Consider the following 57671-nt stretch of genomic DNA (forward strand, 5'->3'; position numbering starts at 1 on the left):
ACACGCCGAACATGGCGAGCAACCAGATCACGTGCCCCCATTGCGGAACCGTCTTCACCGTCGATCAGGCCAACTACGCCGAAATCGCGCAGCAGGTGCGCAGTCGAGAGTTCACAACCGAGCTGCACGCCCGCCTCGACGAAGCCGAGAAGCTCAAAGCCGCTGAGATCGCAAAGGCCCTGGCCAACGCCGCCCAACAGTCCCAGCAGGCAGTGACGAAGAAGGACACGGAGATTCAGAAGCTCCAGGGTCAGCTGAAATCGGCCGGCACCGAACGGGATCTTGCGGTCACAAAGGCTGTTGCGGCGACCGAGAGGCAGCTCGCCGAAGCGCGGAACAAACTCGCGCTGCAGTCCGCCGAACAGCAACTCAGGGACGCCACGCTCAGGGAGTCTCACGCAAACGAGCTCGCGCTCAAGGACGAGCTCATCGAGCGCTACAAGGACGTGAAGGCGAAGCTCTCGGTCAAGCTGCTCGGTGAGACCCTTGAACAGCACTGTGAGGTCGAGTTCAACCGCATCCGGTCGCTCGCCTTTCCGAACGCGACGTTCGGCAAGGACAACGACGCGTCGGCCGGGACCAAGGGTGACTACGTCTTCCGCGACTTCGACGACGAGGGTGCCGAGTACATCTCGATCATGTTCGAGATGAAGAACCGAGCCGACACTTCGTCGACCCGCAGGAAGAACGCCGACTTCTTCGCCAAGCTCGACAAGGACCGCCGCGACAAAGGCTGCGAGTACGCGGTGCTCGTGACGATGCTCGAGGAGGACTCCGAGCTCTACGCCGGTATCACTGATGTCTCGCACGAGTACCCGAAGATGTTCGTCGTTCGCCCGCAGTTCTTCCTGTCGACCATCGGGCTGATTCGCAACGCCGCACAGGAAACGATCCTCGTGAAGGCCGAGCTCGAGCACGTGAAGAAACAGCACATCGACATCACCGAGTTCGAGTCCGAGCTGGAGGCCTTCAAGTCGGCCTTCGGCCGCAACTACGACCTCGCCAGTCGCAAGTTCGGCCAGGCCATCAAAGACATTGACCTCGCGATCGAGAAGCTCCAGAAGGTCAAGGAAGGCCTGATCGGCTCCGAGAACAACCTCCGCCTCGCGAACGACAAGGCGACTGCCCTCACCGTCAAGAAGCTGACGAAGGGCAACCCGACCATGCAGGCCAAGTTCGCCGAGCTCGAAGCCGGGACGACGCCGGACTCCACTGGCCCGGCCTGAGGCATCACGGGCGGCACGACCCGGATCCGTGGAGATCCGGGCTGCCCTGCCCGCCGTACACACCTACGCCTGAAGGAGGAACACCATGACGAACCGCGCTCGACGAGTCGACTCAAAACTCACTGAAGCGCCCTGGGTTCGATGAAGACTCGAGCTGTTCGATTCCGACTGGCAGATTGCGGTCGTTGGGGCAGCGCAGAACGCGTTCTCGAACTCGCTCGCGCGCGTCTCGCAGCAGGTGCCCGGACGCTTCGTCGTGACGCTCTCGCTCATCACGCTCGGCGGTGTGCTCGGCCTCGTGCTGTTCATCACGATCCTCCACGGCGGCAAGCTGCCCGAGGCCTTCACCGAGCTGACCGGCCGGCAGGCGCTCGTCCTCGTGCTCGCGGGGTGCGCGAACGGCGTCGCGCTCGTGAGCATCACGGTCGCGGTGCGCTACACCACCGTCACGACGGTCTCGATGCTCAACGCGCTCGTCATCGTGTTCGGTGTGCTGTTCGGCAGGTGGTTCTTCGCCGAACCGATCACCGCGACGCTCGTGATCGGGAGCGCATGCATCCTCGCGGGCGTGGTGATCGGACAGATCCGGTGGCGGCGGCGGGATTCCTCGACCCTCGTGCGTCGCACCGATGGGGCATGACGGGAGCGGACGACCCGCACCGGGCCGACTCCACCCGCGCGAGCCTCCATCGGCTCAGCGGTGCGTCCCCACCGTCGCGCGTTCCGCGTCCGGCGTGGTCACGGTCGCACGGCGCGCGCCGAGCCGTGTGAGGAGCTTCGCGACCTCGACGAGCAGGAACACGCCGACGGCGAAGACGGCGGTGAGCAGCCACCCCTCGATGCCGATCGGCTTCGTCCCGAACCACGCGTTCATGAACGGCAGGTACGTGAACGCGAGCTGCAGCGCGATGAGCGCCGCGGCCGAGCCCCAGATCGCCGGGTTGCCGCGCAACACGCGCGGCGTGAGCGACGAGGAGTTCAGGAATCGGCAGTTGAGCAGGAACGCGAGCTGCCCGATCGCGAGCATGAGCACGGCCGTCGTCTGCGCGAGCTGCACGTCACCCGTCCGAGCCCGCTCGATGAGGTACACCGCGAGTGTCACGCCGCCGAGCACGACCGACGCGAACAGCACGACGACGAGCGCGCGTGACGACAGCACCTGCTCCGACGAGGAACGCGGCGGCCGCTTCATGATCCCCGGCTCGGCCGGCTCGCCCGCGAGCGAGAGCGACAGTGTGAGGGCCGTCGCGAGATTGATCCAGAGGATCTGGACGGGCGTGAGGGGGAGCGCGAGCCCGGCGAGGACGGCGACGAGGACGACGAGCGACTGGGCGCCGTTCGTCGGCAGCAGGAAGACGACCGACTTGCGGATGTTGTCGTAGATGCGCCGCCCCTCCTCGACGGCGCGCTCGATCGTCGCGAAGTTGTCGTCGGCGAGGACGATGTCGGCGGCCTCCTTCGTGGCCTCGGTGCCCTTGACGCCCATCGCGACGCCGACGTCGGCACGCGTGATCGACGGCGCGTCGTTCACGCCGTCACCGGTCATCGCCACGACCTCGCCGCGGGATTGCAGGGCCCGCACGATGCGGAGCTTGTGTTCGGGCGAGGTGCGCGCGTAGACGTCCACGTCGCGTGCCACGTGCGCGAGCTCCTCGTCGCTCATCGCCGTGAGCTCGGCGCCGCTCAGGACGGGGACCTCGCCCCGCTCCGGTGCGAGACCGAGTTCGCGGGCGATCGCGGTCGCGGTGCCGCGGTGGTCACCCGTGATCATCTTGACCCGGATGCCCGCGCCGTGCGCCTCGGCGATCGCGGCGGTCGCCTCGGGACGGGGCGGATCGACGATGCCGACGACCCCGAGGAACGTGAGACCGTCGTCCACCTCCTCGAGCGTCAGGGTGTCGTCGTCGTCGGACGCTCCGCGCACGGCGACGGCGAGCACACGCAGGCCGCGCGCCGAGAGTTCGTCGATGCGCCCGTCCCACGCGGCACGGTCGAGGGCGACGAGTTCCCCCGCGGAGGTGCGCTCGTGCGCCGAGCGGTCGAGGAGCCGGTCGGGCGCACCGACGACGTGCACGATCCGGCGTGGCCCGTCGTCGCCGGGCAGCTCGTCGAGCGTCGCGGCGAACTTGTGCGACGACTCGAACGGCACCGCGGCGATGCGTCGCGCACCGCGGGTGTCGGCGCCGGCCTTGTCGGCGAGGAGGCGCAGCGCCCCCTCGGTCGGCTGCCCGACGACGCGCCAGCCGTCACCGTCCCGTTCGACCGATGCGTCGTTGCACAGCGTCGCCGCGACGACGAGCGCATCGAGGTCGGGGTGATCCGCAGCGTCGGCGGCGGCACCGTCGACCGTCGTGATCGCGCCCTCCGGGGCGTAGCCGGTGCCCGTGACGGCGTAGGAGCCCGACGGCGTGACGACGGCCCGCGCCGTCATCTCGTTCTGTGTGAGCGTGCCGGTCTTGTCGGAGCAGATCGTCGTGGTCGACCCGAGCGTCTCGACGGCCGCCATCTTGCGCGTGATCGCCCGCCGTTTCGCCATCTGCTGCACGCCGAGGGCGAGGGTGATGGTCACGAGGGCGGGCAGGCCCTCGGGCACCGCGGCGACCGCGAAGCCGATGGCGGCCGAGATGAGGTCCTCGAGGCCGAGGCCGTGCACGAAGTACCCGACGAGCAGCATGACGAGCGCGAGCCCGGCGATGAGGATCGAGAGCTGACCGCCGAGTCGTGCGAGCTGGCGGGCGAGGGGCGTGTCCATCTCGTCCTGCTCGGCGACGAGGGCCGAGATGCGGCCGATCGCGGTGTCCGAGCCGATCGCGACGACGACGCCCTCACCCGTGCCGGCGGTGGCGATCGTGCCGGAGAACAGCATCGAGCTGCGGTCGCCGAGACCCGCGTCGGCCTGGACCGCGTCCGGGCCCTTGTCCGCCGCGAGCGATTCGCCCGTGAGCGCCGACTCGTCGACCTGCAGGCCGTGAGCATCGAGGAGCCGCACATCGGCGGGCACCCGGTCGCCGCTGCGCACGCGCACGACGTCGCCGACGACGAGTTCCGCCGCATCGACGACGCCCCACGTGCCGTCGCGCAGCACCTTCGCGTCGAGCGACTGCATGCGCCGCAGCCCGGCGAGCGCCGACGTGGCGCGGCCCTCCTGGACGAAGCCGACGAGGCCCGTCGCGACGATCACGACGACGATGACGGTGAAGTCGACCCAATCGGCCGTGATGGCCTTGAGGACGGCGGCACCGATGAGGATGTAGGTGAGGACGTCGTTGTACTGGCTCAACAGACGGCGGACGAGCGAGGGCCTCGGCGGCTCGGGCAGTTCGTTGCGGCCGTCGCGCCCGAGACGCTCGGTCGCCTCCGTGCCGGTGAGGCCGGCCGGGGCCGAGCGGAACTCCAGGAGCACCTCGTCGCTCGGTGCCGCCCAGGGAGTGTCCCGGACGAGTGGTGCGTCGGACGGTCGATCGGTCGTCGCCATGCGTGTGCGTCGCTCCAGTCGCGGACGGGTTGCGCCGCGTCGCGGACCCTTCGTGGGGGCCTGCCTCAATCGTATCGACGGCCGTCGGGCGGGCGTTCGGCGCGTCCCAGGGAGGGGTGAGGCGCGCGTGGTCGTGGCGGTGGCGCGTCGGCACTTCCGTGACGGCGGCGGCGTATCGGTGGTGACGTGACGGTGGTGACGTGACGGCGGTGTCGCGGCGGCGGTGTCGCGGTGGTCGATCCGGTGAGGGGTTTGCCGACCGGACCGATGACACGTACCATACTGTACCGTCCGGACGGTTTTTGTTCGGTGAAAGGACGAGCAGCATGAGTACCGCGGCGATCCCCGTGATCACCTCCCCCAACCGGAACGCGACCGGCACCCCCGACGGCCACGACCCCGACGCGGCGCCGGCGACGACGCGCACCTGGCTCGGCCTCGGCGTGCTCGTCCTCGCGGTGTTCATCATCTGCATCGACGCGACCGTGCTCGACCTCGCGATCCCCGCGATCTCGAACGCGCTCGCACCGACGTCGACGCAATTGCTCTGGATCATCGACGTCTACAGCTTCATCGTCGCGGGCCTGCTCGTGACGATGGGGACGCTCGGTGACCGCATCGGGCGTCGCAAGCTCCTGCTCATCGGCGCCGCGGGCTTCGGTGCCGCGTCGGCGCTCGCGGCCTGGTCGACGAGTGCCGAGATGCTCATCCTCGCGCGGGCGCTGCTCGGTGTCGCGGGCGCGACGCTCATGCCGTCGACTCTCGGGCTCATCCGCTCGATGTTCCCGATCGCCCGTCAGCGGACGACCGCGATCGGTATCTGGGCGGCCATGTCCGGCGCGGGAACGGCCATGGGGCCGCTCGTCGGCGGCTGGCTGCTCGAGCACTTCTGGTGGGGCTCCGTCTTCGTCGTCAACCTGCCCGTCATGGCCGCGCTCCTCGTGCTCGGGCCGATCTTCATCGTCGAATCGCGCAACCCGAACCCCGGACGCTTCGACCTGCTCAGCTCGGTCCTCTCGATCGTCGCGATCGTGGGCGTCGTGTACGCGATCAAGGAGTGCGCGGCGCACGGAATCGAAGCCGTGCCCGTCGCCGTGGGGCTCGTCGGGCTCGTCGTCGGATGGTGGTTCGTTCGTCGTCAGCGCCGCCTCGACGAACCGATGCTCGATCTGCAGCTCTTCCGTCTCCCCGCCTTCTCCGCGGGCGTCCTCACGAACCTGCTCTCGATGTTCGCGTTCGCCGGCATCATCTTCTTCGGCTCGCAGTACCTGCAGACCGTCCTCGGGTTCGGTCCGCTCGGGGCGGGCTTCCTCATGCTTCCCGGTATGGCCGCGAGCATCGTCGCGTCGCTCACGGCGGGGTCGCTCGCGCGCAGGCTCGGGGTCGGTGTGGCGATCCCGCTCGCGCTCGTGACCGCGGCGGCCGGAGCGCTCGTCCTCCTGCTCACCGGGGTGCACTCGGGCGAGACGGCGTTCCTCATCGGCTACGTGCTGCTCGGCAGCGGGGTCGGTGTCATCACGACGATCACCTCGGATCTCGTCGTCGGGACCGCGCCCGCCCATCGTGCGTCGAACGCGTCGGGTGTCTCGGAGATGGGATACGAGCTCGGTATCGCGCTCGGTGTCGCGGTGCTCGGCAGCGTGCTCATGGGGCTGTACCGTCAGGCGCTCGACGTCTCGATGCTCGACCCCGAGCAGGCCGCCGCCGCGCGCGAGACGGTGAGTGGCGCGATGCACGTCGCGAGCGAGGACGGTGGTGCGCTCGGTGCGGCGCTGCACGAGTCCGCGGCGTCCGCGTTCGTCGGTGGCATGCACGCGGCGTCGATCGCGACCGCGGTGACCCTCGTCGTCGCGGCCGTCGTCTCGGTCGTGCTGCTCCGTCGCGGGCGCGTCTGAGGCGCGACCGCGAACCACTGCGTCGGCTTCCCGTGCCCCGGGTGGTCCGTGCCGTGCCGGGTGGTCTTCGCTGTGCCCGGGGATCCTCGCCGTGCCCGGGTGGTCCTCGGCGTGGGTCATGACCCGAGGCGCGTCGGGGCGCGTCGGAACTGAGGCTGCGGCGCCTCACTGCCGTGACGCGACCCTCGACGTATACCCCGAGGGGGTATATCCTGTCGATATGTCCGATCGACACGATGAGCACGACGAGCGCACCGACCCGCAGCGTACGTCCGGCGACGGGGAGCGGGCCGAGCACGAGGTTCGCGGGACGGCCGACGCGCACGCGGGACGCGAGGCGCCCCCGACGACCGGTGGGGGACACCACGCGGAGCGCGAACAGGGAGCATCTCCCGACGCCCACGCCGATCGAGGACACGGCATGGTGGGGATGCATACGGGGCACGACATGAGCGGCCACGGTGGTCACGACATGGCGGGCATGCACACGGGGCACGACATGAGCGGCCACGGTGGCCACGACATGGCAGGCATGCACGGCGGCCACGCGCACCACGTCGCGCAGTTCCGACGCCTGTTCTGGATCATGCTCGTCATCGCGGTGCCCGTCGTCGCGTTCAGCCCCATGTTCGCCTCCCTCATCGGCTACTCGCTACCCCACGACGGTCCGGTGACGTGGATCTCACCCGTGCTCGGCACGGTCATGTTCGTGTGGGGTGGTCGCCCGTTCCTCACCGGTGCGTGGCAGGAGATCCGGGCGCGTGCGCCGGGCATGATGCTCCTCATCGGGCTCGCGATCACGGTCGCGTTCGTCGCCTCGTGGGGTGCGAGCCTCGGCCTGCTCGACCACGAGCTCGACTTCTGGTGGGAGCTCGCGCTCCTCGTGGTCATCATGTTGCTCGGGCACTGGATCGAGATGCGCGCGATCATGCAGAGTTCCTCCGCGCTCGATTCGCTCGCGTCGCTCCTGCCCGACACGGCGGAGCGTGTCGAGGGCGACCGGATCGTCGAGGTCGCGCCCGATGCGCTGCGCGTCGGCGACGTCGTCGTCGTCCGGCCGGGCGCGACGGTGCCCGCCGACGGGCGGATCGTCGACGGTCGCGCGGACCTCGACGAGTCGATCGTCACGGGCGAGTCCGTCCCCGTCGAACGCGGTGTCGGCGACCGGGTCGTCGCGGGAACGGTCGCGACCGACTCGGGGCTCCGCGTCGAGGTGACGGCGACGGGCGACGACACGGCGCTCGCGGGCATCCGCCGACTCGTCGCCGAGGCGCAGTCGTCGCCATCGCGCGCACAGCGGCTCGCCGACACGGCGGCGGGATGGCTCTTCTGGTTCGCGCTCGGTTCGGCCGTCGTGACCGCGATCGTGTGGTCGCTCGTCGGGCAGCCCGACGACGCGGTCGTGCGCACGATCACCGTGCTCGTGATCGCCTGCCCGCACGCGCTCGGCCTCGCGATCCCGCTCGTCGTCTCGATCGCGACGGAGCGTGCGGCGCGCGGTGGCGTGCTCGTCACCGATCGACTCGCGCTCGAACGCATGCGCGACGTCGACGCCGTGCTCATGGACAAGACGGGTACCCTCACGCGCGGCGAGCCGGCCGTGATCGAGGTCGCCACCGTCGACGGACAGGATCGGGATCGCGTGCTCGCGATCGCCGCCGCCGCCGAACAGGACAGCGAGCACCCGCTCGCTCGAGCCATCGTGCGTGCCGCGCAGGAGCACGAGCTCGAGGTGCCGGCATCGAGCGGGTTCACCTCCTCGCCCGCCGAGGGCGTGCGCGCGACGGTCGACGGACACACGGTCGCGGTGGGCGGCCCGGCGCTGCTCGCCACGGCGGGCGCGTCGGAACTCCCGGTCGCGGACGAGTGGCGTCCCACGGGCGCGATCATCCTGCACGTGCTCGAGGACGGCCGCCCGGTCGGGGCCCTCCGGCTCGCCGACGAGATCCGTCCCGAATCGCGCGAGGCGGTCGATGCGCTGCACGCCCTGGGCCTGCAGGTCGTCATGATCACGGGCGATGCGCAGGCCGTCGCCGACGCCGTCGCCGAGCAGCTCGGTATCGACCGCGTCTTCGCGGGCGTGCGGCCCGAGGACAAGTCGGCCAAGGTCACGCAGCTGCAGCAGGAGGGGCGCGTCGTCGCGATGGTCGGCGACGGCGTCAACGACGCCCCGGCGCTCGCGACGGCCGACGTCGGGATCGCGATCGGCGCGGGCTCGGACGTCGCGATCGCGTCGGCCGGGGTCGTGCTCGCGAGCTCCGACCCTCGCTCGGTGCTCTCGGTCGTCGAGCTGTCGCGCGCGACGTACCGGAAGATGACCCAGAACCTCTGGTGGGCGGCGGGTTACAACCTGCTGTCCGTGCCGCTCGCAGCGGGCGTGCTCGCGCCGATCGGTTTCGTGCTCCCCATGAGTGTCGGCGCGATCCTCATGTCGCTCTCGACCGTCGTCGTCGCACTCAACGCCCAGCTCCTGCGCCGGCTCGACCTCTCACCGGCGGCGAGCGTGAAGCGCATCCTCGGCCGCTGAGGCGCGCTGCGTCGCGGCGTGAGCACGCCCGGTACAGCGGTCGATCGACGCGCGACGCGCCGGCATCGAACGGGCGTCGATCGGCCGCGAGCCGCAGCAGCCCGTACCGTGTCGATCGGCCGCGAGCCGGTTCAGCCCGTGCGGTCGGGCACCGAGGAGAGCAGGCGCTCGATCACGCGGCGGTTGAGCTCGGGGTTGGGGGCGTCGAGCCCGATGATCTGCCCGAGGTAGATGCCGTCGCCCGTGAGGCGGACGATCTCCGCGAGCACCGGGTCGCCGAGCTCGGCGAGCAGGCGCTCGTCGTAGGCGCGCATGATCCTCGTCAGCTCGTCGCCGACGCGCTCGTACTGGCCGTCGGCGCTGCGCATGACCGCGAGGATCGAACGCGCGATGTGCACGTCGCTGTCGGGCTCCTCGCTCGCGGGCAGCAGGTACCACTCGGCGATCGACGTGCCCTCGGCCTGCGCGCGCGCGAACTGCTCCTCGACGCGCTCCCCGAGCCGTTCGACCGCACCGACGAGCAGCGCCTCCTTGCCGGGGAAGTGATACAGCAGGCCGCCCTTCGAGACGCCCGCCTCCGCCGCGACGGCCTCGAGCGTGATGCCCGCGTTGCCACCGCTCAGCAGCAGCGTCTCGAGCGCATCGAGGATGCGGTCTCTCGTGCCTGCAGCCATGGCGGCATTCTACCGGCGCGTCGACGCGAACCCCCGGTGTGACGGCCGAGGTCGGGACGGGACCGCGCGGATGCGCTCGGGTCGTAGGCTGTCCCGGTGGCCGACGATCGACGCGAGGCGAACCTCACCCAGGTGGTCGTCATCGCACTCCTCCCGGCGCTCGTCTTCGCGATCGGCGAGGGGGCGATCCTGCCCGTCATCCCGACCGTCGCCGGCTCGCTCGGTGCCGGGATCGAACTGGCCGGGTTCGTCGCCGGGTCGATCATGATCGGCCAGGTGCTCGGCGACATCCCGGCGGGGCCCGTCGTGGCGCGCGTGGGCGAGAAGCGCGCCATGCTCGGCTCCGCGGTCGTCTCGATCGCGGGCGTCCTGCTGTGCGTGAGCGCCGTGTCGACGTGGATGCTCCTCGCGGGCGTGCTCGTCGTCGGCTTCTCCGCGTCGACGTTCAACCTCGCTCGGCACGCGTTCCTCACGAGTTACGTCCCCGTCCGCTACCGCGCCCGCGCGCTCTCGACCCTCGGCGGCGTCTTCCGTGCCGGCCAGTTCATCGGCCCCTTCATCACGGCCGCCGTCATCGCGCTCACGGGCATCGCGCAGCACGCGTTCTGGATCTGCGCGATCGTCGGCGTCGTCGTCATCGGCGTGCTGCTGTTCGCCCCCGACGTCGAGAAGACGACACGGCCCGAACCGCGGACGAGCCGCTCCGCGCCCGCGAAGACGAACGTGTGGTCGACCGTGCTCGCGAACCGGCGCGTGCTCGTCCGGCTCGGGACGGGCACGGGCCTCATCGCACTGCTGCGCGGCGCCCGCACGGTCGTCCTCCCGCTGTGGGCGTTCTCGATCGGCCTGGACGCCGCGACCACGGCGCTCGTGATCGGCATCGCGGGCGGCATCGACTTCGCCCTGTTCTTCGTCTCCGGTTGGGTGATGGACCGCTACGGCCGAGCCTGGACCGCCGTTCCCTCGATGCTCGGGATGGGTGTGGGACTCCTCGCGCTCGCCTTCACGCACGATCTCGCATCGGCCGCATGGTGGTTCGTCGCGCTCGCGATCGCGACGGGCCTCGCGAACGGCATCGGCTCGGGCATCATCATGACCCTCGGGGCCGATCTCGCTCCGCGCGACGCCCCCGCACCCTTCCTCGGGGCATGGCACATCATCACCGACGGGGCGAGCGCGGCCGTGCCGTTCATCGTCGCCGGGCTGACGCTCGCCTTCGCGCTGCCGGCCGCGGTGGGGGTGCTCGGCGTGCTCGGGCTCGTCGGGGCGGCGATCATGGGCCGCTACATCCCCGTGTTCGTGCCGCCTCCCGAACGGCGCTGAGCGACGGGCGTCGCCCGACGACCTCGCCGTCCGCACCCGTCCTCGCTCGGAGGCCCACGGTAGGTTGGTGCCATGCCGACGGAGACGCCGACGTCCGACTCCCACCGCACCGCCTCCGCACGCGAGCGCGCGATCGCCCCGGACCTGGCTCGCGGGCTCATGCTCCTGCTCATCGCGCTCGCGAACGTCAGCTGGTTCCTCTACGACCGCCCCGTCGCCATGACGAGCGCCCACGAGCTCGGGGCGGACGGGCTCGATCTCGTGTGGCAGTCGATCGCGATCATCGCGATCGACGGGCGCAGCTATCCGCTGTTCGCGTTCCTCTTCGGGTACGGCATCTGGCAGCTGTACTCGCGACAGCTCGCGCAGGGGCGCGACGAGCGCGATGCGAGGCGACTCCTCCAGCGCCGCCACCTCTGGCTCGTCGCCTTCGGTTTCGTCAACGCGGCGCTCCTCTGGTACGGCGACATCCTCGGTGCGTACGGCCTCGTCGGGCTCGTCGTCGTATGGCTCTTCCTGCGCCGGCGCACCACGACGCTCCTCGTATGGTGCGCGGCGGTCACGGCCGCGATCGCGGCCTTCGCGATGCTCTCGCACGTGGGCGGCATCCTCACGCCCGCCGACGCGGTCGGCACCATCGAGCCGTCGACGAACCCGTCAGCGGTCGCGTCCTATCCGGAATCGCTCGTGGACCGACTGCTCCTCTGGCTCCCGTTGACGTTCCTGCAGGGCATCTTCGGCGGCGTCGTGCCGGTCGCGCTCCTGCTCGGGATCGTCGCCGCCCGCAGCCGCATCCTCGAGGAGCCCGTGGCACACCGCGCCCTCCTCGCGCGGACGGCCCTGATCGGCATTCCCATCGGCTGGATCGGTGGACTCCCCGCCCTGCTGCTGCAGGCGGGCGTGTGGGACGTCATGCCGTGGACCGCGGCGGGGACGAGCATGCTGACGGGCCTGTTCGGCGGTATCGGCTACGCGGCGCTGTTCGGACTCGTCGCCGCACGGTTCACATCGGACCGGCGGCCCGGTCCCGTCGCGGGAGCGCTCGTCGCGGTCGGCAAGCGATCGCTCTCGATGTACCTGTTGCAGTCGGTCCTGTTCGCGATCCCGCTGTGCGCGTGGGGTTTCGGGCTCGGCGCCGTGCTGCCGCAGTGGCAGGCCGCGCTCTACGCGGTCGGCGTGTGGCTCGTCGGGCTCGTGATCGCGGCGCTCCTCGAACGCGCGGGAGCCCGCGGCCCTGCAGAACGCCTGCTCAGGCGACTCGCCTACCGCCCGGACGACCGGACGGCGACGCCCGTCTCGTGACCGCCGTCGCAGCGGCGCGCGATCACATCGTGTCGAGGTAGTCGAGCAGCACGCCCTCGCGCATCGCCCACGGCGAGACGTCGAGTTCCGCGATGTCGAACGCGTCCATGACCTCGCACAGGACGACCCCACCGGCGACGATCTGGAACGTCCGATCTGCCGTGATGCCGGGCAGCGCGGGACGCGCGTCCGCGGTGAGGCGCGCGAGACGCGGCACCCAGTCGTCGAGCTGCCAGCGGCGGAGCGTGACGCGATCGTTCGGGCCGATGCCGTCGACGACCGAGCCCGCGAGACGCGCGAGCGAACGGATCGTCTTCGAGGAACCGACGTACTGATCGGCCCGCTTCGAACCGTTGAACTCCTTCGCGGCCTCGCGCGTGAGCTTCCGGGCGTGCGCGCGCAGCCGGTCGAGCTCGTCCTCGAGCGGCGGATCGTGCTTGAGGAACTCCATCGTCGTCCGCCCCGCACCGAGCGGGATGGACAGCGCGACGTCCGGCATCTCGTCCCGGCCCGACGCGAGTTCGAGCGAGCCGCCGCCGATGTCGACGAGCATGATGCGCCCCGCGGCCCAGCCGAACCAGCGGCGGACGGCGAGGAACGTGGTGCGGGCCTCGCCCGCGCCCGTCATGACGTGCAGGTCGATGCCCGCCTCGGTGCGGATGCGCTCCAGGAGCTCCGGTCCGTTCTTCGCCTCCCGCAGCGCGCTCGTCGCGAGCGGCAGCAACTCGTCGAGCGAGGCGGACTCGATGAGCTCCGCCGCCTCGTGCATCGTGCGCATGATGACCTCGACGCCCTCGTCGGAGATCGAACCGTCGGGCTGCAGGTAGCGCATGAGCCGCAGGACGCGCTTCTCGGACGACTCCGGCACGGGGCGCGCGCCCCGGTGGGCGTCGACGACGATGAGATGGACCGTGTTCGAACCGACGTCGAGGACTCCCAGGCGCATGCGTTCAGCGTAGTGGCGTCGGGGTGCGCGCGGTCGCGGGCGTACGATGAGCGGATGCCCTCCGTGACCATCCGCCCGGCGACCACCGCTGACGTCGTCGCCATCCACGGGCTCATCCGCCGCCTCGTCGAGGGCGGTGTCCTCCTCCGCAAGGACCTCGTCGTCCTGTACGAGGCCGTCCAGGAGTTCCGGGTGGCGGAGGACGAGAACGGGGTCATCGTCGGGTGCGGAGCGCTCCACGTGCTGTGGGCCGACCTCGGCGAGGTGCGCACGATCGCGACGGCCGACGAGGTGCGGGGACAGGGCGTCGGTCACCTCCTCCTCGAGCGGCTCATCGCCGACTCCCGCCGCCTCGGGCTCGAGCGCCTGTTCTGCCTGACGTTCGAGACCCACTTCTTCGGCCGCCACGGGTTCGTGGCGATCGAGGAGGAGATCGTCGACCGCGAGACCTACGAGCAGATGATGCTCTCGCCCGACGAGGGTGTCGCGGAGTTCCTCGACCTCGCGCACGTGAAGCCGAATACGCTCGGCAACACGCGCATGCTGCTCGATCTGCGGACGCTCCCCGTCGAGCACGCCGCGGGCTGAGCCCGCGCGCGGTCGACGCCGGACGCGTGGCGCGCGGATCGTCCTCGTCATCCGGGCGTCCTCACACGGATCGGTCGCTGATTTCGCCGGTGGTTCGGAGGAATTCTCGAGCTTCGATCCGGCTCGATCGAACCGTTTCGGACCCGCGGCGTTCACGTCGAGTTCACGGTTCGGCGCGCGCGTCGTCCGACGCTCGGGTTAGCGTGACCGGACGCCCCGACCGGGAAAGGTGCCCAATCGACATGTCCCGCTCCACGCCACTCGTCCTCGCCGCCGCCGCGGCATTCGCGCTCGCGGGGGGCACGCTCGCCGCGCCGCTCGCGGCCCAGGCCTCGACGGCAGGTGACGACGTCGTCATCAACGAGGTCTACGCCGCCGGCGGTTCGTCGGGCGCCCCCTTCACCCACAAGTTCGTCGAGCTCTACAACCCGACGGCCGCCGACATCGACGTGTCCGGCTGGAGCGTGCAGTACCGCTCGGCCACCGGAGAGGGCAACCCGTCGGGCGTCGGCGCACTGAACGGGGTCGTCCCCGCGGGCGGTCACTACCTCGTGCAGCTCGGCTCGAACGGCTCGACGGGTGCGGCGCTGCCCACGCCCGACGCGGTCACCTCGCTCAACCCGTCCGCGACGAGCGGCACGATCCTCCTCGTGCGCGGCGCGACCGCGCTCAACCCGGGCACGGGCGACGTGCGCGGTGCCGACGGCGTCGTCGACCTCGTGGGATACGGCACGAGCAACACCTTCGAGACGGCCCCGGCCGCGGGGCTCGGCGGCACGGGCGACCAGCGCTCGACCCAGCGCACCGACGGGCTCGACACGGACGACAACTCGGTCGACTTCACGCGCGCGGCCCCCTCGCCCGAGGGAACGGGCGGCGGCGCCACGACGCCGACGAGCACCACCACACCGACGACGACTCCGAGCGTTCCCGCCGACGTCACCGTGATCCGCGACATCCAGGGCACGGGCGACGCGTCACCCCTCGTCGGGCAGACCGTCACGACCGAGGGCGTCGTGACGGCCGTGTACGCGAGCGGTGGGCTCGACGGCTTCAACATCCAGGAGCCCGGCGCGGTCGACCCGACGTCGCACACGGCCTCGACCGGCCTGTTCGTCTACGCGCCCTCGCTCGTCGCGGGTGTGAAGGTCGGCGACAGCGTCCGAGTGTCCGGGCCCGTGAGCGAGTACTACGGTTCGACGCAGATCACGGCGACGACGGTGGCCGCCACGGCCGCGCCGCTCGCCGCGGTCGAGCCGACGTCGGTCGCGTGGCCCGAGACGGACGCCGAACGCGAGGTGTGGGAGGGCATGCTCGTCACGCCCGCCGGTGACGTGACGGTCGCCGACAACTTCAGCCTCAACGGCTACGGCGAGATCGGGCTCACGACCGGTGGGCCGCTCGTGAACCCGACCGAGGTCGGCGCCCCCGGCAGTGCAGAGGCCGAGGCGCAGGTCGCGTACAACAACGCCCACTCGGTGCTGCTCGACGACGGACAGACCACGAACTACCTCCGCATCGTCGACGGGCGCATCCCGAACGGCAGCATCCCGCTGCCCTACCTCACGCTCGAGACGCCCGTCACCGTGGGCGCTCCCGTCACGTTCACGAAGCCGGTCGTCGTGCACTACTCGCGCGAGAACTTCCGCTTCCAGCCGCAGGTGCCGCTCACGGGCGAGAACCCGACGGACTCGCCCGCGACGTTCGGTGACGTGCGGACGGCGGCGCCCGAGGACGTCGGCGGCGACATCACGCTCGGCACGTTCAACGTGCTGAACTTCTTCACCGAGCTCGGCACCGACTACTGCACCGCGTCGCAGAACTACCAGGACCGCGATGGCGAGCCCGTCACGGCGAACGGCTGCCTCCCGCGCGGTGCATGGGACTCGGCCGACTTCGAGCGGCAGAAGGCGAAGATCGTCGCCGCGATCACGGCCCTCGATGCCGACATCGTCTCGCTCGAGGAGATCGAGAACTCGAGCAGGTTCGGGAAGGACCGCGACACGGCACTCGCGGCCCTCGTCGCGGCACTCAACGAGGCCGCCGGCTCCGAGGAGTGGGCGTTCGTCCCGTCACCCGCCGCCGTCCCGGCGAGCGGTGACGACGTCATCCGTACGGCGTTCATCTACAAGCCCGCCACGGTCGCCCTCGACGGGGACTCGACGATTCTCGACGACCCCGCGTTCGCGAACGCCCGGGCGCCGCTCTCGCAGGGCTTCATCGACCGGGCGAGCGGTGAGCCGTTCATCGTGATCGTGAACCACTTCAAGTCGAAGGGCGGCTCGGGGACGGGCGACAACGAGGACCGCGACGACGCCGTCGGCCCCGCGTCGGCCGTGGGCGGCTGGAACGGCGACCGCACGCGCCAGGCACAGGCGCTCGCGGCCTTCGCGCAGGCAGAGCAGACGGCGCGGGGCAACGACCGCGTCTTCCTCGTGGGCGACTTCAACTCGTACGCGAAGGAGACGCCGATCACGACGCTCACTGACGCCGGCTTCCACAACCTCGGTGAGCTGACGGCCGGTGAGTACTCCTACCTCTTCGAGGGGCGTGTCGGGTCGCTCGACCACGTGCTCGCGAGCCCCGGTGCGGTCGAGTTCGTGACCGGTGCCGACATCTGGACGATCAACGCCTACGAGTCGGTCGCGCTGGAGTACTCGCGCTACAACTACAACGTGACGCCGCTGTACGCGCCCGACGCCTACCGGTCCTCCGACCACAACCCGAAGGTCGTCGGTCTCGGTTTCGCGCCCGAGCCGACGGGTGAGCCCGAGCCGACGGGTGAGCCCACGCCGACGGGTGAGCCGACGCCGACGGACGGCACGCCCGCGCCGACGAGCACGTCGGTGACCCCGCCGACCGACTCGACGCCGGGTGCAGGCCCGGGCGCCACGACGCCGGGTGAGGCGTCGCCCGGCGGGCTCGCCTCGACGGGTGGCGAATTCGACGCCCTGTGGGTGTGGATCGTGGGCGTCGTTCTCGTCGCCGGTGGGGCGGCGACGCTCGCGCTGCGACGTCGGGACGCGTAACGATCCCGCGACCCGGCGGGGTCGGCCCGGCACCGTCCGCCGACTGCCGCCGGGCCGCGACGACATGGCGGCCGGGGAGGCGCACCGTGAACCACGGTGCGCCTCCCCGGCCGTTGCGCGAGCACTTCGTACCCTTGGCGCATGAGCGAGCGCCCGAGCCAGGCCGTCTACCGACGGCGTCGCCTCGTCGTGCTCCTCGCGGCAATCGTGGTCGTCGCCCTCGTCTGGTGGGGGATCGCCGCACTCGTGGGCGGTGGCGACTCGACGTCGCCGACGGCCGAGACGAGCCCGCCCACCGGCATCCGCACGGTCGAGCCGACGGCACCCGCGACGACGTCGACGCCGACGCCGACGCCGACCGGTCCGGTGGCGTGTACGACGGCCGAGGTCGCCGTTACCGCGCTGACGGACGCGGCCGAGTACGCGGCCGACGTGCAGCCGCAGCTGTCGCTCAAGATCACGAACACCTCGGCGGCACCGTGCACGATCGACGTCGGGACGGCGGCACAGGTGTACACGATCACGAGCGGCTCGGACACGATCTGGACCTCGACGGACTGCCAGACCGACGGCGTCAATGAGGTCGTGGCACTGCAGCCCGGACAGGAACTGCAGGCGCCGAACATCACGTGGGTGCGGGAGCGCTCGACGCCGGACACGTGCGAGGGGGAGCGTCCCGCCGCCGTCGCCGGGGGAGCGAGCTACCAACTCACGGTCTCGATCGGTGGGCTCGGGTCGGAGCCGACGCCGTTCGTCCTGCTCTGATCGCGGTCGGTGGCCGAGGCGTCCGAGCGCGTCCGCTGACACCGACGCCGGACATCCGCCGGAGCCGGAGCCGGAGCGCGCGCCCACGCCCACGCCCGCATCGTCCGGTTCCGGTCCGCACCACGTCGAGATGTGTCGTTTCCGACATTCGATGCATCCGGTGTGTCGCGGCCGCGTGACCCCGCGTCGAGTCGGCGCGTTCCGCGCGGGCAGCGGCGTGTCCGGGTGTCCGCGAAGCTGGGAACTCGACACGCCGAGAACGAGTTCAAAGCTGATGGATTCCTGATGTTCACCTGACATCTCGCCTTACGTGAGACAGTGGGTGACGTCCTGTCGTCGATCCCAGGAGCTTCCGTGAAGCCGTTCACTCGAGTCGCACTGACGTCGGTGGGAGCCGCAGTCGCCGGCTCCGCACTCGCCATCTCGTCCCTCGCCGCACCCGCGTTCGCCACCGTCGAATCGCCCAACATCATCGAGCCGACGCCCGGTTCCACGCAGATCAACATCGTCGGATTCAACGACTTCCACGGCCGCATCCTCGACGGCGAGCGCTTCGCGGCGACGCTGCTGCAGGCGCAGCAGGGCTTCGGTGAGGACGGCAGCCTCGTCATCTCGAACGGTGACGCGGTCGGCGCCTCGATCTTCGAGTCGCAGATCCTGGAGGACCAGCCGGCGATCGACATCCTCAACCAGGTGGGTGTCGACTCGTTCACGCAGGGCAACCACGAGTTCGACCGCGGTCTCGACGATGCGGCCGGTCGCCTGCAGAACGCGACGAACGGTCCCGACCTCGCGGCGAACGTCACGAAGGCGGACGGCAGCAAGCCGTTCGACGAGTACGCGCTGTTCACCATCAACGGTGTGACGGTCGCCGTCGTCGGCGCCGTGACGCAGGAGACGCCCTCGCTCGTCTCGCCCGACGGCATCGCGGGCCTGACGTTCGGCGACCCGGTCGCAGCCGTCAACGACGTGGCGGCTCGCCTGTCGGACGGCAACCCCGACAACGGTGAGGCGCAGGTCATCATCGCGTCGTACCACGAGGGCGGCCCGTCCTCGAACGTGCCGATCGAGACGAACCTCGCGAACGAGACGTTCCGGCACCTGACCGAGGACACGAGCGCCGACGTCGACGCGATCTACAACGCGCACACGCACCAGACGTACGCGTACGACGCGCCCATCGGTGACACGACGCGCCCCGTGATCCAGGCCGGCTCCTACGGGGCCAACATCGGCCAGGTCGTGCTCACGGTCGACGCCGCCGGCAAGGTGACGGCATCGGCGAGCTCGGTCGTGCCGACGCTCGCGGCGACCGCGATCCCGGAGGCGCTCAAGAACGATCCTCGCATCGTCGAGATCCGTCGCATCGTCGAGGACGCGAAGGCCCGGGCGGACGTGCTCGGCCAGGAGGTCATCGGCACGCAGACGGGTGACATCACTCGCGCCAAGCAGTACGAGCCCGGTTCGCTCACGGTCGACCCGGCGACGGGCGTCACGTCGGGTGGCACGGTCACGAACCAGGACGACCGAGCGAACGCGAGCTCGCTCGGCGACATGGTCGCGCAGTCGATGGTCGAGTCCGTCAACGGCACGGGCCGCTTCGAGGCCGACCTGTCGATCATGAACCCGGGCGGCCTGCGCGCCGACCTGATCGACGACGACGGCAAGGTCACCTACAAGGAGGCCGCGACGGTCCTGCCGTTCGCGAACAACCTCTCGGTCGCGACCGTCTCGGGCGCCACGCTCAAGCAGGTTCTCGAGCAGCAGTGGCAGACGAACCCGGACGGCACGGTTCCGTCGCGTGCGTACCTGCAGCTCGGCCTCTCGGACGCGTTCACCTACACGTTCGACTCGTCGCGTGCCGCGGGCGACCGCATCACGGGCATGTACCTGAACGACCTGCCGATCGACCCGGCCGCCGAGTACCACGTCGCACTGCCGACCTTCCTCGCGGCGGGCGGCGACAACTTCCGCGCGCTGACCGAGGCGACGAGCGTCCAGGACACGGGCCTCATCGACCTCGACGCGTTCGTCGACTGGGTGAAGGCCGAGTCGGCCACGGAGTCGCGTGACGTCGACGCGCCCACGGGGCTCGTGCCCGACACGCGTCGCAACGGCATCGAGATCGGTGGCTACCCGTTCGACGCGCCCGTCGCGTGCGGCGACTCGGTCACGCTGTCGCTCAGCGGCTTCGACCTCGCGTCGCTCGGGTACATCCAGAACTCGACGGTCAGGGCCTCCACGGGTGTCGTCGACAACACCGGCACCGAGTCGATCGTGACGCTCGGCGAGGCGCCCGTCCTCGTGGACGCGCCGAACAAGGCCGAGCTGACGCTCACGATCCCGGAGGACTTCGCGACCGACACGTTCGACGTGCTCGTCGACGCGGCTCCGTCGGGCTCGTACGCGATTATCCAGGTCCTCGTCACGTGCGACACCGGTTCGGTGCCGCCCACGACGAACGCGCCGGAGCCGACGACGTCGACGCCCGCGACCACGCCGCCCGTCGCGGACGACGGTTCGCTCGCGAACACCGGCGCGGACGCGAACGCGCTCGTCGGTGGCCTCGTCGCCGCGATCGTCGCGCTCCTGCTCGGTGGAACGGTGATCATCGTCCGCCGCCTGCGGATGCGCGGTGAGTAGGTGAGCAGACGAACGGTCTGACGCGGACGGCGTCCCTCCTCCGGGAGGGGCGCCGTCCGCGTTCACGTCGGTGTTCTCGTGTTCGGTCGCACGAGGAGGGCCGCGTCGCTCGCGGACGGCAACGAGGCGCGGGGCTCAACGATCACGAGCCCGGCGGCACCGTTGTCGCGGCCTCGACCCGGGCCGCCGCAGTGCGTTCGTCGGTGGACAGCGAGGTGAGCCGTTCCTCGCCGCGTTCGCGTTTCGCGTTCGGGTTCTCGTGCGCAGGCGGGCGGACGCATCGTGTGATGCTGGTGCCGCGCCACGAGCAGTTTCTCGGCGCTGTCTCACCTTCGACGTCGTCCTTGTGACCGCCCGTGAGGTGCGTCGTGGCACGCGACTCCGCGGCCCCGTGCGCTGCGCAGAAAGCCGGGTTGTTGCTACCGAGCCCCGGGCTCGGTAGCAACAACCCGGCTTTCTTGAGGCTCGCGGGCGCCGGTGGGCCGTGTCCGGTCTCGATGGCTCCCGTGACCACCGTGTGGGCGGTCGTTGGATCGTCCATGAGAGTGGGTATGGACCTTCGCGAGTCCGACGGCATGCCCGCCTCCTCGGCCCGGAGCCGCCTTGCGTTCCGCAGCCGACCGTGAGGTGCGCCGTCGTGGGCTCCGGTGGTCGTGCGCGCCTCGCCCGAGCGAGATCACCCACCCGGCTTCGTTGGTCGATCGGTTTGTCCGTCGGTGGTGATGGGGTGTGGGTATGAACGATCACGAGCTCGTCGGTGCCGCCGGCCCGGCCCCGGCCCCGGACGCGACCGCGCGTCCCGCGACCGGCGGCCACGTGCGCCGTTTCGCGATCTCGGGATCGTGCCTGCCAGGCCCCGGGGCATCATCCATCCGGCTCGGCCGACCAATTGTCTTGTCCGTGGGCGGTGATGGGGTGTGGGTATGAACGATCACGAGCTCGTCGGCACCGCCGCCGCGGCCGCCGTCGCGCGTCCCGCTGCCGGTGGTGACGCGCGCCGTGGCGCGTCGTCGTGGTCGAGTTCGCTGCCGCTGGTCGACATCAGCCTCACCGTTCTCGATACCGACACCAATCCCGTTCCTGGGCCGGGTCGGATTGTCCGAGGGTGGTGATGGAGTGTGGGTATGAACGATCACGAGCCCGACGGCACCAGCGCCGCACCGGCCCCGGCCTCGGATGCCGTCTCGCGTCCCGCGGCCGGCGGTGAAGCGCGCCGGCGGCCGCGTGGGCAGGCGCGTCTCGCGCCGCACATTGCGTTCATGATGCGTCTGCAACACCTCGATGGCATTGGTGCCCACGACGAAGCCTTCGATTTGGCGCTCGACGCGGTCCGTGCCGAGGACAAGCTCATCGCGAAGGCTGAAGCGCGCCGCGCGGAGTTGCTCGCGTTCATTCACGAAGCCACCCTCGCCAGTGCTCGGGAGGAGTTTCCCGGGAGCGATGATGCGGTGGTGACGGCGATGCGTGAGCGCACCGCCGAGCTCGCGCTGGCGACCAGCCGGTCAGAGCCGGTCGTGTCGCGTGAGCTCGGCGAGAGCCTCATGCTTCGCGACGCGTTCCCCGACACGGAAGGAATGCTCCGGGACGGGCACCTCTCGCTCGCGCACGTGCGCGTGATCCTCGCGGAAGGACGACGCCTCCCCGACGACGACGCCCGCAAAGCGTACGAACGTGCCGTGGTGCACGGGGCCTCGCGGGAGACGCCCGCCAGGTTGCGGGCTCGCGCGAGGCGCGCAGCGCAGACGCTCATGCGGGAGAGCCTCGACGAGCGGCACAAGATCGCGCGCGAACAGCGCGGGGTGCGGGTCGTGCACGAGGACGACGGCATGAGCCGACTCGAAGCACACATCCCCACCCTCCTCGGCGCGGCAATGCTCGACCGCCTCACCGAACAGGCCAAAGCCCTCACCGGGCCGGACGAACCCCGCACCCACGATCAGATCCGCGCCGACCTGCTGTGCGAACTCGTCCTCACCAGCGACCCCGCGGACGGGTGCGGGTCACCGCACGGCGCGGCCGGCGGCATCAACGCGCGCGTCGCGATCACCGTCCCGGTGCTCTCGCTCCTCGATGGCGGCGACGACCCCGCACTGCTCGACGGGGTGGTGCCGGTTCCGGTGGAGCAGGCGCGGGAACTCGCCTCTCGTGCGCCCTCGTTCCTGCGCGTGCTGACCGACCCGATCACGGGCGTCGCTCGCGAGAGCGACACCCGCTTCCCGACCACGGCACAGCGCGAGTTCCTGCGCGTGCGGGACGGGCACTGCCGCTTCCCCGGCTGCACCCGCCCCGCCAGGCGGTGCGATATCGACCACACCATCGCGGTCACCGACGGCGGCACGTCCTCGCTGGGGAACATGGCGCACCTGTGCCGCCGACACCACACGTTCAAGCACGCCACCCGCTGGCGAGTCGAACAGCAGGAGCCGGGGCGGTTGGTGTGGTTCTCGCCGAACGGCGACCGGTACAGCGACCGACCCGTTCCCATCGGGCCGAGGTTCCGACCTTCCTGGGCATACCACCACGACGACGAACACGACCACCCGCCAGACGAAGACGGCCACCCGCCAGACGGAGGCAACCACCCGGCACGGCCTGCGGGGCTCGTTCGCGCGCTCGACACCTCCGAACACTCGATCGCGCCCACCATTCGACCGGTCACCGAACGGCCACGCACGAGCATGGAAGCGGAGTTCGAGTTCGACCCCGAGCTCGAGACCTCTCCCTGCCCGGAATCCGTGGACGCGCGTCCGAGTGCTCACGGCCGACTCGGCACCTACAGGCCACGGCGGAGTCGGGCGAGAACTGATGCCGGAGCCGACGGCGGGAACGATCCACCACCTTTCTGAAGCGAGCGGATCAAGGGACGGTGGACGGACCGGACTGCGATTCCTGGTGTCCTGAATCCCTGGCCCAGGCGATCGACCAGCCACTGTTCGAGACTTGACCGGACGGGAGCGTCGGGTGGCAGAACCGGTCATGGGCCGGGCGCACCGCGCGGCCGAGCCGGTTGTTACGTGCGCGAGGCCGGCGCACGGTCGGCGACAGAATCGGGCTGCTCGCCCCGCGTGCGCCCGTAGCCCGCGACCACGAGGACCATCGAGGCGAGCACGACGACCGCGATCGTGCGCAACGCGGGCCCCAGGCCATCGACGAGTTGCGTGTGGCCGGCGAGGACCGTAGCCGTGATCGCCACGCCGAGCGCTGCACCGAGCTCGCGAGCCGTGGTGCTGAGCCCCGAACCGAGCCCCGATTGATGCGGCGGGAGCGAGGTGACCACACCGATCGTCAGCGCCGGCATCGACAGCCCCGTGTCCATCGAGATGACGAGGATCCAGCACGCGTACACCCAGTAGGGGGTGTCGGCGCCGATCGTGGATGCACCGAGCAGGCCGAGCCCGATGAGCGTCAGGCCGCCGCCGATCACCGCACGCGGGTACGCCGCCCACCGCGTCGCCAGCCGTTGCGAGATGGCCATCCCCGCCGGGAGCGGCAGGATCGCGATACCGGCCAGGGCGGGCCCGAACCCGAGGACGCCCTGCAGGAACTGCGAGTTGACGAAGAACAGTGCGAACAGGCCGAAGAAGCCCGCCGCCGTCCCGAGACAGGCGGCGTCCAGCCGTGCCGAACGGAAGATCCGCACATCGAGCAGCGGCGCCTTCGAACGGAGCGCGTGGAACGCGAAGAGGACGAACAGCAGCGCTCCGAGCGTGAACGCGCCGATGATCCGGGCCGACGTCCAGCCGTAGGGCTGGCCCTCGATGATGCCGTACAGGATCGCGAACAGTCCGCCCGTGACGAGCAGCGTTCCGAGCAGATCCGGCCGCACGCCCTGGGAGCGCTCGGTGCGGGGGACCACGAGGGCGACCGTCACGACCAAGAGCACCGCGAGAACGATCAGGACGCCGAACAACCAGCGCCAGTCGAGGTACTCCCCGATCAGCCCACCGCCGAGATTCCCCACGGCACCGCCCAGCCCCAGCGCGAGCGTCCACGCGGCGAGGGCGCCGGTGCGCCGCTCCGGCGTCGCGAGCTGCATGATGATCGACAGCGTGGCCGGCGTCAGGAGGGCGGCGCCCGCGCCGGACACCGCGCGACCCGCGATGAGTACCCCGGCGTCACCGGCGAGCGCACTGATCGCCGCACCGATCGCGAACAGGGCGAGCCCGCCCAACAGCGCCCCCTTGCGACCGTACCGGTCACCGAGCGCACCGGCCGGGATGAGCAGGCTCGCGAAGACGATGACGTACGCATCGACCGTCCACAGGATCTCGGTCGACGACGGATGGATGGTCGATGCCGCCAATTGCGGGATCAACAGGTTGATGGCGGCGACGACGCTCTGCGCGACGAGCACGCAGGCGCACAGAGTGAGCAGCACGGGACGGTTCATGGCCGTCACGCTATGGTCGACCTGACATGCATTCCAGTGCAATCTTTGCAGGGAGTCATTGCGTATGACGCAATCGCTTGATCTGAACCTCCTCGTCGCCCTCGACGTGCTGCTGGAGGAGCAGAGCGTGCAGGGCGCCGCGCGACGACTGCACCTCTCGGACCCGGCGATGAGCCGCACGCTGGGGCGCATCCGTACGGCACTCGGTGACCCGGTGCTCGTCCGCGCCGGACGCCACATGGTGCCGACACCACGCGCACTCGCCGTGCGAGCCGAGGTGAGCGCCGTCGTCGAGCGAGCACGGGCCGTGTTCTCGTCCGGCGTCGACCTCGACCTGCGGGCCGCCCGTCGCACCTTCACGATCGTCGCGAACGACCTGCTCGCGGCACTGCACGGTGCCGCGCTCATGGAACGCATCGCCGGTGAGGCTCCGGGAATCCGCCTGCGGTTCCTGTCCGAGACGCTGCCCGATGCCCCGCTCCTGAGGCAGGGGACCGCCGACCTCGAGGTCGGCGACATCGACACCACCGACCCGGAGGTGCACGTCGAGGAGCTGTTCGCGGACCGCATGCTGGGCGTCGTCCGCGCGGGACATCCGCTTCTGACGGGGAAGATCACGCCGCGGCGCTTCGCCGAGGGCGGGCGTCACCTCATCGTCTCGCGTCGGGGGCGGCTTTGCGGGCCGATCGACGAGGCGCTCGCCGACCTCGGGCTCGCTCGTGACACGGTGGCGAGCGTCGGAACCTACCCGTCCTCGCTCTTCGTCGTTCGAGATTCGGATCTCATCGGATTGGTGGGGCGTTCGTCACGATCGCTCGCCGAGGCGCTCGGGCTCGTCGTGTTCGAGATCCCACTGCCGCTGCCGACGATCCGCGTGGGCCTCGCGTGGCACCCACGACACGACGCCGACCCCGTCCACGACTGGCTGCGTCGCTGCGTTCGAGAGGTCGTGCGCCCTGGTGAGCAATGATGCGGGACGAGCGATGATGCGAGACGAGCGATGACGCGTATGTGGCGCTGACGTGCGGCGAGCGCCCGTCCCTGATCGTGGGACCGGTGTTGTGACCCCTCGGTGACATTCGGCGGATCGATCGTCGGCGAAGGCGAGTGTCTGGCGTCCACTTCCGCGTCCGCGTCCGATGTGATGTCGAGTGCGGTCCGAGCCGTGACCCGCGTCGAGGCGTCAGCCCCGCGGGAATCGCCAGACGATGAGCGCCCCGCCGACCACGACGATGCCGAGGCACCAGGCCAGCGCGAACCACGGCGCGAGGCCGGGATCGGTGCCGAAGAGCAGTGCGCGGACGGCTTCGATGAGCGGGCTCACGGGCTGCGCGGCGGCGAACGGCTGCAACCACCCGGGCAACGAGTCGAGTGGGACGAACGCGGGCGAGAGATACGGCAGGAAGAGGATGATGAAGCCGTACCCGTTCGCTGCTTCGGGGCTCGATGCGAGCAGCCCGATCGCGGCGAACACCACCGTGATGGCGATCACCCACGCGAACACGAGCGCGCCGGCAGCGAGGTACTCGAGCGGCGCCGCCGTCGGTCGGAATCCGAGAATCAGTGCGACTCCCACGACGATCGCGGTGGCGAGAAGGTTGCGCACCACGCTCGCGGCGACGTGTCCGACGAGACATGTCGCCGCGGGAATCGGGAGGCTTCGGAATCGGCGCATCGCGCCACCCGTCACGTCGCGGTTCACGGAGACGGCGACGGACGAGGCGCCGAATCCCGAGCAGAGCACGATGATGCCGGGGACGACGAAGTCGACGTAGCCGACGAAGTTCCCGCCGGGATCGATCTCGCCACCGAAGACGATGGTGAACAGCAGCATGAGCATGACCGGCAGCAGCACCGCGATGAACAGACCCTCACCGTCGCGCATGCTGTGTCGCATACTCCTCCCCACGAACACGCGGCTCGCGGTGAGCGCGCCGGTGCCGGGGTGCGGTGTCCGGGGACCGGCGCTCGGCCGAATCGTGTCGTGTCGTGTCGCGGTGCTCATGCGGCTGCCTCCTGTGCTGAACGTCCGGGGTTCGTGGGGTCGGTGAGGGCGATGAAGGCGTCGTCGAGCGTCGGGCTCCGGAACTCGAGCCGCAGTCGCCGTTCGTGCTCGGGCAGGTCCTGCAGGAGTTCCGCGACGGACGCCGCGCTGCCATCGGTTTCGAACGTGCGCTGCACGACGTCGTCATCGTCGACGAGCACCGCTGTTTGGCCCCCGACCAGCCGCTTCAGTGCGTCCACCGTGCCGTCCGCGACGATCGTGCCGTCCCGGAGGACGGCGACCCGATCGGCGAGCGCCTCCGCCTCGTCGAGCATCTGCGTGGTAAGGAACACCGTGCAGCCCTCGGTGGCCAGCTCGGCGATCTGCGCCCAGAGCCGGGTCCTGCTCATGGGATCGAGCCCCGTCGACGGTTCGTCGAGGAACAGGACAGCCGGGGTGCGAATGATCGATGCGGCGAGGTCGAGTCGTCGCCGCATGCCCCCCGAGAATCCGGAGACCGGTCGATCGGCGGCGTCCTCGAGCTCGAACGCGTCGAGGAGTTCCTCGGTGCGGCGGCTCGCGCGTCGCGGGGCGAGTCCGAGGAGCCGCCCGAGCATCGTCAGGTTCTCCCGTGAGGTCAGCATCTCGTCGATCGACGCGTACTGTCCCGTCGCGGCAATGAGCCGTCGCACGGTCGTCCGTTCGCGGGTCACGTCGTGACCGAGGATGCGCGCCGTTCCGGCCTCTGGGTAGAGCAGTGTCGTGAGAATCGAGACGAGCGTCGTCTTGCCCGAACCGTTCGGACCGAGAAGGGCGAAGACCCCCTCACCGATGTCGAGCGAGAGCGCGTCGAGCACGGTGCGGTCGCCGTAGCGCTTCTCGAGTCCGTCGATTTCGATGATTGCCGGCATGCGGGGCTCCGTTCCTGACGTCGCGACATCCTGATATCGCGTTGTGTATAAACAGTATGGAACATAAACAGTAGATGCAAGACGCAGTTGTGGGTTGGCGCGGAGTCAGTTCGGGCTCGGGCTCGGGGCCGCGAGCGGGTCGGGGCGCCGGGGTGTTCGGGACGTACTGGAGGGTCGGGCCGTCCGGGTCGATCGGGATGATCGGGTGGTTCGGGCTGAGCTGGTCGTTCGGGCCACCGGGCCACCGGGCCGATCAGACTGCCGGGTCGTTCGGGCTGCGCTGGTCGATCGGGCCGCCCTGATTGAATGGAACCGCGCACGTCGAATGGCGCCGCGCACGTCGCACGGAACCGCGCATGACCAGCCGACCGGGAAGGGGGACCATGCCCGACAGCTCGACGCCCCGGATCCTCGCGCTCGCGTGGGGCCTGGAGGCGGCGCCGCAGCGCGGCCCGAAGCGTGAGCTCTCACTCGAACGCATCGTCGACGCCGCCATCGAGATCGCCGACGCCGAGGGCATCGCCGCCGTCACGATGCAGCGCGTCGCGAAGGTCTTCGGCTTCAGCACCATGGCGCTGTATCGATACGTGTCGACGAAGGACGACCTGCATCAGCTCATGTTCGACGCCGCCCTGAGCGAGAGCTCGGCTCCGATCGCGACGGTCGATGACGACGACTGGCGGGCCGGGCTCGGTGCGCTCCTCCGCGGCCTCGTCGCCGCATATCGGGCACACCCGTGGGCCCTCGACATCTCGCTCACGCCCGATGTTCACTTCATGCCCGGACAGATGCGCTTCGTCGACACGAGCCTGCGCGCCATGCGCGACCTCCCCGTCTCCGGCCCGACGAAGCTCGGCGTGCTCGTCGTGGTGTCGGCGTTTGCGAGGGGCCTCGCCGCCGTCGAGCGCGAAGTGCTCGCCGGCACCGCGCTGCAGCCCGAGATCCGCGCCCTGATCGAGGAAGCCGTCCGGACGGCGGGGCTCCCCGATCTCCGACCACTCGTGGCGAGTGGCGCGTACTTCGACGACGAGTCCCGCGGCGCTGCACCCGATCCCGCGGTGGCCGTGACGGAGGCGAACGCGATCCTCGACTTCGGCGCGCAGGTGCTGCTCGCGGGGCTCGACGTCGTCATCGAGCAGATGCCCCCGGAAAGCGACGAGGTCGCGCCCCCACTCGACCCGGTGGAACAACTCGAGGCGGCCGAGGCCGAGCTGGTTCGACACCGCGAGCTGCGCAAGCAGGCGCAGCGGCGCGTTCAGCAGCTGGAACGCGAGGAGGCCGCGCTCCAGAAGGCACGTGACCGTGCGAAGGAACTCGCCAAGGCGCACGCGAAGTTCGCCGCGAAGCCCGACGCGGACTGACGGGTCGCCCACGTCCGCGGTGTAGGGCCCGCCCCGGAACGGCGAGGGCGCCCCGAGGCAACGAGGCAACGAGGCGGATCTCGGACTCGACTCGTGTCCGGACGCGACCGGTCACCGCGCGCGCATCGGCGCGGCGCGGCGCGGGTCAGGCGTCCTCCGCGGCATCCGATCCGCGGGCGGACCGCGTCGCGCCTCGACGTCCCGCCCCACCGTCGCCCGCGGCCTGATCGGGAGCGGTGCGGCGCGGTTCGAGAGCGTGCCGCAGTGCGGTCTGCACGTTCTCGCTCTCGCTCGACACGACCTGGGGGAACCCCATGCGCACGGCCTCGGCCGCTCGGAGCGCTGCCTGCGTGACGCGGCGCACCTCGCCCGCGAGGCTCACCTCGCCGTAGGCGATCGTGCCCGGCTTGACGGGGCGGTTCGAGGCGGCACTCGCGATGGCGGCGACGATCGCGAGGTCGGCCGCCGGTTCGACGAGGCGCACGCCGCCCACGGTCGAGACGTACACGTCGCTCTGCGCGAGCTTGATGCCGAGGCGCCGCTCGAGCACCGCGAGGAGCATCGCGACGCGGCTCGATTCGACGCCGTTCGTGACTCGTCGCGGGTTCGGGGCGGCCGTCGCGACGACGAGCGCCTGGATCTCGACGGGCAGCGGACGGCGACCCTCGAGCGCGATCGTGACGCACGTGCCCGGCACCTGCCTGCCGCGCTCCGAGAGGAAGAGGCCTGACGGGTCGGCGACCTCACGCATGCCGTCGCCCGTCATCTCGAAGCAGCCGACCTCGTCGGTCGGGCCGAAGCGGTTCTTGAGGGTGCGCACGAAGCGCACCGCGGTCTGGCGGTCGCCCTCGACGTGCGCGACGACGTCGACGAGGTGTTCGAGCAGGCGCGGACCCGCGACCTGGCCGTCCTTCGTGACGTGGCCGACGAGCACGACGGGTACGTCTCGTTGCTTCGCGACGCGGATGAGCGCGGACGCCACCTCCCGCACCTGGCTCGGCTGGCCCGCGAGCGAGTCGATCGTGTCGCTCGCGACGGTCTGGACGGAGTCGACGATGACGAGGGCCGGGTCGACCTGGTCGATGTGGCCGAGTACCGTCGCGAGGTCGGACTCGCTCGCGAGGAAGAGGGTGGGCTCCAGCGCGCCCGTGCGTTCGGCGCGCAGGCGCACCTGCGAGACGGATTCCTCGGCGCTCGCGTAGAGCACGCGCGCGCCCGTCGAGGCGATGCGGGCCGCGAGCTCGAGCAGGAGGGTGGACTTGCCGACGCCCGGTTCGCCCGAGAAGAGGATCGCGGCACCCGGCACGATGCCGCCGCCGAAGACACGGTCGAGTTCGCCGATGCCGGTCGGGCGGTGCGTGACCTGGTCGAGGGGTGTCTCGACGATCGAGAGCGCCGCCCGGGACGCGGGGACGAGTGCGGCCTGCACGCGGGCGCCGCCGGCCTGCGTGCCGCGCTCCTCGATCGTGCCCCACGCCTGGCACTCGGGGCACTGGCCGAGCCACTTGAGCGACGTCGCCCCGCACGCGGTGCACGCGTAGGGCGCTTTGGTGGTGCGGGGGCTTGCCATTCGTCAAGCGTAGGCGCGGCCTGCGACATCGGGCGGGCCGCCGGGCGGGGTGTGCACGGATCGGCGTACGCCCGTGGCGATCGGCGTCGTGGAGGGGATCGCGGGCGTCCCGCTAGGCTCTGGACGTGCAGGTTCGCTCGTCTCCAGCGGCCGACGCCGCGGCGAGGCCGCGTGTCGTCGTGCTCGTGAATCCCCGTGCGGGTACGGGCATCGGTGGCGAGTTGTCGACGGGCGCGCAGCTCGCCGGTTTCGAGCTCGACGTCGTCGTCCTCCGGGCGTCGACCGCCGACGCGCTCGCGCGGCGCGCGCGGGCCGAGATCGCGCGTGGCGTCGATGCGCTCGTCGTGCAGGGCGGCGACGGGATGGTGCATCTCGGCGTCGGGCTCGTCGCGGGCACGGCGGTGCCGCTCGGCATCGTGCCGACGGGGTCGGGCAACGACTTCGCCCGCGCCGCGGGCATCCCGCGACGTGATCCCGGTCGGGCCGTCGAGTCGATCGTGCGGGCGCTTCGCGATCCCGCGGCCGGTGTTCGGCGGGTCGATGCGATGCGCGTCACGGTCGAGGGGCGCACGGTGTGGGCCGCGAACTCCGTCAACATCGGGTTCGACAGCGTCGTGAACCGGCGCGCGAACGAGTAGACGAGGCTGCCCGGCACGGCGCGTTACGTCGTCGCGCTCCTGCAGGTCGCGCGACGCTTCGGCACGCTTCCACTGCGCATCGGGATTGACGGCGGCGAGGTCCGTGATCGGCCCGGGCCGCTCGTGACGATCGCCAACGGTTCGTCGGTCGGTGGCGGGATCCGCCTGTTGCCCGGTGCCGATGTCGCCGACGGCGCCCTCGACGTCATGCTCGTCGAGCCGGTCGGACGAGGCACGCTCCTCGCTCTCTTCCCGCTCGCGCCGTGGGCCTGCACCGGTGGATCGACCGGGTCGAACTCACCCCCGTCGATCGCGTGGAGGTCGTGGCGCCGGACGACGTGCTCGTCTCGGCCGACGGCGAACCCCTCGGTGGCGGCACGACGATCGTCGAGTGCGTGCCGGGCGCCTGGCGTCTGTTGCGCGGCTGACCGCGAGCGGCGAGGGCGCGCGGGGCGGATTCGCGCGGGGCGGATTCGCGCGGGGCGGGATGGAGCGTCGTGCCGTGCTGCTGCGCCGCGCAGGACTGTCCGCTGCTGCTGCTGCTGCTGCTGCTGCTGCTGCTGCTGCTGCTGCCGCCGCCGCCGCTGCCGCGCGGCGCGCGGACGACGGCCGATTTGCGGAGCGATGAACGCGGGCAGTATCGTTGCCGACGGTGACGTGTCCGAGCGGCCGAAGGTGCAACACTCGAAATGTTGTGTAGGTTCACCCCTACCGTGGGTTCAAATCCCACCGTCACCGCCACCTCGAAGGCCCCGACTTCCGCATGAACACGCGGCAGGTGGGGCCTTCGTCGTCGCTGTAGGCGCGCGAATCGCACGAGAATCACACGAACGTGCACGCGGGACGATCGCGATCGCGACCGCTTCGAGATCGTTCTCGACGAGGTCCGCGGAGGTGTCGGGCGTCATCCACGCAGTCGCGTGCCCTGGGTTCCGTCGCACCACCTCGACGGTGCGTCAGCGCTCCCCGAAAGCAGGGCGAAACAGATCGGTGTCCCTGGCGGAACAGGAGTCAGCGCTTCTGATCCTCAGGGAACTCGACCCCTGTCCAGTAGATCCCACATCGCGCGCGCGGATGCCCCAGGCGCCACGTCGGGAGACCAGTATCGGCGCCTGCCCGTCCCGGGGGTGGATGATGGGGGGACGGCGTTGCTGTGCAAGAGAGGGTGAGCATGACGAGCAATCTGGTGTTCCGCGATGGAGATGGACGCACGAAGAAGTACGCGGCAGAAGAGTTCGACGCGCTGAAGTTCGCGAACGCATTCGACACGTTCCTCCGGAAGTATCTGAGTGAAGAGAACTCCACGTTCGTCATCGAGAGGCCCGACGACGGAGAATCCCTCACGATCGAGACGGCGACGGGCATCCTGAGTCGTCAGCGTGGTTCGGAGCCCGTCGAATACACGCGCTACGCCGAAGCGGGCGGTGGCGCCGCGAATATCTGGACCGTGTTCGCGAACCTCGGATACGCGCGGCTCGACGAGCTGCCGAGCTGGAACAAGGTGAACTGGGTCACGGACCGTGCGAGCGTTCTCCCCGATGATTCATTCGTGAACGTCGAACTCGCGAAGGCTCACGCGTACCGCGCTGAAGCAGCGCGTCGCCGTCAGGTCCGAGCGCTGCCGAAGCTCGACTCGGCCGCGCTCACGCGATTCTGCAAGATCTGGGCCGATACCGGTTACAACGCGTACGACGGCGCGACGCTCACGCACCACGTGCTCCTCGACTCCGGCGTGCCGGAGGACGCTGCGCATGTGGAACTGCGCGGCATCATCACGACCTTGGGGCTTGACGTCGATGAGCCCGCTACAGCGAACGCGGACGGTGCCGTGTGGGTGCGGGCGGATCCGCGGGTGGACCTCGAGCTCGAGAAGTGGTGACCGGCACCGGCGCGCGTCGGCTCAGTATCTCGTGAGACGCGTCGGGTCCGTATCTAGTAAGAGGAGAACGCTCGCGCCGAGGACGATGGCGCTCGACAAGGGTGGGCGTTGAATGCGGAGCTGATTTCGTTGGTGGCCTCCGTCGGCCCACTGGAGGTGCCGGTCGGGCGAAGAATGCGAGCGCGTCGACGGCACTGCAGGCGCTGCGGGACGTCGCGGCGGTGCGGCCGGGCGCACGCGTGCTCGTCATCGGCGCCTCGGGTGGTGTCGGGCACTTCGCCGTGCAGATCGCCGCTTCGCTCGGTGCAGAGGTGACGGGCGTCAGCAGCAGCGGTCGCGACGTCGGCCCCGTTCGCTCGCTCGGCGCCGAGCGTGCCATCGACGACGGAACGACCGATATCGCGGGTCTCCCGGAACGGCACGCCGTCATCCTCGACGACGTCGAGTCCGCCTCGCTCTCGGTGGTCCGTCGGGTTTCAGTGGTGTGCCGGCGCGCACCGGCACGCTCGTCCCGAACAGCGGTCACGGTGGGCGCCTGTTCGGTCCCGTCGGTCGTGTCGCGACGGCCCGCGTACTGTCCGGATCCACGCGTCAGCGACGGCGTCCGTTCACCTCGTTCGGGAAGCGTGGCGACTTCATCGCGCTCGCGGAGATGCTCGCGGCAGTTCGCATCGTTCCCATCATGAACCGCACGTATCCCCTCCGTGACTCCGCCGACGCCCTTCGGCACGTCGAGACGAGGCCACACGAGGGAGAAGGTCGTGATCACCGTTCCGTGACGGACACCGCGGGGTGCGCCCCGTCGGTGACCGCGCGGACGAGAGCGACGTGCGGTCGCTCTCCGCCCCGCCGCGCCTTGCTAGGCTCCCGGGGCATGGGAGCCTGGGGCACGAAGCCGTTCGAGAACGATGGTGCGCTCGATCTGCTCGCCGAGATCCGGCACGGCGACTTCTCGTTCGACGGCATCGCGTGGGCGTTCGAGGATCCCGACTACCTCGAGATCGATGGCGGTCAGATCGCGGTCGCTCTCGCCGCGCTCGTGCGGATCACGCGCGGTGACGCCGATGTCGCGACGAGCGAGTTCGTGCCCGAGGATCTCGGCGCGTTCGCCTCGCTCCTCACTCCGGAGCGCATCGCCTGGATCCAACGCCAGCTCGACCGGACGCTGGCCGGTGGCGACGCCTCGGAGCTGTACGAACTCTGGGAGGAGACCGGCGACTTCGAGGAGTGGCTCTCGGTCTCCCGCGTCTCCCTCGTGCCCGCCGCCTAGCGCGGGAGCACCCGCGTGCGCGCCCGCTGTGTATCCGAAACGAACGGCGTCCCGGTGCGACGGCACCGACATCCATTGACTTCAAGTGTTCTTGAAGTTTTAGCGTCGTGTGCATGCCATCGAACGAGTGTGACGAGCCTCGGGTGAGCGACGCCGCCGCCGACGGTGACGCGACGTCGGGTCGAACGGGATGGGCCGAGTTGCTCGATCGCGAGCACCTTCCCGCGGCGATCGTGCTCGCCGGCGGCGTCGCACTGTATGCCATCAGCACGTTCGTCACGGCCGCGCTGCTGCCCTCCGTCGTCGCCGAGATCGGTGGCGGTCACTACTTCGCGTGGGTCACGACGGTGTTCCTCATCGCGTCCGTGTTCGCCTCGATGCTCGTCACCCGGCTGCTCCGTCGCCTCGGTGCGGCCCGCGGATACCTCGTCGCATTCGGCCTTTTCGCCGCGGGCTCACTCCTCGCCGCCGCCTCGCCGACCATGGAGATGCTGCTCGTCGCACGCGCCGCGCAGGGGCTCGGGGCCGGGTTGCTCGCGGGCCTCGGGTACGCGGTCATTCGGTCGGCGCTGCCGCCTCGTCTGTGGACGCGAGCCACCGGGCTCGTCTCGGCGATGTGGGCGCTCGGCACGCTCGTCGGCCCCGCCCTCGGCGGCCTCTTCGCACAACTCGGCCTCTGGCGGTGGGCGTTCGCACTGCTCGCCGTGACCGCGGTCGTGCTCGGCGTCGTCGCCCTGCGACGCCTGCCCGGCGAACGGACGGCGACCCCCGAGGCCGAACGCGACGGAGGGCGCCTGCCGGTCTGGTCACTCGTCACCCTCGTCGCCGCTGCGGCCGCGTTCAGCATCGCCTCGGTCGTGCCCGTCGGCCCCGTCACGCTCGCCGCGATCGCGGTCGGCGCCCTCCTCACCGTGCTGTTCGTCGTCGTCGACCGTCGCAGCCGCGACGCCGTGTTGCCGCGGCTCGCGTACCGTCGGGGCAATCCCCTCAAGTGGATCTACCTGACCCTCGGCCTCATCAGTGGCGGCTCGATGCTCGAGATGTACCTTCCGCGCTTCGGTCAGGAGCTCGCGGGCCTGTCGCCGCTGCTCGCCGGGATCTTCGGCGCGAGCCTGTCGATCGGGTGGAGCGTCAGCCAGATCGTCAGCGCCGGCGTCGACGCGCCCGCCGCACGTCGACGGCTCATGGTGCTCGGTCCCGTCCTGCTCGCGGTCGCGCTCGCGATCTTCGCGGCCGTGCAGCGGGGCGATGCGGGCGTCGCGCTCGTGTGGTGCTGGACGGCACTGCTCGTCGCCGCGGGCACCGGCATCGGGATCGCCTTCCCGCACCTCAGCGTCGCTGCGCTCGCGAGCACATCGGACGAGGCCGAGGCGTCGAAGGCCGCTGCCGGTGTCGGCACGGCCGAACTCGTCTCCGGCGCGATCGCCTCCGCGCTCGTCGGCGTGTTCGTCGCGCTCGGCGGCAGCGAGCCCGCTGCCGCCGCGACGTCGATGTCCGTCGGCGTCGCCGTCCTCGGCGGACTCGGCGTGCTCACCGCGATCGCGACCGTGCGCGGTATCCGGACGCGGGGCACGGCCCCCGACGCGTGACGCGGACGGCGAGCCGGCGTCGTTGATTGCCCGATGGGTGAACGAATCCCGGCGAGCGCGAGGGGACAAGTCCCCACCCGCGGCACTCCGATCGACCGTGATCATTCTGTTACCGTTCAGGCTGCGCCGGGGGAGGAGACATGCGGTCTCCGGGGCGCCACCTGCATTCGGGGGAGCGCAGATGAAACGAGTAGGACTGATCTTTGCGCCGGCGTTGTTGCTGGCGCTTTCGTTCGCGGGGGCACAGGGTGCCGCGGCCGCGCCGGCCGACCTCGAACCGTCGGGCGCCGGAGTGAACGCCGACCTCGGGACGAAGCGCGAGCTCGTCGTCGCGGTCGTCTCGTTCGCCGACAAGGCGAACCCGTCGACCGACGTGCACGAGTTCGACGCGGTCGCGACGAAGACGACCGAGTACTGGAAGGCGGCGTACCCGGGGGCGATCTCGTCGTTCGAGTACGGCGGCGCCGTGACGTTCGACGCACCCGGGGCGTGCCGGAACTGGGACATGAACACGATCAGTGACGCGGTCCTCGCGAAGTTCGCCCCCGCCGGTGACATCCACACGCACGTCGCGCTCGTCATGCCCGACGAATGCCTCGACGCACCCGGCGTCGCCCACTACGACGCCATCACGAGCACGCACACGACCCTCGCCGTGAAGGCGAAGGGCGGCAAGGGCGTCCAGATCTGGGCCCACGAGCTCGGCCACACCCTCGGCCTCGGTCACGCGAACTCGACGACGTGCGAGTCCGGCTGCGAGGTCAAGGAGTACGACAACAGCTGGAACGTCATGGGCATCGCCATCGGCGGGTTCGACGAGGCGCCGGCACTGAGCGGCACCTACCTGCGGTGGGCCGGGACGATGCAGGCCGGCGACGAGGTCGTCGTGCCGAACGACGGCCAGGAGCACGCCGTCACGATCTCCGCCGCCGGGGCGCCGGGCAACGGGCCCCGATTCGTGACCCTCGTCGACGCGAAGACCGGCGCGACCTACGTCGTCGAGTACCGCGACGGGGGCGGGGCCGATACAGGTACGGCCTACGCGTCGTGGAACAACCCGTTCGGCGTTCGCGTCCTGCGCATGGAGACGAACGGCGAATCGACCGTGCTGGGCGAGAAGGCCGAGATCGACGGGAAGACCGAGACCGTGACGACCCGACAGGTCGGCGACACGTTCGAGACCGACTCCGGCGAACTGAGCGTCGAGGTGACCGACATCGGCAACGGGAAGGCGACGGTCACCGTGCGCGCGGGCGAAGCCGGCGCGGCGGGCGACACGACATCGGCGGCCCGCCCCACCCTCGTCGTGACGCCCGCGAGCTGCGGGAACCAGGTCAACTCGGCGCAGTACACGGGTGATCGCGACGGCGTCGAGCTCTCCATCGGCGGGATCACGGTGCCGGCGACCGAACTGCCGGAGGGGAGCTTCGACATCGGCGCCTTTCTGACCGAGCGGGCCGCGACGACCGTCTACGGCGAGCACGACGTGACGCTGACGAGGAACGGTGCCGCGCTCGGGAACAGCGCCGTCTCCGTCGTCGACCCGGCGACGCTGTCCTGCCCCGAGGCACCGGGGCCCGACACGGGCGACCACGACCACGGCCACGGCGACCCCGCGACGCCACAGAGCGACGCGAACGGAACCGGCGGTGCGCCCGGTGTGAACCCGACGACCGCAGCCGCGAACCCGACGGGGACGAGCGACGCGGGCACGCTCGCCCAGACCGGTACCGACGCCACGCCGATCGCCCTCGTGACGGTGCTCGCCGCGATCGGTGCCGCGACCGGCGCCGCGCTGATCCTGCGGAAGCGGACGCGCGCGCACGAGGAGTGACCGGCTCGTCCGCCATGGACGATCGCACGACGGGCGGTGGCCTCGGACACGTGTCCGGGGCCACCGCCCGTCGTGCGACGCCACCGCTCAGGCGGCACGTGCCGCGCGAGTGGCCCGGGACGAGAGGCATCGTGCGCACCACGTTCGCGCTCGATGCGGACGCGTTCGGCAGTCTGCAGGCGGGCGTGGGCGTCTTCTTGCTCGCGACCACGAGGCTCAGCACCTCGGAGATCGGCGCCGCGCCGCAATTGAGCGGGGGCGAGCGCCCGGTTCACGCACATTGCGCACGCATGATCTCCCGTAGGATCAAGAGTGCGTACTGGTGATCGAATGTGCGAACGGAGGACATCATGACTTCCCTCGACGTCTCCGATGACGTCCTCATTGCGCTCGGGGCTCTCGTCGAGGCCTCTCGGCGGCATGGCCGCGGCGACGCATTCCTCGTCGGCGCACTCAAGGATCTCGAGACATCACTCGAGGAACGATCGCCTCGCGGCGACGGCCTCAGTACCGAACAGGCAGCCTACCTGACCGATTCCGGCGCCTTCGCGTCGGACGAACTCGAGGCGACCGAGGCGAGTGTCCGCAGCGGCACCCTCGAACGAGCTGTCCGGGCGACGCGGTCCGCGACGATGCGTGACGCGTTCAGTGCGAGCGAGGTCGCCTCCCTGCTCGGCATCGACGCCTCACGCGTGCGACACCGGCAGGCGAAGGGGCACCTGTTCGCCTTCCTCGCCGGTGGAAAGCGCTGGTACCCGAGGTGGCAGTTCGACGGATCCCCCACGTGGACGGTGCTGCCGTCGCTCGCGGCCCTGGTCGAGGCGCTGCCGGAGGACCTGCATCCCGCGACGATCGGGGGATTCATGACGTCCCCGCAGCGTGGCCTCCGGATCGACGGGGCGAACGTGTCGCCGGTCGTGTGGCTTCGCTCGGGCGGTGACGTCGACGAGGTGCTGCGCCTTCTCGAGGGCTACCTCGCATCGTGAAGGTGCACGCCGTTCCGCCTGCGACCTTCGACGTGCGGGGCCGAGATGACGTGCGCCCGTTCCGCGATCCGGTCTGGCGCGTCTTCCGGACCGCCGGGCGGCACCCGGTTCGCTGGAACGAGTTGCGCCGTTTCGGCCCCCTACCAGGCATGCGCTTCGACCCGCATCCGCCTCCGGCGCGGCTGCATCGGGACATCGGCGTGCTGTATGCGGCGACACGACCGGTTACCGCGCTCGCGGAGGTGTTCGAGTCGACTCGCGTCATCGATCGCCGTGCGGGCGGCGCCACGATCGCCTCGTGGACACCGACGCGAACCCTCGAACTGCTCGATCTCACCTCGAACTGGCCGGTGCGAAACGGGGCGGCCGCGTCGTTGCAGATGATGGACGAGAAGTCGGTGACGCAGGCATGGGCACAGCGCATCTTCGAGCAACTCGGGCATTCGGTCGACGGCCTGCACCACCTGTCCTCGGTGACGAACGAGCCGGTCGTGACGCTCTTCCCGCGGGTCGAGGCGGTGCATGCGTTCCCGGTGCGCCCCGACTTCGTGACGATGCTCGACGCACCGGCGGCGGACGTGCTCGTCGCCCAGGCCGTCGCCCGTCTCGGCTATGGCGTCGTGTGAAGCGAGCCCGACTGGGGTTGAGAGTCTGCGACCGGGGCATGGTGTGCCGCTCGGGCATTCGACGCACGCGCGGGTGAGCTCGTCACGACACGTGGTCCGGCCGCTGGCCGGGCGGCTGCGTCGTCCTCGCGAGCCCAGGCGATCGCGATCAGTCGGCCGAGAAGGTCGAGGTCGATGTCCTCGAGCTTCCTGACGTACACGCGGCCCGCGCCCTCCGTGTAGGTGCCGCGGGACGGCAGGAGCGCCGCCCGCCGGGAGGTCCTTGAGCCCGTGGAGGGACAACTGCGCCTTGCACGGCGCTTCGCGGGCGTCGCGGACTCGAGGAACGCCTGCACGTCCTGCTCGGTCGGCCGGGTCGTGATCTCGCTGCCCATGGGCACATCCTGGGGACTCCACCTGCTGGCGAAGACGGGAGGCGATCTGGAGGTGCTCAGCATCAACGGGAGCGGGGAGGTCAGCGCTCCCGTCGGCATGGCGCACGGCACGGCGATGACGACTCTCGGCTGTGCGACATGTTCCGTGCCGATCACATCTCGTCCGAATCGGGACGTGAGGTCTGAATGAGAGTGCGCGAGGCCAGTTCGAGGCCAATGCGCATTCGAGTTCCGTGTGCACGAGTAGGATTCACCGGACAGGCTCCTGGGTGGTGTCATAGCGTCGAAGCAACACTCCTGTTCGGCGGGGGTCTGATCGATGGAGTGTGTGGATGTCGCGGGTGGGGTTGTCGTTCAGTGACAGGTCGGAGATCTCCACGGCGTCGAAGGCGGGTTGGGGTGTGCGGAAGATTGCCCGTCACCTGGGGCGTTGCCCGTCAGTGGTCTCCAGGGAGCTGCGTCGGAACGCGACGAAGACCCGCGGCTACCAGGCCGTGACCGCAGACGTGGCCGCGCAGCGTCGCCGGGCCCGTCCGCAGCAGCGGAAGGTCGCGGCGGATCCGGTGCTGCAGGCGCGGGTGAATGCTGACCTAGCCGCATCGTGGACGCCGAACGAGATCGCGGGCCGCTTGCGCCTGGAGGCAACAGACCCGACTGTTGGCCGTATGGCGAACTCTCCTGATGCGCAGGGCCGCACCGTCTCTGGTGAAGCGATCTACCAGTACATCTACGCGATCCCGCGCGGGGAACTGGCCCGGCGCGGGATCTTTCTGCAGTCCAAGCGCACCAAGCGCAGGCCCCGCACTACGGGCCGGTCCCGGGGCGGGCCGATCATCGGGATGGTCCCGCTCTCAGAACGGGGCGAGGACGCCGCCGAGCGCCGGGTGCCAGGCCACTGGGAGGGGGACCTGATCATCGGGAAGAACGGTGCCTCCTGCGCGGCGACACTGGTGGAGCGGATGAGTGGTTTCACCGGGCTGCTGGCTCTGCCCTCCAAGCACGCCGAGGGCACCGCGGACGCGGTCATCGAGTATTTCAACGAGCTGCCCCAGATGATGAAGGCGTCACTCGCGTGGGACCAGGGCAGCGAGATGGCCCACCACGCGAAGGTCACCTTGGCCACGAACATGCCGGTCTACTTCGCCGACCCCCACTCGCCCTGGCAGCGACCCAGCAACGAGAACACCAACCGGCTCTACCGCGAGTACCTGCCCAAAGGCACGGCGATACCCGACCACCAGCCCTACCTGACCACGATCGCCGAGGAGATCAACAACCGGCCCCGCCGCCGGCTCGGCTTCCTGACACCGACCGAAGCATTCGCTCGACTACTGGCCGGCGAGCCCCATGTTGCTTCCACGCCTTGACATCGCCCTGCAGGTCCGAACGGAAGGTGCTGAGTATTTCACAAGAGAACATCGAGTTCGAGCGCATGACGGTGCGAGTGCTCCGAGGAACCGAGCGTCGAGCGGTCTCGAAGTGGGAACGACAAGGCTGGCGCATCGTGTCGCATCACCAGGGGCGACTGCAAACCGAGATCACGTTCCAGCGTCCCAAGAAGAAGATGAACGTACGCGTCATCGCTCTCATTGCCGGGGTGGCCGCAGTTCTGCTCGTGCCGGTGATCGTCTTCGGGACCCTCAACGAGGACCGCAGCGGGGAAGCCGGTGAGGCCACGTCGACCCCCTCGCGCACGGACTCGGCTCAGGCTGGTGAGCTTGAGCCGACGAAAAGTGCGGACATCGCGGTGGATGAGGTCGTCACGGTGGAGAACAATGCGGAGTTCGCCGCGCTGCTCGATGTCGCGGATACGTGCGATTCATCTGTGGCGGTCTTCGCGGAGAAGTACCGAGGGCGTTCCGTGGAATTCGATGGGCACATCGGGGCACTCGCTCCTCATGGCAGCGCTACGACGCGATACGACATACTAGTGGGCCCGGGCGACTTCGACGAGAACTCGGTCAGAGGGCCAACGTTCCAACTTCGTGACGTGAATACGACGAGTGATCTGCACGTTACGGGAGACGTGCCGGACTCGATAGGTCCAGGCAGCAATGTGCATCTGGTTGCACAGGTCGATCGATACGAGGCCGGAAGCTGCCTGCTCCTGCTCGAGCCCGTGCAGATGTCCTTCAGATGAGGTCGCATGGGGGCTACTCGCCGACCTGGCCGTCGATGGCCTCGCGCAGCAGATCGGCGTGGCCGTTGTGGCGGGCATACTCCTCGATCATGTGCGTGACGATCCAGCGGAGATTCGGTGTGCGGCCGTCCGACCAGGACGTCGCCGCTCGGTGACCGAGCCCGCCCGCCACGAATGCGTCGCGTGCGGCCCGGCGGGAACGCTCGACGGCCTGCTGCCACCGGGACACGAGGTCGGCAGGCTCGTCGACGAGCGCGGACTCCCACTCCCAGTCCGGCGTCGCGGTCCAGTCGACCGATGCCCACGGCTCGCGCGGCGGCGCAGCGAGGAGGAAACGTTCGAACCAATCGTCCTCGACGAGGGTGAGGTGCTTGACGAGGCCCCCGAGCGTCATCGACGAGGGCGGGAGCGTGTGCGCGAACTGCTCTCGGTCGAGCCCCGAGACCTTCCATGCGAGCGTCGCCCGATGGAATTCGAGGAACCCGACGAGTGTCGCCCATTCGTCGCCGTCCACCGGCGGCTCCGGGCGGCCCTGCTCGTCGAACACCACGTCCATGCGGGGACGCTAGCACCGACGAGTTGGGGGTACCGCTGGGCGAGCCGGCCATCGAGGCGCCCGCGACCTACGGGCGCGTGTGCGTGCGTGCGAAGCCGCCCTCCGAGTCGATGACCTGTCCCGTGATCCACGACGCCTCGTCGGTCGTGAGCCACGCGATCAGCCGTGTGGGGTCATCGGGGCGCCCGACACGTCCGCGCGGGAAATGCTGGGCGACCGACCGCCAGAGTTCGGGGCTGCCGTAGCCCGTGTCGACGGGCCCGGGGTTGACCGTGTTCACGCGGATGCCCTCATCGGCCAACTCGTCCGTCCGCGAGCGTGAGCGTGATGCCAGCGATCGCCGCCTTCGAGGTCGCGTAGGCGACCTCGTCCGGCATCGGCCCCAGCCCCTGGCCCGACGTGAGCAACACGATCGACCCCTGCCCCTCCGGACGGTGCTGCCGCGCGAAGGCCTGCACCAGCAGGATCGAGGCGCGCGTTCACGGCCCAGTGCGCGTCGAGATCCGCTGCCGAGATGTCGCGCAATCGCCCGTCGCCACCGGAGCGGGCCTGGTTGCACACGAGCGCGTCGATCCCGCCGAACTCGGCCACAGCGGCGTCCACGACACGTGCGGGAACCGTCGGATCGGCCAGGTCGCCGGCCGCGTCGGCGAGCCGCGCGTCCGAGACGAGGTGCGAGCGGACACCGTCGAGCACCGCGCCGAGGTCGTCACCGCCCCACGGTTGTTCGGCGTCGTGCGGTGCGTGGTGATGACAGAAGACGCTCGCACCGTAGGCGGCGGGCCGACACGCGGTCGCGTAGCCGATGCCCGCTCGTCTGCTGACTCCCGTGACGAGGACGCGCCGCCCGCGGAGCGGTAGGGGATCGCGTGCGAGTTCGTCCGGGTGTTCGACGTTCATGCGCTCGGCCTCCTGGGATGGCGCAGGCGCGAGATCGACCGGCTGCCGACCGGCTCCGAACTCGTTCGTGCCAACGAACGGATTCTCTGCATCACTCCTCGCACAGGCAGAACGGGTGGCCCGCGGGGTCGAGGAACACGACGAAGTGGCCGTCGGGGCTCGGCTGGTACTCGTGCTTCCGGGCCCCCGCGGCGAGTGCGTGGGGCGTCGAGTCGGCGATCGAGGCGACGTAGAAGTCGAGGTGCGCCTGTTGCGGGATCGGACCGTCGGGCCACTCCGGGGCCCGGTGGTCCTCGACCCGCTGGCACGCGATCCAGAACGCCGCCGACTCGCCCTCGGGTGGGCGGACATCGACCCATTCGGCGTCCGGCGACGTGTCGCTCGCCCGCCAACCGAGCAATCGCGCGTAGAACGCCGCGAGCGCCGATGCGTCGGGACAGTCGAGCGCGAACACGTACTTCGTCGCGCCTATGGAAGCGGTCGAACCGGTCATGCCCGCACGATAGACCGCGTTCGTGGGCGGGAGCCGGGCACTCGAAACCGCCCGCACCGAGGGCGCGACGAGGCGCGGTCCGGCGGTCCGGCCGTCAGGTGTGTCGGTTCGGGCGGAACTGCAGCGCGAGCGCGACGACCGCGACCGACGTGACGACCGTGATCGCGACCGGCAGCGACGAGAGCGCTGCGACCGCACCGATGGCCGGCGTCAGGCCGATCGTCGCGAGGCGCATGAGCCAGTTCACCCACGTGACCCCGGCGTGCGGCGCGAGGCCCGGGAGCGCGTCCGCGCCGGTGAACGCGAGCGGCACGGTGATCGCACACCCGAGGCCCGCGAGCGCGAAGCCGATGATCGTGAGGGGAGCCGACGGCGCCCACGCGGCCGCGAGCATGCCGACGACGATGACGGCGAGGCTCGAGACGAGCGCCGCGCGATGGCCGACCCGATCGATGAACCGGTCGCCGAGCAGCCGGCCGACGAACTGGGCACCGAGCAGGACGCTCAGCGCGATCCCAGCGCTCTGTGCGGGCACGTCCCGCTGGTCCGCGAGGAGCACGGCCGACCAGTTGTTCCCGACGTCCTCGACCGACACGCCCGCGAGGGCCACGAGCGCGAGCGGCGCGAGCACCAGCAGCCCACCGAACCCCAGGCGGCGGGCAGGCACCGGGCTCTCGTCGTCGGGTGCCGCCGCCGCGGCGTGCGGCAGGAATGAACGGGAGGAGATGAGCATCGTGAGCACGCACACGATCCCCCACGCCGCGAGGTGGATCGTGAGCGGGACGCCGAGCGATGCCGTGAACGTCCCGACGAGGCTGCCGATCGCCGCACCGATGCTCCAGCCCGCGTGCATCGACGACAGGAGCGATCTGCCGAACGCCTCCTGCACGCGCAGGCCCTGCGCGTTCTGCGCCACGTCGACGACCGCGTCGCCGTAGCCGGCGAGCACGAGCCCGGCGACGAACAGCCAGGCGTTGCCGTGCACGACGCCGAACGTCGCGAGCAGCAGAGCGATCGTCATCCACGCTGTCCCGGACGTCGTCACGACGCGGCTGCCGAAGCGCCGGAGCAGCACGCCGGGCGTGTTGAACGCCGCCGCGGCCCCCAGCATGAACGCGGCGACGAGGAGCCCGAACAGGGCCGTGTCGACCCCGAGGAGATCCTTCACCTCGGCGTACCTCGCGAGGAGCGTCGCGGGCAGTGCGCCGTTCGTCGCGAAGGCGATCATCGTCGCGACCCGCGCGCGTCGCGCCTTCGTCGAATCGTCCACCGTCACACCCTGTCGAATCGGCCGCACGCACGCAATTCCGTGGTGATCGGGCCGAAGGTGGTCGGTGCGGGTGCCGTCTATCGTCGATGCACGAACTCGTCGGCTCCGAAAGCCCCGAAAACCCGTGGCGTGCGTCGATCGGCCGAGGTGCCCACGATCGACCGGGTATGCCGTGGCGGTCCGCCGGCGATCGTCCAGGCTGCGGGAATCTCCCCCGAACGATGCCGGTTGCTCGAAAGGCCTGTATGGATCTCGCACAACTCGGTGGCATCTGGAAGATCGACCCGGGGCACTCCCGTATCGGCTTCTCGGCGAAGCACGCGATGGTGACGAAGGTCCGAGGATCCTTCAACTCGATCGTAGGGGAAGTCGAGCTCGATCCACAGCACTGGGCCAACTCGAGCGCGCGTGTCGTCGTCGACCTCGCGAGCATCGACACGCGCAACGAGCAGCGCGACGAGCACCTGCGCAGCAGCGACTTCTTCGACGTCGAGAACCACCCCGAGATGGTCTTCGAGTCCGACGACCTCGAGGAGATCGGCGAGCAGCAGTTCATCGTGCGCGGCACGCTCTCGATCCACGGCATCACGCGCGCGCTGAGTGTGCCGCTCGAGCTGACCGGCATCGAGACCGACCCGTTCGGGAACGTCCGCGCGGGCCTCGAGGGGTCGCGTCGCATCGACCGGCGCGATTGGGGCGTGGAATGGAACACGCCGCTCGACTCGGGCGGGCTGCTCGTGAGCGAGAAGATCTCGCTCGAGTTCGAGCTGTCCCTCATCAAGGAGCCGACGCCGGAGCCCGACGCGGTGACGGGTGACGAGGGCGAGCGCGACGCGAGCACCGTCGGCGAGTCCGAGGACGACACCGCGACGGATGTCGCGGACGGTGCCGGGACGGGCATCGCGGATGACACCGGGACGGATGTCACCGACGGCGAGCCGGCGGAGATCGGTGACGGTACCGACCAGGTTCCGGCGAGCGATGACGCCGAGGAGCGGGCGGGCGAGACCGCCGACGCCCACTCGGTGAACCGGCCGGGCTGAACGTCGACCGCGGTTCCCGAAGAGAAGATACGACCGGTGGCGGAGGGCCTCGGCGGTCGGCCTGCCTAGGCTGGCGTCGTGACCGACACCTCAGTCGACGCCGCCTCGCGGCACCGGTTCAAATGGGCGGCGGGCCTGCAACTCGCGCAGGGGCTGCTCATGGAAGGGCTTCCCTTCCTCCTCCTGATCGTCGTCCTGCTCTCGGGGGTCGACCTGGACGACCTCGCATCCCGCTTGCCGATCATCCTGCCGTTCTTCGCCGGCCAGCTCGTGCTGATGATGGTGATGAGTGGGCTGTTCGCCGCGCTGCGGATCGTCGCGTCGATCGGCCTGCTCAAGAATCGGATGTGGGGCTACGCGCTCTCGGTCGTCAACTGCGTCGTGACGCTCGTGCTCATGGTGTTCATGCTGCCCGCGGGCATCGTGGACGGCCTTCTCTCGGGCACCGCGCTCGTGCTGCTGTTCGTCGGCCGCTACGGTGACGCGCCCGTCATCGGTGGGCCGGACGCTCGGCCGTAGCTCGGCGGCTCAGCCGCCGATGCGCTCGTCGTCCTGATCGCGGTCGCGACCGAGCGAGGCGAGCCACGCCCGGTGCAATTGCGCGTAGTGACCGCCCGAGCGGACGAGGTCCCGCGGCGAGCCGTCCTCGACGATGCGGCCCTCGTCCATCACGAGAATCCGGTCGGCGTCATCGACGGTCGACAGACGGTGCGCGATGACGATCGCCGTGCGGTCGCGCAGGAGGGTCGCGAGCGCGTGCTGCACGGCCCGCTCGCTCGGGATGTCGAGCGAGCTCGTCGCCTCGTCGAGGATGAGCACCTCGGGGTCGGCGACGAAGGCGCGCGCGAACGACACGAGCTGTCGTTGCCCGGCCGAGAGCCGCACCCCGCGGTGGCTGAGGTCGGTGTCGAGCCCCAGTGGGAGGCGGTCGATGAACGTGTCGGCACCCACTCGGCGGACCGCGTCCTCGAGTGCCGCGCGAGACGCACCCGGCCGACCGAGTTCGAGGTTCGACGCGATCGTGCCCTGGAACAGGAACGGTTCCTGCGTGACCGTCACGATGCGACGCCGCAGCTCGGCATCGGGGATGTCGCGCAGGTCGACGCCGTCGAGCAGCACCTCGCCCGTCACCGGGTCCGCGAAGCGCGCGACGAGCCCCGCGAGCGTCGTCTTGCCCGCGCCCGTGCGGCCCACGACGGCGAGCGTCTGCCCGGGCGGGATGTGCAGTGAGAGCCGGTGTAACACGGTCGGGCCGTCGGGGTAGGCGAATTCGACGTCGCGCAGCTCGATCTCGCCGCGGCCGTTCGGCGACCGTTCCGCGCGGGCGGGTGCCCCGTCGCGTGGACGCGTCGTCGCCGGGTCGACGACCGTCGGACGCTCCTCGAGCACGCCCGAGATCTTCTCGAGCGCCGCGACCGCCGACTGGTAGGTGTTCGAGAACATCCCGATCGCCTCCATCGGCTGGAACAACTGCGTCAGGTACAGCGCCGATGCGACGAGCACGCCGACGCCGATCGTCCCGTCGAGCGTGCGCAGCCCGTTCACGAGCACGACGGCCGCGAGACCGATCGCGGTGAAGAGGTTGATGCCCGTGAAGAGGCTGCCGAACGTCATCGACACGCGCCGCGCCGTGTCGGAGTACGCCTCGTTGAGGCGTCCGTACTCGTCCGCGCCGCGGGCCTCGGCCCGGAACGCCTGCACGGCGCGCATGCCCGTCATGGTCTCGACGAACCGCACGATGAGCCGCGCCGAGCGCTCGCTCGATTCGCGGTAGAGCCGCGCCGAGACGACCTGGAACCGGCGCGTGACCGCGATGACGGGGAGGAACGCGACGAGCGCGACGAGGGCCGAGACGGGGTCGAGCAGCACGAGCGCCGTTCCGACGAAGCACATGCGGATGACCGCCTGCACGAGGTCGCCGATGCCCGTGTCGAACAGCACGGCGAGCGAATCGATGTCGTTCGTCTGCCTGCTGATGACGCGCCCCGAGGTGTACCGCTGGTGGAAGTCGAGGTCGAGACGGGCGGTGTGATCGAACAGGCGCGTGCGGAGGTGGAGGAGGAGGCGCTGGCTGAGGGCCGCGGTGCGGCGCGTGAACAGGTTGCTGAGACACGCGTCGGCGAGGGCCGCGGCGACGAGCAGCGCGAGCACCGTCACGAACGGCACGGGATCGCCTGCGAGCAGTGCGGGCAGGCCCGCGTCGAGCGCGTTCGCGAGCAGCAGCGGGCCGGCAGCCGCTGCCGCCTGCGCCGTGACGACGAGGGCGGCGAGCAGCGCGAGGCGCAGCCCGTGCGGGCGCAACAGTTCGGCCATGAGGCGCAGCGAGCGGCGACGGAGGGCCTTCGCGTCCCGGCGTCCGACGCTCGTGAAGTGCTCGAGCCCCACCCCGATGGGCTGCGTGTCGGAGTCGAGTTCGCCACTCGCCTCGACCGATGCCGCGGCGGCCGCGGCGTTCGCGGCCTCGGTGTCGGCCGCGGCGTCCGCCGCCCCGTCGTCGAGGCGACGCGCGTCGCCGTCGACCGACTCGCCGGACTCGTCCCGCGTGCGTCGGCCTCGCGTCCACGCCTCCTGCGCCCGGTCGTCGTCGCCGGTTCGGTCCCGTCGCGCGCTCACGCGGTCGCCTCCTCGTCGAGGAACTCGCCCTGCCACAGCAGCCCGCGGTAGTACGGATCGTCGGCGAGCAGTTCTCGGTGGTCGCCGATCGCCGAGATGCGCCCGTCACGCAGCACCGCGACGCGGTCGGCGAGCGCGACCGTCGACGAGCGGTGCGCCACGACGAGTGTCGTCACGCCCGCGAGCGCCTCGCGGAGCGCCGCGGTCGCGCGGGCCTCCGTGCGCACGTCGACCGCGGAGAGCGGGTCGTCCAGCACGAGCACGCGCGGTCGGGCGGCGATCGCCCGAGCGAGGGCGAGGCGCTGCCGTTGACCGCCCGAGAGGCTGTGGCCCTCCTCACCGATCCGCGTGTCGACGCCGTCGGGCAGCTCGAAGACGAAGTCGGCCTGCGCGACCTCGAGCGCCTCGGTCAGCGCCGCGTCGCTCGCGTCGGGGCGACCGAGCAGGACGTTCTCGCGCACACTCGCCGAGAACAGGAGCGGCTGTTCGAACGCGATCGCGACGTGCGTGCGCAGCTCGTTTCGGCGCACGTCCCGCACATCGACACCGTCGAGCACGACGCGCCCGGCGGTCGGATCGTGCAGCCGCACCGCGAGCTCGGTGACGAGGCTCTTGCCCGATCCCGTCGCGCCCACGAGCGCGACCGTCTCGCCTGGCCGCAGCACGAGGTCGAGGCCACGGAGCACCGAACGGTCGGCGTCCGTCCCGTCGTCCTCGCGACCGCGGGGCGGGTACGTGAAGCCGACGCCCTCGAAGCGCAGCTCGCCCGGCCCGTCGGGGACGGTGAGCGGGTGCTCGGGGTCCGTCACGGTGTTCCGGGCGTCGAGCACCTCGAACAGGCGCGTCGTCGAGGTCGCGGCGTCGAGCGTGTCGGCGAGCAGCACACCGATCCAGCGGATCGGCCACGACAGCATCGCCGCGGTCACGAGGAACGCCGAGAGCGAGCCGACCGTGAGCTCGCCGCCCGCGACGCGGAACACGCCGATGCCGAGGCACGCGGTGAGCGCGAGCTGTGGCAGCGCGATGAGCCAGGAGCGCACGTTCGCCTGTTCGCGTGCCTTCGCGAGCTCGGTCGTGCGCAATCGCTGCGCACCGTCGGCGAACGCGTCGACGAACTCGGGGCGACGGCCGAACGCGCGGATGACGCGAACGCCCTTCGCGGCCTCCTCGACCGAGGTCGCGAGCCGGCCCGCCTGGTCCTGACTGCGTCGCGCGAGCACGCGGTAGCGGCGCTGGAAGCGGTAGGTGAGCACGCCGCTGGGCACGGCAAACGCGAGGTAGGTGAGCCCGAGCAGCGGGTCGAGCCACACGAGCACGCTCGCACCGCCGACGATCGTGAGCAGGTTGACGACGAGCATGATGAACCCGAACGACAGCCACCGTCGCAGGCGTGCGAGGTCGGCCGAGGAGCGCGACAGGAGCTGGCCCGATTCCCACTCGTCGTGGAACGCCGCGGGGAGGTCGCCGAGGTGGCCGAAGAGGCGGTCCCGCAGCCGACGTTCGACGCCGACCATGGGCGTGAGCACGAGCACGCGGCGCAGGAACCACAGTGCCGCCTCGCCGACGCCGACACCGAGCAGCACGAGTGCGCCCCACACGACCTGCGTCCGGTCACCGGACGTCACGGGGCCGTCGACGATGATGCGGATGATCTGCGGGCCGACGAGGCCCAGCGCGGCGGCGACGATCGAGGCGGCCAGCCCGCCGGCGAGGTACCAGGCCACGGGGCGGACGAACGGCCAGAGGCGCGCGAGCGCGGTGAAGCTCCGTTCGGCGGACATTCCCGTGAGCCTAGCGACGGCGGGTGGCGGTGCCCCGCACGTTGCTCCGGGTGACGCGCGGCGGGGCGGTGCGACCCGGTCGCGCCGCCCCACCGCCGCTCGGCCCGCCCGCCCGGATCACCGGGCTGCGGTCACCAGACGATCCCGAACACCCACGTGGCGAGCGTGAGCGTCGCGACGCTCACGAGGCCGAGCGCGATGACGTTGAGCCAGAACCCGCCCTTGATCATCTGCCCCGCCGTCACGTACCCCGATCCGTACGCGATCGCGTTCGGCGGTGTCGCGACGGGGAGCATGAACGAGCACGTCGCGGCGACCGCGACGGGGAACGCGAGGAGCAGCGGGTCGACGCCGAGGCCGATCGACACGCCACCGACGACGGGCAGCAGCGTCGCGGCCGTGGCCGTGTTGCTCGACAGCTCGGTGAGCACGAGCACGGCACCCGTGATGAGGACGACGATGAGCCAGACGGGCACGCCCGCGAGGCCCTCGACCTGCTCACCGATCCAGGCGCTGAGTCCGCTCGCCGTGAACTGCGACGAGAGCGCGAGCCCGCCGCCGAACAGCAGCACGCCTCACGGCAGATGGCCTGCGGTCTTCCAGTCGAGCAGGCGCACGCCCTTCTCGGCGCCCGCGGGCAGGATGAACAGCAGCAGCGCGACGACGATCGCGATGCCGTGCATGAGCGCGGTGCCGAAGTTCGTGCGGATCGCGCCGCCCGTGTCGCCGATGAGCCCGTCGCCGTCACCCTGCGGTTTCGTCGTCCTGTTCGCCGCCGCGTCGCTCGTGAGCGTCGTACTCTTCGCGACGAGCAGGAGCACCGAGACGCCGATGGGCAGCATCATGACGGCCGTCGCCGTGTTCGACACCCACATGCTCACGAGCGCGGTCGCGATCATGAAGCCCGCGATCATGCGGTTGGGCTTCGTGCCGATCGCGCGGATCACGAGCAGCGCGAGGCGCTTGTGGAGGTTCCAGCGCTGCATCGCGAGGGCGAGCATGAAGCCGCCGAGGAACAGGAAGATGATCGGATTGCCGTACGAGGCCCCGATGTCCTGCATGACGTCGCTCGCGCTGTCGTCGTTCTCCCGCCCGAGCACGGGGAAGAGCGCGAGCGGGACGAGGGCCGTGACGGGCAGCGGCAGCGCCTGCGTCATCCACCACATCGCCATCACCCCCGCGACGGCGGCGGTCAGTCGGGTCGCGTGACCGACGTCGTCGGGCATCACCCAGTAGAGCAGGATGCCGGCGACGACACCTCCCGCGAGCCCGATCCGCTGTCTGATCCGCGTTCTGCGGTCCTCGCCCGTGGCCTTCTCGCCCGGGCTCTGCTCGCGCTCCGGCTCCGGATCCGCTGCGGCGTCGTACGCCTGGGTGCGGAGATCGCGCGTCTGGTCGCTCTGTTCAGTCATCGATGTCATTCCTCGTATGGCCGTGTGCGTTCACGTCGTCGTGCGTCACCCCGCTTGGTGGATTCGTGATCCCCCGAGCGGAACATTGTCGTGAAGGCTACAAAACGCGCCTCCGATTCTCGTCAGAGGGGCCGAACACCGCGTGTTCGCGCGGCCGAACTAGCCTTGGGGGATGCGCGCGATCCTGACGACCTTCCGGGCCAAGAAGCGTCTTCCGTTGCTGCAGGTGGCCAAGACGGCCGTCGCGATCGCGATCGCCTGGCTGCTCTCCGTCGCGCTCCTGCAGGTCGAGATGCCGATCTTCGCGGCCATCGCGACGGTCATCGTCGTGGCGCCGAGCGTCAATCAGACCTTCGCGAAGGGCATCGAGCGCACGATCGGTGTGCTCATCGGCGTGGCGATCGCGGCCGGAATGTCGGCGCTGTTCCCCACGAGCGGGCCGATGGTACTCGCGACGACGGCCGTCGCGCTCCTGCTCGCCTGGGTGCTGCGCGTCACGCCGGGCGCGCTCAACCAGATGGTGATCAGCGCGATGCTCGTGCTCGCGCTCGGTGGAACGACGCCGTTCTACGCGCTCGACCGTGTCATCGAGACGATCATCGGAGCGGCCTCCGGGTTCGCGATCAACGCACTCGTCGTCCCGCCCGTGCTCGTCGGCCCCGCGCGCGAGCAGCTGCGACTGCTCGGCACCGAGGTCGCGGCGACCTTCGATCGGCTCGCGGGCACGCTCCTCGCCCGGCAGCGTCCGGCGGACCTGCAGGCGCTCATGATCGAGGCACGCCTCCTGCGGCCCATGCGCGATCGCGCCGAGACGAGCATCGACACCGCGCTCGAGTCGCTGCGCATGAATCCGCGCGGGCGTCGGCATCGCGACGAGCTCGAGGCCATGCAGGCGCTGCTCGACGACCGCCTCTCGCCGATCGTCACGCAGGTGATCGGCATGACGCGGGCACTCGTCGACCAGTACGACGAGTCGATCGTCGAGGAGGACACGATGCCCGCGCTCGCGGAGGAGTTCCGTCGCGCCGCACACGACGTGCGTCTCGCGGTCCACGTCGCCGAGGTCGATCCGACACCCATGACCTCGGCGATCCCCGCGCTCACGTCACCGCTCCGGCTGCGACCGCCGAACTCCGACCACTGGATCCTGTTCGGCTCGCTCATGGAGGACCTCCGCCGCATCCGCGCGGAGTTGCGCGGCGAGGACGACGGCGACGACTGAGTCGACGGGAAGACCGAGTCGACGGACGGCGCGACTGCGGGCGACCGGAGCGCCATGGAACGGCCGGGGCCGCGGGGCGACCGGGGGCATGGGTGACCATGCGCTATGTTGTTGAGAATGTATATCAACAATGGGGCCTCGCCGCGTGATGCCCGGGCGCAGGACGACGACGCCGTGCGGCTCGACGCGCTCGTCGTCGGAGCCGGACCCGCGGGCATCGGCACCGCGCTCGCGCTCGCGGCGGTCGACGGGCTGACCTTCGGCGTACTCGAACGCGGTCGTGTCGGTCAGTCGTTCCGTGACTGGCCGGCGGCACAGACCTTCCTCACGCCGTCGTTCACGGGCAACGGGTTCGGCGCGAGCGATCTGAACGCGATCCACCCAGAGACCTCCCCCGCCTTCAGCCTCGGCGTCGACTACCCGACCGGCCCGCAGTACGCGAACTACCTGCGCGGGGTCGTGAAGCACTTCCGCGTGCCCGTCATGGAGCACGCGGCCGTCGAGGCGGTGCGGGCGCTCGACGACGGCTTCGAGCTCGACACCGAGCGCGGTCCCGTGCGCACCCGCTCGCTCGTGTGGGCGGGCGGCGAATTCGGTGACCCGCGTGCGCCGAGGCTCCCGGGGGCGGGGTTCGCCGTCCACTCGAGTGCCCCCGAGGCGTGGGGTGAACGTGGCGGTGCGGTCGTCGTGATCGGCGGCTACGAGTCGGGCGTCGACATCGCCTGTCATCACATCGCGCGCGGCGCGACCGTGACGATCATCGACCCCGACGAGCCGTGGGATCGGCGTCCGGGGTCCGATCCGTCGTTCCGCCTGGCGCCGCGCTCCCGCATGCGTCTCCGGGCCGCGTTCGAGACCGGTCGTCTGCACCCGGTCCCGGAGCGGGTCGTCGCGGTCAAGGCGGACGGCGACGGCTTCACGGTCCGCCTCGCCGATGGGCGAATGGTTCGCGGTGACTCGGCGCCCATCGCCGCGACGGGATTCGGCCCTGGCCTCGGCCCCGTCGCCCACCTCTTCGAGGAGCGCGAGGACGGCTGGCCGCTGCTCGACGAGGACGACGGGTCCACGCTCGCGCCGGGCCTGTTCCTGAGCGGGCCCTCGATACGGCACGGCGGCCTCAGGTTCTGCTTCGTCTACAAGTTCCGGCAACGCTTCGCACACATCGCGCGACGCATCGGTGAGCGTGCGGGCAAGGACACGAGCGCGCTCGAGGCGTGGCGTGCCGCGGGCATGCTCACCGACGACCTCTCGTGCTGCGGTGTCGAGTGCGAGTGCTGAGCGCGCTGGACCGGCCCGTCGCCACGAGCGTGCTGCTGCTCGGGGCGATCGCCATCGGTTCGGCGATCGGTGGTGTGGCGCCCGAGGCCGGTGCGCGCGTGGGGGCGCTCGCCGATCCGCTCGTCCTCGCGCTCGTCACGGCCGTCTTCGCGACGGTTCGTCTCGAGGGGCTCCGCGAGCTGCGGCGCTGCTCCCGACTCGCGCTCATCGCGGCCGGCGTGAACTTCCTCGTCGTCCCGGTCGTGGCGTTCGCACTCACGCGGCTGCTGCCGGACGAGGCGATCCGGCTCGGCGTCCTCACCTACTGCCTCGCACCCTGCACCGACTGGTTCCTCGGCTTCACCCGACTCGCGAAGGGCGACACCACGACCGGGGCCGCGCTCGTCCCGCTCCAGATGCTCATCCAGCTCGCGCTGTACCCGGCGTGGCTCGCCGTGTTCTCGGGGCTCCCGGGGAGCGGCGTGCTCGAGAGTGCCGTGCCTGCGCTGCTCACCTGGTTCGTGCTGCCCGCGGCGATCGGTCTCGGAATCGGGCTCGTCGCGCGACGTGTGCTGCCCGACCGGATCTCGGCATCCGTGGAGGCCGGGGTCGACCGGGCGGTGCCCGTGATCATCGCCCTGCTCGTCGTCGCCCTGTTCGCCGGCAACGTCGGGACGATCCTCGCCGAGCCGAGCGCCTTCGCGCTGGTGCTCGGCGTCGTCTTCCTCTTCTTCGTCGCCATGTGGGGCATCGGGGAGGCCGTCGCTCGCGCCTTCCGACTGCGGCGCGACGAGCACGCGCTGCTCACGATAACGACCTCGGCGCGCAACGCGCCGCTCATGATCGGCCTCACGTCGATCGCGCTGCCGGATCAACCCCTCGTCGTCGCCGCGATCGTGCTCGGCATGCTCATCGAGTTCCCACATCTGACGGTGCTCACGCACCTGCTGCGGCGCGGTCGCCGCGAGGCGCCCTCGGTCGGACCGGCTCGCGTCGCGGCCTGAACCGACGGGGTCGACATCGGACGAGTCGGTCGTCCGCCGCGCCCGCGTCACGTTGCGTCGCCGCTCAGTCGCTCGTGAGACCGCCCCACACGAGTTGTAGGACGGCGTCGATCGCCGCGGGGGCGGGGGTTCCGTCGAGCAGGTCGGCCGTGATGATCGCCGCGAGGCCGTGGACCGAGGCGAACGCCGCGACGGTGAACTCGTCGGCCGAGCCCGTGCGGACGATGCCTTCGGCCTGCCCACGGCGCACGAGCTCGTGGATGATGTCGGTGCACCCGTGTGCGGTCGTCACGAGCTGCGTGCTCGCGTCGGGGTCGTGCTTCGCGGTGTACATGAGTTCCAGCAGCCGGGCATGGGTCGTCGCGAACGCGACGTAGGCGCGGGCGACCGACTCGAAGACGTCCCGCAGGTCGTCGCTAGGGGTGTTCGCGGCGGTACGGAGGGCCGCGTCGAGGCGCTCGAAGCCGACGACCGCGACGGCGTCGAGCAGGGCCCGGCGTTCGGGGAAGTGGCGTGAGGTCGCGCCGTGACTCACGCCCGCGTCGCGCGCGAGCTGCCGCATCGAGAGTGCGTCGACGCCCTCGTCGTCGACGACCTCGACGGCGCGTGCGAGCAGCGTCGCCCGCAGGTTGCCGTGGTGGTATGACATTCGATCACCGTATCGTGATGTAGTCGTTGACAACAAAGCTGTCACTGCCTACATTGGTGCCCATGAGCATCAGCACACGTGGCACCACCGTCCTCATCACCGGCGCGAGCTCGGGCCTCGGCGTCGAGTTCGCGAACGAGTTCGCCCGTCGCGGCGCCGACCTCGTCATCGTCGCGCGGCGGCGGGAACGCCTCGAGGAACTCGCGGAGCGACTGCGCCGCGAGCACGGCACGACCGTGCACGTCGTGCCGCTCGATCTCGCGGCCCCCGACGCCGCCGCGACGCTGCGTGCTCGCACCGACGAGCTCGGGGTGCGCATCGAGCACGTCGTGAACAACGCGGGGTTCGGCATGCAGGGCGAGTTCGCCGACGCCGATCCGGAGCGGATCGACGAGATGGTGCGGCTCAACATCGGGGCACTCGTCGCCGTCACGCGTGCCTACCTTCCCGATCTCGTCGCGGCCGGCACGGGCACCGTCGTGAACATCGCGAGCACCGCGAGCTACCAGCCGTGCCCCACGATGGCCGTCTACGGCGCGACGAAGGCGTTCGTGCTGAGCTTCAGCGAGGCGATCGCATCCGAGGTGCACGAGCACGGCGTGACGGTGCTCGCGGTGAGCCCCGGACCCACACGCACCGAGTTCTTCGAGGTGGCGACGGGACGGTCCGAGTCGCCGGGATTCATGCAGACCGCGTCCCAGGTCGTGGCGACAGCGTTCCGTGCGCTCGATCGTGCGCGACCTCCGTACAGCGTGATCTCCGGTCTCGGCAACGCCGTCGGCGCGCTCGGCGCGCGCTTCTTGCCCCGCCGCGCAGTCATCGCCGTGAGTGCACGCGTACTCGGGCGACTCCCCGGCGCGCACTGAGCGCACCCGTTCCGTCGTCGGGGTCGAGGCGCCACACCGACACATGCGATTCGCTGTCGGCGGTGAAGGGCGAGCGGTCCCAGTCCTCGTGCCGGGCCTCGGGTGTCAGGCCCGCGCCATCAGGTCGAGCCCGGCCGGCCAGACGTAGCGGAACCGGTGCGGCGTGTACGCGTCGTCGCCGTCCGCTCGCCGTGTGTAGTGGTGCGAGACGGTCTGTTGGCTGACGACGTCGATCGTGTCGAAGCCGACGTGGCGCTCGGTCACGTCGAACGGGATCGCGGACTGTCCCGGCGGGAGCCCGGTCGCGGGGCTCGTGACCGACGCCGAGCGGGCCGAGCGGATCGTGACGCCGGGCCGCGCCAACGCCGTGCGGATCGGCCGCGCGGCCCTGCGCGACCCGTACTTCGCCCACCGGGCCGCCCACGAGCTGGGCGCGGGGACGAGCTGGCAACCGCAGTACGAGCGGGCGCCTGGGGCTGACGCCCGGGGCGCTCCGGCCGCATCACGACGAGTGGCGGAAACCCACTCGAACGGCCCCGTGCGCGGCCGGCTCGCGACGCGCTCGCGTGCCTCGGTCGTCCGTCCTCACCGTCGGTGAACCGAGCGCGGCAGTACGACCGGGGTTCCCGTGTCGGGGTCGGCGATCACGCGGGCGTCGAG

General features: G+C 70.5%; 50 protein-coding genes, 1 tRNA gene and 2 pseudogenes (1 of these 53 running past the window's edge). 33 read left to right on the forward strand and 20 right to left on the reverse strand.

Annotated features, from left to right (window positions below):
* A partial coding sequence (locus HNR16_RS00005; RefSeq protein WP_338109136.1) for a DUF2130 domain-containing protein occupies nt 1-1226 on the forward strand: 1226 nt, incomplete at its 5' end.
* A gap of 175 nt (nt 1227-1401) precedes the next feature.
* The gene (locus tag HNR16_RS00010) at nt 1402-1866 is read left to right on the forward strand and encodes an EamA family transporter (RefSeq protein WP_476748406.1); all 465 of its coding nucleotides are present in this window, start codon (nt 1402-1404) and stop codon (nt 1864-1866) included.
* Nucleotides 1867-1920: 54 nt separating this feature from the next.
* On the opposite strand, the gene HNR16_RS00015 is transcribed toward HNR16_RS00010, so the two are convergent.
* Nucleotides 1921-4701: a cation-translocating P-type ATPase gene (locus tag HNR16_RS00015; RefSeq protein WP_158041916.1), complete on the reverse strand. Its 2781-nt coding sequence runs from the start codon at nt 4699-4701 to the stop codon at nt 1921-1923.
* A gap of 326 nt (nt 4702-5027) precedes the next feature.
* On the opposite strand from HNR16_RS00015, the gene HNR16_RS00020 reads away from it, so the two are divergent.
* Nucleotides 5028-6596 carry an MFS transporter gene (locus HNR16_RS00020; RefSeq protein WP_158041915.1) on the forward strand — a complete coding sequence of 523 codons (1569 nt, stop codon included), beginning with the start codon at nt 5028-5030 and terminating at the stop codon, nt 6594-6596.
* Between the two features lie 220 nt (nt 6597-6816).
* Nucleotides 6817-9123 carry a heavy metal translocating P-type ATPase gene (locus HNR16_RS00025; RefSeq protein WP_377700769.1) on the forward strand — a complete coding sequence of 769 codons (2307 nt, stop codon included), beginning with the start codon at nt 6817-6819 and terminating at the stop codon, nt 9121-9123.
* 131 nt (nt 9124-9254) lie between these two features.
* On the opposite strand, the gene HNR16_RS00030 is transcribed toward HNR16_RS00025, so the two are convergent.
* Nucleotides 9255-9797: a TetR/AcrR family transcriptional regulator gene (locus HNR16_RS00030; RefSeq protein ID WP_158041914.1), complete on the reverse strand. Its 543-nt coding sequence runs from the start codon at nt 9795-9797 to the stop codon at nt 9255-9257.
* A 96-nt stretch (nt 9798-9893) separates the two neighbouring features.
* Here HNR16_RS00030 and HNR16_RS00035 point away from each other — a divergent pair, with 96 nt between their 5' ends.
* Both HNR16_RS00035 and HNR16_RS00040 read left to right on the forward strand, forming a co-directional pair.
* A complete protein-coding gene (locus HNR16_RS00035) occupies nt 9894-11120 on the forward strand; it encodes an MFS transporter (RefSeq protein WP_158041913.1) in 1227 nt (408 codons plus the stop codon).
* A gap of 72 nt (nt 11121-11192) precedes the next feature.
* Nucleotides 11193-12422, forward strand: a complete 1230-nt coding sequence (locus tag HNR16_RS00040; RefSeq protein ID WP_158041912.1) for a DUF418 domain-containing protein — start codon at nt 11193-11195, stop codon at nt 12420-12422.
* A gap of 22 nt (nt 12423-12444) precedes the next feature.
* Here HNR16_RS00040 and HNR16_RS00045 read toward each other — a convergent pair whose 3' ends face one another.
* Nucleotides 12445-13368, reverse strand: coding sequence for a Ppx/GppA phosphatase family protein (locus HNR16_RS00045; RefSeq protein WP_158041911.1), 924 nt, complete (start codon nt 13366-13368; stop codon nt 12445-12447).
* 54 nt (nt 13369-13422) lie between these two features.
* Between HNR16_RS00045 and HNR16_RS00050 the strand changes: the two genes are divergently transcribed.
* The 4 genes from HNR16_RS00050 to HNR16_RS00065 all read left to right on the forward strand — a co-directional run bounded on the left by HNR16_RS00050 (nt 13423) and on the right by HNR16_RS00065 (nt 20393).
* Entirely contained in the window at nt 13423-13956 is a 534-nt protein-coding gene (locus HNR16_RS00050; protein ID WP_158041910.1) for an amino-acid N-acetyltransferase, read from the forward strand.
* Nucleotides 13957-14198: 242 nt separating this feature from the next.
* Nucleotides 14199-16985 (forward strand): ExeM/NucH family extracellular endonuclease, encoded by a 2787-nt coding sequence (locus tag HNR16_RS00055; RefSeq protein ID WP_158041909.1) that lies wholly within the window; start codon nt 14199-14201, stop codon nt 16983-16985.
* Between the two features lie 141 nt (nt 16986-17126).
* A complete protein-coding gene (locus HNR16_RS00060; RefSeq protein ID WP_158041908.1) occupies nt 17127-17750 on the forward strand; it encodes a hypothetical protein in 624 nt (207 codons plus the stop codon).
* Nucleotides 17751-18104: 354 nt separating this feature from the next.
* Nucleotides 18105-20393, forward strand: coding sequence for a bifunctional metallophosphatase/5'-nucleotidase (locus tag HNR16_RS00065; RefSeq protein WP_179558015.1), 2289 nt, complete (start codon nt 18105-18107; stop codon nt 20391-20393).
* Between the two features lie 743 nt (nt 20394-21136).
* On the opposite strand, the gene HNR16_RS18685 is transcribed toward HNR16_RS00065, so the two are convergent.
* Nucleotides 21137-21790, reverse strand: coding sequence for a hypothetical protein (locus tag HNR16_RS18685; RefSeq protein ID WP_225737978.1), 654 nt, complete (start codon nt 21788-21790; stop codon nt 21137-21139).
* On the opposite strand from HNR16_RS18685, the gene HNR16_RS00070 reads away from it, so the two are divergent.
* Nucleotides 21773-23239, forward strand: a complete 1467-nt coding sequence (locus HNR16_RS00070; RefSeq protein WP_338109179.1) for an HNH endonuclease signature motif containing protein — start codon at nt 21773-21775, stop codon at nt 23237-23239. The two genes, HNR16_RS18685 and HNR16_RS00070, sit on opposite strands and share 18 nt — an antisense overlap.
* A gap of 164 nt (nt 23240-23403) precedes the next feature.
* Here HNR16_RS00070 and HNR16_RS00075 read toward each other — a convergent pair whose 3' ends face one another.
* On the reverse strand, nt 23404-24783 hold the full coding sequence (locus HNR16_RS00075) for an MFS transporter (protein ID WP_158041904.1): 1380 nt from the start codon (nt 24781-24783) through the stop codon (nt 23404-23406).
* Between the two features lie 64 nt (nt 24784-24847).
* On the opposite strand from HNR16_RS00075, the gene HNR16_RS00080 reads away from it, so the two are divergent.
* Nucleotides 24848-25753: a LysR family transcriptional regulator gene (locus HNR16_RS00080; protein WP_158041903.1), complete on the forward strand. Its 906-nt coding sequence runs from the start codon at nt 24848-24850 to the stop codon at nt 25751-25753.
* Nucleotides 25754-25966: 213 nt separating this feature from the next.
* On the opposite strand, the gene HNR16_RS00085 is transcribed toward HNR16_RS00080, so the two are convergent.
* Together HNR16_RS00085 and HNR16_RS00090 are read right to left on the reverse strand one after the other, a co-directional pair.
* Nucleotides 25967-26788 carry an ABC transporter permease gene (locus HNR16_RS00085; RefSeq protein WP_158041902.1) on the reverse strand — a complete coding sequence of 274 codons (822 nt, stop codon included), beginning with the start codon at nt 26786-26788 and terminating at the stop codon, nt 25967-25969.
* Nucleotides 26785-27678, reverse strand: a complete 894-nt coding sequence (locus tag HNR16_RS00090) for an ABC transporter ATP-binding protein (protein WP_158041901.1) — start codon at nt 27676-27678, stop codon at nt 26785-26787. The genes HNR16_RS00085 and HNR16_RS00090 overlap by 4 nt, the downstream gene beginning before the upstream one ends.
* Nucleotides 27679-28061: 383 nt before the next feature.
* On the opposite strand from HNR16_RS00090, the gene HNR16_RS00095 reads away from it, so the two are divergent.
* On the forward strand, nt 28062-29039 hold the full coding sequence (locus HNR16_RS00095) for a TetR/AcrR family transcriptional regulator (protein ID WP_179558016.1): 978 nt from the start codon (nt 28062-28064) through the stop codon (nt 29037-29039).
* Between the two features lie 145 nt (nt 29040-29184).
* Here HNR16_RS00095 and radA read toward each other — a convergent pair whose 3' ends face one another.
* The gene (gene radA / locus HNR16_RS00100; RefSeq protein WP_158041899.1) at nt 29185-30609 is read right to left on the reverse strand and encodes a DNA repair protein RadA; all 1425 of its coding nucleotides are present in this window, start codon (nt 30607-30609) and stop codon (nt 29185-29187) included.
* Nucleotides 30610-30734: 125 nt separating this feature from the next.
* Between radA and HNR16_RS00105 the strand changes: the two genes are divergently transcribed.
* The 6 genes and pseudogenes from HNR16_RS00105 to HNR16_RS00125 all read left to right on the forward strand — a co-directional run bounded on the left by HNR16_RS00105 (nt 30735) and on the right by HNR16_RS00125 (nt 33126).
* Nucleotides 30735-31247: a diacylglycerol/lipid kinase family protein gene (locus HNR16_RS00105; protein ID WP_179558017.1), complete on the forward strand. Its 513-nt coding sequence runs from the start codon at nt 30735-30737 to the stop codon at nt 31245-31247.
* A gap of 6 nt (nt 31248-31253) precedes the next feature.
* Nucleotides 31254-31490 (forward strand): annotated as a pseudogene (locus HNR16_RS19085) (diacylglycerol kinase); the annotation flags it as partial.
* Between the two features lie 20 nt (nt 31491-31510).
* Complete coding sequence (locus HNR16_RS19090; RefSeq protein ID WP_179558018.1) at nt 31511-31675, forward strand: hypothetical protein; 165 nt, start codon at nt 31511-31513, stop codon at nt 31673-31675.
* A 69-nt stretch (nt 31676-31744) separates the two neighbouring features.
* Entirely contained in the window at nt 31745-31903 is a 159-nt protein-coding gene (locus tag HNR16_RS00115) for a hypothetical protein (protein WP_179558019.1), read from the forward strand.
* A tRNA-Ser gene (locus tag HNR16_RS00120) sits at nt 31899-31988 on the forward strand. The genes HNR16_RS00115 and HNR16_RS00120 overlap by 5 nt, the downstream gene beginning before the upstream one ends.
* Nucleotides 31989-32418: 430 nt before the next feature.
* The gene (locus HNR16_RS00125; RefSeq protein WP_158041897.1) at nt 32419-33126 is read left to right on the forward strand and encodes a hypothetical protein; all 708 of its coding nucleotides are present in this window, start codon (nt 32419-32421) and stop codon (nt 33124-33126) included.
* Between the two features lie 53 nt (nt 33127-33179).
* On the opposite strand, the gene HNR16_RS00130 is transcribed toward HNR16_RS00125, so the two are convergent.
* A complete protein-coding gene (locus HNR16_RS00130) occupies nt 33180-33548 on the reverse strand; it encodes a hypothetical protein (RefSeq protein ID WP_158041896.1) in 369 nt (122 codons plus the stop codon).
* Nucleotides 33549-34000: 452 nt separating this feature from the next.
* Between HNR16_RS00130 and HNR16_RS00135 the strand changes: the two genes are divergently transcribed.
* From HNR16_RS00135 to HNR16_RS00170, 8 genes are all read left to right on the forward strand, one after another.
* Nucleotides 34001-34396, forward strand: a complete 396-nt coding sequence (locus tag HNR16_RS00135; protein WP_158041895.1) for a DUF4259 domain-containing protein — start codon at nt 34001-34003, stop codon at nt 34394-34396.
* A gap of 113 nt (nt 34397-34509) precedes the next feature.
* Nucleotides 34510-35985 carry an MFS transporter gene (locus HNR16_RS00140; RefSeq protein WP_158041894.1) on the forward strand — a complete coding sequence of 492 codons (1476 nt, stop codon included), beginning with the start codon at nt 34510-34512 and terminating at the stop codon, nt 35983-35985.
* Nucleotides 35986-36166: 181 nt separating this feature from the next.
* Nucleotides 36167-37819, forward strand: a complete 1653-nt coding sequence (locus tag HNR16_RS00145) for a zinc metalloprotease (protein ID WP_158041893.1) — start codon at nt 36167-36169, stop codon at nt 37817-37819.
* A gap of 131 nt (nt 37820-37950) precedes the next feature.
* Nucleotides 37951-38145 carry a hypothetical protein gene (locus HNR16_RS00150; protein WP_158041892.1) on the forward strand — a complete coding sequence of 65 codons (195 nt, stop codon included), beginning with the start codon at nt 37951-37953 and terminating at the stop codon, nt 38143-38145.
* Nucleotides 38146-38169: 24 nt separating this feature from the next.
* Nucleotides 38170-38805, forward strand: a complete 636-nt coding sequence (locus HNR16_RS00155) for a hypothetical protein (RefSeq protein WP_158041891.1) — start codon at nt 38170-38172, stop codon at nt 38803-38805.
* A 50-nt stretch (nt 38806-38855) separates the two neighbouring features.
* The gene (locus HNR16_RS00160) at nt 38856-39431 is read left to right on the forward strand and encodes an RES family NAD+ phosphorylase (protein WP_179558020.1); all 576 of its coding nucleotides are present in this window, start codon (nt 38856-38858) and stop codon (nt 39429-39431) included.
* 706 nt (nt 39432-40137) lie between these two features.
* Nucleotides 40138-41172: an IS30 family transposase gene (locus HNR16_RS00165; RefSeq protein WP_179558345.1), complete on the forward strand. Its 1035-nt coding sequence runs from the start codon at nt 40138-40140 to the stop codon at nt 41170-41172.
* A gap of 26 nt (nt 41173-41198) precedes the next feature.
* Nucleotides 41199-41945: a DUF4839 domain-containing protein gene (locus tag HNR16_RS00170; protein WP_158041570.1), complete on the forward strand. Its 747-nt coding sequence runs from the start codon at nt 41199-41201 to the stop codon at nt 41943-41945.
* Between the two features lie 13 nt (nt 41946-41958).
* Here the strand turns inward: HNR16_RS00170 and HNR16_RS00175 are convergent, their stop codons facing one another.
* The 5 genes from HNR16_RS00175 to HNR16_RS00190 form a co-directional block, all read right to left on the reverse strand.
* Nucleotides 41959-42501 carry a DinB family protein gene (locus HNR16_RS00175; protein ID WP_158041569.1) on the reverse strand — a complete coding sequence of 181 codons (543 nt, stop codon included), beginning with the start codon at nt 42499-42501 and terminating at the stop codon, nt 41959-41961.
* Nucleotides 42502-42568: 67 nt separating this feature from the next.
* On the reverse strand, nt 42569-42781 hold the full coding sequence (locus HNR16_RS17930) for an SDR family oxidoreductase (protein ID WP_225737945.1): 213 nt from the start codon (nt 42779-42781) through the stop codon (nt 42569-42571).
* A complete protein-coding gene (locus tag HNR16_RS19095) occupies nt 42778-43401 on the reverse strand; it encodes an SDR family oxidoreductase (RefSeq protein ID WP_452608755.1) in 624 nt (207 codons plus the stop codon). Before HNR16_RS19095 ends, HNR16_RS17930 begins: the two co-directional genes overlap by 4 nt.
* Before the next feature lie 91 nt (nt 43402-43492).
* Complete coding sequence (locus tag HNR16_RS00185) at nt 43493-43894, reverse strand: VOC family protein (protein ID WP_158041568.1); 402 nt, start codon at nt 43892-43894, stop codon at nt 43493-43495.
* 94 nt (nt 43895-43988) lie between these two features.
* Nucleotides 43989-45164, reverse strand: a complete 1176-nt coding sequence (locus tag HNR16_RS00190) for an MFS transporter (RefSeq protein ID WP_158041567.1) — start codon at nt 45162-45164, stop codon at nt 43989-43991.
* 245 nt (nt 45165-45409) lie between these two features.
* On the opposite strand from HNR16_RS00190, the gene HNR16_RS00195 reads away from it, so the two are divergent.
* Both HNR16_RS00195 and HNR16_RS17935 read left to right on the forward strand, forming a co-directional pair.
* Nucleotides 45410-46207, forward strand: a complete 798-nt coding sequence (locus tag HNR16_RS00195) for a YceI family protein (protein ID WP_158041566.1) — start codon at nt 45410-45412, stop codon at nt 46205-46207.
* Nucleotides 46208-46285: 78 nt separating this feature from the next.
* A complete protein-coding gene (locus HNR16_RS17935; protein ID WP_158041565.1) occupies nt 46286-46726 on the forward strand; it encodes a DUF2127 domain-containing protein in 441 nt (146 codons plus the stop codon).
* A 9-nt stretch (nt 46727-46735) separates the two neighbouring features.
* On the opposite strand, the gene HNR16_RS00205 is transcribed toward HNR16_RS17935, so the two are convergent.
* The 3 genes and pseudogenes from HNR16_RS00205 to HNR16_RS00215 form a co-directional block, all read right to left on the reverse strand.
* A complete protein-coding gene (locus HNR16_RS00205) occupies nt 46736-48820 on the reverse strand; it encodes an ABC transporter ATP-binding protein (RefSeq protein WP_338109138.1) in 2085 nt (694 codons plus the stop codon).
* Nucleotides 48817-50601, reverse strand: coding sequence for an ABC transporter ATP-binding protein (locus HNR16_RS00210; protein ID WP_158041564.1), 1785 nt, complete (start codon nt 50599-50601; stop codon nt 48817-48819). Before HNR16_RS00210 ends, HNR16_RS00205 begins: the two co-directional genes overlap by 4 nt.
* Nucleotides 50602-50732: 131 nt before the next feature.
* Nucleotides 50733-52013: pseudogene (locus HNR16_RS00215) on the reverse strand (SLC13 family permease).
* 172 nt (nt 52014-52185) lie between these two features.
* Between HNR16_RS00215 and HNR16_RS00220 the strand changes: the two are divergent.
* The 3 genes from HNR16_RS00220 (at nt 52186) to HNR16_RS00230 (ending at nt 55496) form a co-directional block, all read left to right on the forward strand.
* Entirely contained in the window at nt 52186-53235 is a 1050-nt protein-coding gene (locus HNR16_RS00220) for an FUSC family protein (RefSeq protein ID WP_158041563.1), read from the forward strand.
* 117 nt (nt 53236-53352) lie between these two features.
* The gene (locus tag HNR16_RS00225; RefSeq protein WP_158041562.1) at nt 53353-54513 is read left to right on the forward strand and encodes an NAD(P)/FAD-dependent oxidoreductase; all 1161 of its coding nucleotides are present in this window, start codon (nt 53353-53355) and stop codon (nt 54511-54513) included.
* Nucleotides 54507-55496 (forward strand): arsenic resistance protein, encoded by a 990-nt coding sequence (locus HNR16_RS00230; protein WP_158041561.1) that lies wholly within the window; start codon nt 54507-54509, stop codon nt 55494-55496. The genes HNR16_RS00225 and HNR16_RS00230 overlap by 7 nt, the downstream gene beginning before the upstream one ends.
* A 64-nt stretch (nt 55497-55560) precedes the next feature.
* Here the strand turns inward: HNR16_RS00230 and HNR16_RS00235 are convergent, their stop codons facing one another.
* Complete coding sequence (locus HNR16_RS00235) at nt 55561-56145, reverse strand: TetR/AcrR family transcriptional regulator (RefSeq protein WP_158041560.1); 585 nt, start codon at nt 56143-56145, stop codon at nt 55561-55563.
* A 62-nt stretch (nt 56146-56207) separates the two neighbouring features.
* On the opposite strand from HNR16_RS00235, the gene HNR16_RS00240 reads away from it, so the two are divergent.
* Nucleotides 56208-57011: an SDR family NAD(P)-dependent oxidoreductase gene (locus HNR16_RS00240; protein ID WP_158041559.1), complete on the forward strand. Its 804-nt coding sequence runs from the start codon at nt 56208-56210 to the stop codon at nt 57009-57011.
* Between the two features lie 105 nt (nt 57012-57116).
* On the opposite strand, the gene HNR16_RS00245 is transcribed toward HNR16_RS00240, so the two are convergent.
* Nucleotides 57117-57275: a hypothetical protein gene (locus tag HNR16_RS00245; RefSeq protein ID WP_179558021.1), complete on the reverse strand. Its 159-nt coding sequence runs from the start codon at nt 57273-57275 to the stop codon at nt 57117-57119.
* A 321-nt stretch (nt 57276-57596) separates the two neighbouring features.
* On the reverse strand, nt 57597-57671 hold the 3' portion of the coding sequence (locus tag HNR16_RS00250; RefSeq protein ID WP_158041558.1) for an ABC transporter ATP-binding protein. The gene runs 729 nt beyond the window's last position; only the last 75 of its 804 coding nucleotides appear in the window; its start codon lies beyond the right edge, outside the window — the gene reads right to left on this strand; the stop codon is at nt 57597-57599.

The organism is Pseudoclavibacter chungangensis, assembly GCF_013410545.1.
Classification (GTDB): Bacteria; Actinomycetota; Actinomycetes; order Actinomycetales; family Microbacteriaceae; genus Pseudoclavibacter; species Pseudoclavibacter chungangensis.

What these genes read in the sequence shown, in the direction of transcription:
- HNR16_RS00015 (WP_158041916.1), bottom strand. Translation starts at nt 4,701, where the DNA reads ATGGCGACGACCGATCGACCGTCCGACGCACCACTCGTCCGGGACACT.
- HNR16_RS00020 (WP_158041915.1), top strand. Translation starts at nt 5,028, where the DNA reads ATGAGTACCGCGGCGATCCCCGTGATCACCTCCCCCAACCGGAACGCG.
- HNR16_RS00025 (WP_377700769.1), top strand. Translation starts at nt 6,817, where the DNA reads ATGTCCGATCGACACGATGAGCACGACGAGCGCACCGACCCGCAGCGT.
- HNR16_RS00030 (WP_158041914.1), bottom strand. Translation starts at nt 9,797, where the DNA reads ATGGCTGCAGGCACGAGAGACCGCATCCTCGATGCGCTCGAGACGCTG.
- HNR16_RS00040 (WP_158041912.1), top strand. Translation starts at nt 11,193, where the DNA reads ATGCCGACGGAGACGCCGACGTCCGACTCCCACCGCACCGCCTCCGCA.
- HNR16_RS00045 (WP_158041911.1), bottom strand. Translation starts at nt 13,368, where the DNA reads ATGCGCCTGGGAGTCCTCGACGTCGGTTCGAACACGGTCCATCTCATC.
- HNR16_RS00050 (WP_158041910.1), top strand. Translation starts at nt 13,423, where the DNA reads ATGCCCTCCGTGACCATCCGCCCGGCGACCACCGCTGACGTCGTCGCC.
- HNR16_RS00055 (WP_158041909.1), top strand. Translation starts at nt 14,199, where the DNA reads ATGTCCCGCTCCACGCCACTCGTCCTCGCCGCCGCCGCGGCATTCGCG.
- HNR16_RS00060 (WP_158041908.1), top strand. Translation starts at nt 17,127, where the DNA reads ATGAGCGAGCGCCCGAGCCAGGCCGTCTACCGACGGCGTCGCCTCGTC.
- HNR16_RS00075 (WP_158041904.1), bottom strand. Translation starts at nt 24,783, where the DNA reads ATGAACCGTCCCGTGCTGCTCACTCTGTGCGCCTGCGTGCTCGTCGCG.
- HNR16_RS00080 (WP_158041903.1), top strand. Translation starts at nt 24,848, where the DNA reads ATGACGCAATCGCTTGATCTGAACCTCCTCGTCGCCCTCGACGTGCTG.
- HNR16_RS00085 (WP_158041902.1), bottom strand. Translation starts at nt 26,788, where the DNA reads ATGAGCACCGCGACACGACACGACACGATTCGGCCGAGCGCCGGTCCC.
- HNR16_RS00090 (WP_158041901.1), bottom strand. Translation starts at nt 27,678, where the DNA reads ATGCCGGCAATCATCGAAATCGACGGACTCGAGAAGCGCTACGGCGAC.
- HNR16_RS00095 (WP_179558016.1), top strand. Translation starts at nt 28,062, where the DNA reads ATGCCCGACAGCTCGACGCCCCGGATCCTCGCGCTCGCGTGGGGCCTG.
- radA (WP_158041899.1), bottom strand. Translation starts at nt 30,609, where the DNA reads ATGGCAAGCCCCCGCACCACCAAAGCGCCCTACGCGTGCACCGCGTGC.
- HNR16_RS00125 (WP_158041897.1), top strand. Translation starts at nt 32,419, where the DNA reads ATGACGAGCAATCTGGTGTTCCGCGATGGAGATGGACGCACGAAGAAG.
- HNR16_RS00135 (WP_158041895.1), top strand. Translation starts at nt 34,001, where the DNA reads ATGGGAGCCTGGGGCACGAAGCCGTTCGAGAACGATGGTGCGCTCGAT.
- HNR16_RS00140 (WP_158041894.1), top strand. Translation starts at nt 34,510, where the DNA reads ATGCCATCGAACGAGTGTGACGAGCCTCGGGTGAGCGACGCCGCCGCC.
- HNR16_RS00145 (WP_158041893.1), top strand. Translation starts at nt 36,167, where the DNA reads ATGAAACGAGTAGGACTGATCTTTGCGCCGGCGTTGTTGCTGGCGCTT.
- HNR16_RS00155 (WP_158041891.1), top strand. Translation starts at nt 38,170, where the DNA reads ATGACTTCCCTCGACGTCTCCGATGACGTCCTCATTGCGCTCGGGGCT.
- HNR16_RS00165 (WP_179558345.1), top strand. Translation starts at nt 40,138, where the DNA reads ATGTCGCGGGTGGGGTTGTCGTTCAGTGACAGGTCGGAGATCTCCACG.
- HNR16_RS00175 (WP_158041569.1), bottom strand. Translation starts at nt 42,501, where the DNA reads ATGGACGTGGTGTTCGACGAGCAGGGCCGCCCGGAGCCGCCGGTGGAC.
- HNR16_RS19095 (WP_452608755.1), bottom strand. Translation starts at nt 43,401, where the DNA reads ATGAACGTCGAACACCCGGACGAACTCGCACGCGATCCCCTACCGCTC.
- HNR16_RS00185 (WP_158041568.1), bottom strand. Translation starts at nt 43,894, where the DNA reads ATGACCGGTTCGACCGCTTCCATAGGCGCGACGAAGTACGTGTTCGCG.
- HNR16_RS00195 (WP_158041566.1), top strand. Translation starts at nt 45,410, where the DNA reads ATGGATCTCGCACAACTCGGTGGCATCTGGAAGATCGACCCGGGGCAC.
- HNR16_RS00210 (WP_158041564.1), bottom strand. Translation starts at nt 50,601, where the DNA reads ATGTCCGCCGAACGGAGCTTCACCGCGCTCGCGCGCCTCTGGCCGTTC.
- HNR16_RS00220 (WP_158041563.1), top strand. Translation starts at nt 52,186, where the DNA reads ATGCGCGCGATCCTGACGACCTTCCGGGCCAAGAAGCGTCTTCCGTTG.
- HNR16_RS00225 (WP_158041562.1), top strand. Translation starts at nt 53,353, where the DNA reads ATGTATATCAACAATGGGGCCTCGCCGCGTGATGCCCGGGCGCAGGAC.
- HNR16_RS00235 (WP_158041560.1), bottom strand. Translation starts at nt 56,145, where the DNA reads ATGTCATACCACCACGGCAACCTGCGGGCGACGCTGCTCGCACGCGCC.
- HNR16_RS00240 (WP_158041559.1), top strand. Translation starts at nt 56,208, where the DNA reads ATGAGCATCAGCACACGTGGCACCACCGTCCTCATCACCGGCGCGAGC.